Origin of the sequence: Micromonospora sp. WMMB482, assembly GCF_019038635.1 — a bacterium.
Classification (GTDB): domain Bacteria; phylum Actinomycetota; class Actinomycetes; order Mycobacteriales; family Micromonosporaceae; genus Micromonospora; species Micromonospora marina.
This window is the reverse complement of record NZ_JAHOPD010000020.1, coordinates 5,205,845-5,263,515: the sequence shown is the minus strand read 5'-3', so window position 1 is coordinate 5,263,515 and position 57,671 is coordinate 5,205,845. Positions and strand designations below refer to the sequence as shown.

General features: G+C 74.8%; 40 protein-coding genes (2 of these 40 running past the window's edge). 18 read left to right on the top strand and 22 right to left on the bottom strand.

What is annotated here, in order from left to right; all coding sequences use genetic code 11:
* On the bottom strand, positions 1-282 hold the 5' portion of the coding sequence (locus KSK32_RS25730) for a MazG-like family protein (protein ID WP_216933529.1). Its footprint begins 60 nt before the window's first position; only the first 282 of its 342 coding nucleotides appear in the window; its start codon is at positions 280-282; its stop codon lies beyond the left edge, outside the window.
* Positions 283-371: 89 nt separating this feature from the next.
* Between KSK32_RS25730 and gdhA the strand changes: the two genes are divergently transcribed.
* Both gdhA and KSK32_RS25720 read left to right on the top strand, forming a co-directional pair.
* Complete coding sequence (gene gdhA, locus KSK32_RS25725; RefSeq protein WP_216933528.1) at positions 372-1,703, top strand: NADP-specific glutamate dehydrogenase; 1,332 nt, start codon at positions 372-374, stop codon at positions 1,701-1,703.
* Between the two features lie 154 nt (positions 1,704-1,857).
* Positions 1,858-3,216 (top strand): S9 family peptidase, encoded by a 1,359-nt coding sequence (locus KSK32_RS25720; protein ID WP_216933527.1) that lies wholly within the window; start codon positions 1,858-1,860, stop codon positions 3,214-3,216.
* A 10-nt stretch (positions 3,217-3,226) separates the two neighbouring features.
* On the opposite strand, the gene KSK32_RS25715 is transcribed toward KSK32_RS25720, so the two are convergent.
* Positions 3,227-4,000, bottom strand: a complete 774-nt coding sequence (locus tag KSK32_RS25715) for a DedA family protein (RefSeq protein ID WP_216933526.1) — start codon at positions 3,998-4,000, stop codon at positions 3,227-3,229.
* Positions 4,001-4,066: 66 nt separating this feature from the next.
* On the opposite strand from KSK32_RS25715, the gene KSK32_RS25710 reads away from it, so the two are divergent.
* Positions 4,067-4,759 carry a carbon-nitrogen hydrolase family protein gene (locus tag KSK32_RS25710; RefSeq protein ID WP_216933525.1) on the top strand — a complete coding sequence of 231 codons (693 nt, stop codon included), beginning with the start codon at positions 4,067-4,069 and terminating at the stop codon, positions 4,757-4,759.
* 25 nt (positions 4,760-4,784) lie between these two features.
* Positions 4,785-5,516 carry a phosphotransferase gene (locus KSK32_RS25705; protein ID WP_216933524.1) on the top strand — a complete coding sequence of 244 codons (732 nt, stop codon included), beginning with the start codon at positions 4,785-4,787 and terminating at the stop codon, positions 5,514-5,516.
* On the opposite strand, the gene KSK32_RS25700 is transcribed toward KSK32_RS25705, so the two are convergent.
* The 4 genes from KSK32_RS25700 to KSK32_RS25685 form a co-directional block, all read right to left on the bottom strand.
* Complete coding sequence (locus KSK32_RS25700) at positions 5,480-6,916, bottom strand: serine/threonine-protein kinase (protein ID WP_216933523.1); 1,437 nt, start codon at positions 6,914-6,916, stop codon at positions 5,480-5,482. The two genes, KSK32_RS25705 and KSK32_RS25700, sit on opposite strands and share 37 nt — an antisense overlap.
* A 63-nt stretch (positions 6,917-6,979) precedes the next feature.
* Positions 6,980-7,828, bottom strand: a complete 849-nt coding sequence (locus tag KSK32_RS25695; protein ID WP_216933522.1) for an SAM-dependent methyltransferase — start codon at positions 7,826-7,828, stop codon at positions 6,980-6,982.
* A gap of 74 nt (positions 7,829-7,902) precedes the next feature.
* A complete protein-coding gene (locus KSK32_RS25690) occupies positions 7,903-8,790 on the bottom strand; it encodes a helix-turn-helix transcriptional regulator (protein ID WP_216933521.1) in 888 nt (295 codons plus the stop codon).
* A 105-nt stretch (positions 8,791-8,895) separates the two neighbouring features.
* Positions 8,896-9,150: a DUF397 domain-containing protein gene (locus KSK32_RS25685; protein ID WP_091427172.1), complete on the bottom strand. Its 255-nt coding sequence runs from the start codon at positions 9,148-9,150 to the stop codon at positions 8,896-8,898.
* Between the two features lie 225 nt (positions 9,151-9,375).
* On the opposite strand from KSK32_RS25685, the gene KSK32_RS25680 reads away from it, so the two are divergent.
* A complete protein-coding gene (locus KSK32_RS25680) occupies positions 9,376-10,011 on the top strand; it encodes a GGDEF domain-containing protein (protein WP_216933520.1) in 636 nt (211 codons plus the stop codon).
* A 184-nt stretch (positions 10,012-10,195) separates the two neighbouring features.
* Here the strand turns inward: KSK32_RS25680 and KSK32_RS25675 are convergent, their stop codons facing one another.
* The gene (locus KSK32_RS25675) at positions 10,196-10,690 is read right to left on the bottom strand and encodes a type II toxin-antitoxin system PemK/MazF family toxin (protein ID WP_216933519.1); all 495 of its coding nucleotides are present in this window, start codon (positions 10,688-10,690) and stop codon (positions 10,196-10,198) included.
* Positions 10,691-10,769: 79 nt separating this feature from the next.
* Between KSK32_RS25675 and KSK32_RS25670 the strand changes: the two genes are divergently transcribed.
* The 3 genes from KSK32_RS25670 to KSK32_RS25660 all read left to right on the top strand — a co-directional run bounded on the left by KSK32_RS25670 (position 10,770) and on the right by KSK32_RS25660 (position 13,245).
* Complete coding sequence (locus tag KSK32_RS25670) at positions 10,770-11,366, top strand: DUF4291 domain-containing protein (RefSeq protein ID WP_216933518.1); 597 nt, start codon at positions 10,770-10,772, stop codon at positions 11,364-11,366.
* 105 nt (positions 11,367-11,471) lie between these two features.
* Complete coding sequence (locus tag KSK32_RS25665; protein WP_216933517.1) at positions 11,472-11,984, top strand: NUDIX hydrolase; 513 nt, start codon at positions 11,472-11,474, stop codon at positions 11,982-11,984.
* A gap of 43 nt (positions 11,985-12,027) precedes the next feature.
* Positions 12,028-13,245: a hypothetical protein gene (locus KSK32_RS25660; RefSeq protein WP_216933516.1), complete on the top strand. Its 1,218-nt coding sequence runs from the start codon at positions 12,028-12,030 to the stop codon at positions 13,243-13,245.
* Here KSK32_RS25660 and KSK32_RS25655 read toward each other — a convergent pair.
* The 11 genes from KSK32_RS25655 to KSK32_RS25605 all read right to left on the bottom strand — a co-directional run bounded on the left by KSK32_RS25655 (position 13,191) and on the right by KSK32_RS25605 (position 43,283).
* Complete coding sequence (locus KSK32_RS25655) at positions 13,191-14,837, bottom strand: DUF885 domain-containing protein (protein ID WP_216933515.1); 1,647 nt, start codon at positions 14,835-14,837, stop codon at positions 13,191-13,193. The two genes, KSK32_RS25660 and KSK32_RS25655, sit on opposite strands and share 55 nt — an antisense overlap.
* Positions 14,838-14,929: 92 nt before the next feature.
* Positions 14,930-20,416, bottom strand: coding sequence for a non-ribosomal peptide synthetase/MFS transporter (locus KSK32_RS25650; protein WP_216933514.1), 5,487 nt, complete (start codon positions 20,414-20,416; stop codon positions 14,930-14,932).
* Entirely contained in the window at positions 20,416-23,541 is a 3,126-nt protein-coding gene (locus KSK32_RS25645; RefSeq protein ID WP_216933513.1) for a non-ribosomal peptide synthetase, read from the bottom strand. The genes KSK32_RS25650 and KSK32_RS25645 overlap by 1 nt, the downstream gene beginning before the upstream one ends.
* Positions 23,538-23,726 carry an MbtH family protein gene (locus tag KSK32_RS25640; protein ID WP_216933512.1) on the bottom strand — a complete coding sequence of 63 codons (189 nt, stop codon included), beginning with the start codon at positions 23,724-23,726 and terminating at the stop codon, positions 23,538-23,540. Before KSK32_RS25640 ends, KSK32_RS25645 begins: the two co-directional genes overlap by 4 nt.
* Position 23,727: 1 nt before the next feature.
* Positions 23,728-24,681: a TauD/TfdA family dioxygenase gene (locus KSK32_RS25635; protein WP_216933511.1), complete on the bottom strand. Its 954-nt coding sequence runs from the start codon at positions 24,679-24,681 to the stop codon at positions 23,728-23,730.
* 31 nt (positions 24,682-24,712) lie between these two features.
* Positions 24,713-30,163, bottom strand: a complete 5,451-nt coding sequence (locus KSK32_RS25630) for a type I polyketide synthase (protein ID WP_216933510.1) — start codon at positions 30,161-30,163, stop codon at positions 24,713-24,715.
* Between the two features lie 29 nt (positions 30,164-30,192).
* A complete protein-coding gene (locus KSK32_RS25625) occupies positions 30,193-33,696 on the bottom strand; it encodes a non-ribosomal peptide synthetase (protein WP_216933509.1) in 3,504 nt (1,167 codons plus the stop codon).
* Complete coding sequence (locus KSK32_RS25620; protein WP_216933508.1) at positions 33,693-35,996, bottom strand: lantibiotic dehydratase; 2,304 nt, start codon at positions 35,994-35,996, stop codon at positions 33,693-33,695. Before KSK32_RS25620 ends, KSK32_RS25625 begins: the two co-directional genes overlap by 4 nt.
* Positions 35,993-39,103, bottom strand: coding sequence for a thioesterase domain-containing protein (locus tag KSK32_RS25615; protein ID WP_216933507.1), 3,111 nt, complete (start codon positions 39,101-39,103; stop codon positions 35,993-35,995). Before KSK32_RS25615 ends, KSK32_RS25620 begins: the two co-directional genes overlap by 4 nt.
* Positions 39,100-42,561 carry an AMP-binding protein gene (locus tag KSK32_RS25610; RefSeq protein ID WP_216933506.1) on the bottom strand — a complete coding sequence of 1,154 codons (3,462 nt, stop codon included), beginning with the start codon at positions 42,559-42,561 and terminating at the stop codon, positions 39,100-39,102. The genes KSK32_RS25615 and KSK32_RS25610 overlap by 4 nt, the downstream gene beginning before the upstream one ends.
* A gap of 329 nt (positions 42,562-42,890) precedes the next feature.
* Complete coding sequence (locus KSK32_RS25605; protein ID WP_135239820.1) at positions 42,891-43,283, bottom strand: DUF2267 domain-containing protein; 393 nt, start codon at positions 43,281-43,283, stop codon at positions 42,891-42,893.
* A 136-nt stretch (positions 43,284-43,419) separates the two neighbouring features.
* On the opposite strand from KSK32_RS25605, the gene KSK32_RS25600 reads away from it, so the two are divergent.
* Positions 43,420-45,534 (top strand): molybdopterin-dependent oxidoreductase, encoded by a 2,115-nt coding sequence (locus KSK32_RS25600; RefSeq protein WP_216933505.1) that lies wholly within the window; start codon positions 43,420-43,422, stop codon positions 45,532-45,534.
* A 95-nt stretch (positions 45,535-45,629) separates the two neighbouring features.
* Positions 45,630-46,334 (top strand): CBS domain-containing protein, encoded by a 705-nt coding sequence (locus KSK32_RS25595; protein WP_216933504.1) that lies wholly within the window; start codon positions 45,630-45,632, stop codon positions 46,332-46,334.
* Between the two features lie 47 nt (positions 46,335-46,381).
* On the opposite strand, the gene KSK32_RS25590 is transcribed toward KSK32_RS25595, so the two are convergent.
* The 3 genes from KSK32_RS25590 to KSK32_RS25580 are packed head-to-tail and all read right to left on the bottom strand — an operon-like array spanning position 46,382 to position 49,571.
* Positions 46,382-47,719 (bottom strand): hypothetical protein, encoded by a 1,338-nt coding sequence (locus KSK32_RS25590; RefSeq protein WP_216933503.1) that lies wholly within the window; start codon positions 47,717-47,719, stop codon positions 46,382-46,384.
* On the bottom strand, positions 47,716-48,534 hold the full coding sequence (locus KSK32_RS25585; RefSeq protein WP_216933502.1) for a sugar phosphate isomerase/epimerase family protein: 819 nt from the start codon (positions 48,532-48,534) through the stop codon (positions 47,716-47,718). Before KSK32_RS25585 ends, KSK32_RS25590 begins: the two co-directional genes overlap by 4 nt.
* Entirely contained in the window at positions 48,534-49,571 is a 1,038-nt protein-coding gene (locus KSK32_RS25580; protein ID WP_216933501.1) for a zinc-binding alcohol dehydrogenase, read from the bottom strand. Before KSK32_RS25580 ends, KSK32_RS25585 begins: the two co-directional genes overlap by 1 nt.
* Before the next feature lie 121 nt (positions 49,572-49,692).
* Here KSK32_RS25580 and KSK32_RS25575 point away from each other — a divergent pair, with 121 nt between their 5' ends.
* The 5 genes from KSK32_RS25575 to KSK32_RS25555 are packed head-to-tail and all read left to right on the top strand — an operon-like array spanning position 49,693 to position 54,169.
* Complete coding sequence (locus KSK32_RS25575; protein WP_216933500.1) at positions 49,693-51,084, top strand: ABC transporter substrate-binding protein; 1,392 nt, start codon at positions 49,693-49,695, stop codon at positions 51,082-51,084.
* Entirely contained in the window at positions 51,081-52,040 is a 960-nt protein-coding gene (locus KSK32_RS25570) for a carbohydrate ABC transporter permease (protein ID WP_216933499.1), read from the top strand. The genes KSK32_RS25575 and KSK32_RS25570 overlap by 4 nt, the downstream gene beginning before the upstream one ends.
* A complete protein-coding gene (locus KSK32_RS25565; RefSeq protein WP_013285935.1) occupies positions 52,040-52,906 on the top strand; it encodes a carbohydrate ABC transporter permease in 867 nt (288 codons plus the stop codon). Before KSK32_RS25570 ends, KSK32_RS25565 begins: the two co-directional genes overlap by 1 nt.
* A 22-nt stretch (positions 52,907-52,928) precedes the next feature.
* Complete coding sequence (locus KSK32_RS25560) at positions 52,929-53,531, top strand: phosphatase PAP2 family protein (protein WP_216933498.1); 603 nt, start codon at positions 52,929-52,931, stop codon at positions 53,529-53,531.
* A 32-nt stretch (positions 53,532-53,563) separates the two neighbouring features.
* Positions 53,564-54,169 (top strand): bifunctional 2-polyprenyl-6-hydroxyphenol methylase/3-demethylubiquinol 3-O-methyltransferase UbiG, encoded by a 606-nt coding sequence (locus KSK32_RS25555; RefSeq protein ID WP_216933497.1) that lies wholly within the window; start codon positions 53,564-53,566, stop codon positions 54,167-54,169.
* A gap of 67 nt (positions 54,170-54,236) precedes the next feature.
* On the opposite strand, the gene eccB is transcribed toward KSK32_RS25555, so the two are convergent.
* Positions 54,237-55,646 (bottom strand): type VII secretion protein EccB, encoded by a 1,410-nt coding sequence (eccB, locus tag KSK32_RS25550; RefSeq protein WP_216933496.1) that lies wholly within the window; start codon positions 55,644-55,646, stop codon positions 54,237-54,239.
* A gap of 250 nt (positions 55,647-55,896) precedes the next feature.
* On the opposite strand from eccB, the gene trxA reads away from it, so the two are divergent.
* The 3 genes from trxA to KSK32_RS25535 all read left to right on the top strand — a co-directional run.
* Positions 55,897-56,247, top strand: coding sequence for a thioredoxin (trxA, locus tag KSK32_RS25545; protein WP_120570220.1), 351 nt, complete (start codon positions 55,897-55,899; stop codon positions 56,245-56,247).
* Between the two features lie 53 nt (positions 56,248-56,300).
* Positions 56,301-56,570, top strand: coding sequence for a metal-sensitive transcriptional regulator (locus KSK32_RS25540; protein ID WP_216933495.1), 270 nt, complete (start codon positions 56,301-56,303; stop codon positions 56,568-56,570).
* 137 nt (positions 56,571-56,707) lie between these two features.
* A protein-coding gene (locus KSK32_RS25535) for an MBL fold metallo-hydrolase (RefSeq protein WP_216933494.1) crosses the window boundary here: on the top strand, positions 56,708-57,671 show its 5' portion. The gene runs 437 nt beyond the window's last position; 964 of the gene's 1,401 nt are visible here — the first part of the coding sequence; its start codon is at positions 56,708-56,710; its stop codon lies off the right edge, out of view.

Below are 57,671 nucleotides of genomic sequence, written 5' to 3'. Positions count from 1 at the left end.
GGCACACGCGGCCAGCACGGCGTGCGCGTCCAGCCCGAGACTCTCGATGGCGACCAGCGCGGTGAACGCCACGTCGGCGAGTTCGGCGGCGACCTCCTCCCGGGTGTGCGTCACCCCCTTGCGCGGGTTCTGCCCGAGCAGGCCGATCCAGGCCGCGGCGACCTCGCCGGCCTCCTCGCCGATCTTGAGAATGCGACAGGTCAGTTCGGTGTCGCCGCGGCCGTTCGCAGCGTCGAGCCAGGCGCGCGCGTCCCGCGCCGTCGTCCAGATGGTGACGTCCACGCGGACCAGTGAACCGCACCCGCACACCGTTCGTATCCTGGGGCGACGCAGCCGGGGGCCCGCGTCCCAGGCGAGAGGAGGTGCCCGAGATGCCGGAGACCGTCGAGTCGGTGTTCGCCGGCGTGGTCGCCCGGAACCCGGGAGAGCCCGAGTTCCACCAGGCGGTCCGCGAGGTGCTGGAGAGCATCGGTCCGGCGCTGGCCCGGCATCCGGAGTACGCCGAGGTGGTCGAGCGCGTCTGCGAGCCGGAGCGGCAGGTCATCTTCCGCGTGCCGTGGGAGGACGACCAGGGCCGGGTGCGGGTCAACCGCGGCTTCCGGGTGGAGTTCAACAGCGCGCTCGGCCCGTTCAAGGGCGGCCTGCGCTTCCACCCGTCGGTCTACCTGGGCATCGTGAAGTTCCTCGGGTTCGAGCAGATCTTCAAGAACGCGCTGACCGGGCTGTCCATCGGCGGCGGCAAGGGCGGCGCGGACTTCGACCCGAAGGGCCGCTCCGACCGTGAGGTGATGCGGTTCTGTCAGAGCTTCATGACCGAGCTGTACCGGCACATCGGCCCGCAGACCGACGTGCCGGCCGGTGACATCGGGGTGGGCGGCCGGGAGATCGGCTACCTGTTCGGGCAGTACAAGCGCATCACCAACCGGTACGACGCGGGCGTGCTCACCGGCAAGGGCCTGGCGTACGGGGGCGCGCAGGTGCGCCGGGAGGCGACCGGGTACGGGGCGGTGTTCTTCGCCGACGAGATGCTCCGCCGGGCCGGGGACGGCCTGGCGGGCAAGCGGGTGGTGGTGTCCGGCTCCGGCAACGTGGCCGCCTACGCGATCGAGAAGGTGCACCAGCTCGGTGGCACGGTGGTGGCGTGCTCGGACTCCGGTGGCTACGTGGTCGACGAGAAGGGCATCGACCTGTCGTTGCTGCGCGAGCTGAAGGAGCAGCGCCGGGGACGGCTGGCCGAGTACGCGGAGCACGCGCGCAACGCGGTCGCGGTCCCGGACCGCACCGTGTGGGAGGTGCCCTGCGACCTGGCGCTGCCCTGCGCCACGCAGAACGAGATCGGCGGCGCGGAGGCGGCCGCGCTGGTCGCGGGCGGCTGCGTCGCGGTGGTGGAGGGGGCGAACATGCCCACCACGCCGGAGGCGGTGCGGATCCTCGACGGGGCCGGGGTGCGGTTCGCCCCCGGCAAGGCCGCCAACGCCGGCGGGGTGGCGGTGAGCGGGCTGGAGATGCAGCAGAACGCCAGCCGCGACACGTGGACGTTCGGCGAGTCGGAGCAGCGGTTGCGCGAGATCATGCGGGACGTGCACGACAGGTGCTGGGCGACCGCTGAGGAGTTCGGCCTGCCCGGCGACTACGTGGCCGGGGCGAACATCCAGGGGTTCCGGCGGGTGGCCGAGGCGATGCTGGCGCACGGACTGGTCTGAGCGGGGTCGCGGGACGGACGCTGACGGAGCGATCACTCAGCGATTGACAGCTCTCGACACCCGGGCCTAAGTTCAGGGCGCTACCGGCCGGTAGGCATCCGTCCCGCGTCGTCACCCCCGTCCCGGGGTGGCACCCGTCCCCCGGGGAGCAGCGATGCAGCCCTCACCCCTGCGCCGCCGGCTGCTCGCCGCCGCCACGGCCGTCGCGCTGGCCCTCGGCCTGGCCGGCGCGGCGCCCGCCGGCGCCACCGGCCGTGACGACGGCAACGGCCCGTTGCCCGGCTACACCATCGTCAACCCGCCGCTGGCGCCGCTCGTCGTCGGCGGTGCCGCCACCACCGTGCGGCAGGGTGTGCACGCCAACGCCGGGTACGTCATCGAGATCCCGGCGCGCTGGAACGGCGAGCTGGTGATGTGGGCGCACGGCTACCGCGGTCAGAGCACCGAGCTGTCGCCGGAGCCGCCCGCCTTCGACCTGCGGCAGCGCCTGGTGGCGCAGGGGTACGCGTGGGCGTCGTCGTCGTACGACCGCAACGGCTACGACGTGCGCTCCGGCGTACGCAGCACCAGGGCTCTGGCCGACCTGTTCAGCCGGACCGTCCGCCGCCCGCACCGGGTGCTGATCGCGGGCGTGTCGATGGGCGGTCACGTCATCGGCCGGTCACTGGAGCAGTACCCGGGCTACTACGCCGGGGCGCTGCCGATGTGCGGGGTGCTCGGCGACCAGGAGCTGTTCGACTTCTTCCTGGACTACAACCTGGTCGCGCAGGCCCTCGCGGGGGTGCGCGCGTACCCGACGCCGCCCGACTACCTGACCTCGGCGGTGCCCCGGATCCAGGTCACGCTCGGCCTGGCCGGGCTGACCCCGGGCGGCCCGGACACCACGAACCACCTCGGCAAGCAGCTGCGCGCCGTCACCGTCGAGCGCTCCGGCGGGCCGCGCCCGGGCGCCGACGCCGCGTTCGCGGTGTGGAAGGACTTCCTGTTCGGCATCGCGGTCAGCGAGGCGGACGGCTCCCCCGCCCGGCGGCCCGGCCAGCTCGCCACGAACCTGTTCACCAGGTACACGCCGAACCAGCCGGTGAACCTCAACGCCACCGTGCAGCGGGTCGCGCCGGAGAACCTGCGCCAGCGGCTCTCGCCCGGCCTGACCGAGGTGCCCCGGATCGCCGGGCGGCCCACCGCGCCGGTGCTCAGCCTGCACGGGCTCGGCGACCTGTTCGTGCCGTTCGGGATGGAGCAGGCGTACGCCCGGGACGTGGCCCGGCACGGCCGGTCCCGGCTGCTGGTGCAGCGGGCCGTACGCACCGCGCAGCACTGCGAGTTCAGCCCGGCCGAGGCCGGCGCCGCCTGGGACGACCTGACCCGCTGGGTCCGCACCGGCAAGCGCCCGGCCGGTGACGCGGTCACCGACCGGCGTGCCGTGGCGGCGCCGGACTTCGGCTGCCGGTTCAGCGACCACGCCGCCCGGGCCGCCGGCGCCGGCACCCGCCCGCTCTACCCGCCCTGCTGATCCGGCCCGGTCAGTCCTCCGCCCGGCCGTACCAGCCGCCGCGGTAGACGGTGCCCTGCGGGGCGGTCTCCGGCTCCAGCTGCGGCTCCGGCTGCGGCGGCACGTCGCCGGCCGTGCGGCGGGAGCGGCGGACGCGGCTGACCACGAACCAGCAGACACCGGCCACCACGGCCACGATGACGACCTTCTGGAACGTGCCCGCGTACGCCTCGACCACGTGCCACTGCTCGCCGAGCAGGTAACCGGCGAGCACGAACGTGGTGTTCCAGATCAGGCTGCCCAGCGCGGTGTAGAGCAGGAAGACCGGCACCGGCATCCGTTCCACTCCGGCCGGGATGGAGATGAGACTGCGGAAGATCGGAATCATCCGGCCGAAGAACACCGCCTTGACGCCGTGGCGCAGGAACCACGCCTCGGTGCGGTCCACGTCCTCCAGCTTGATCAGCGGCAGCCGCGCGGCCAGGGCGCGCATCCGGTCCCGCCCGAGGGCCGCGCCGATGTAGTACAGCGCCAGCGCGCCCACGATCGACCCGAGTGTGGTCCAGACGATGGCGCCGACCAGGCTCATCCTGCCCTGGCTCGCGGTGAAGCCGGCCAGCGGCAGGATCACCTCGCTCGGGATGGGCGGGAACAGGTTCTCCAGGGCAACCGCGAGCCCGGCGCCCGGCCCACCGAGGCGTTCCATCAGGCCGGTGACCCAGCCGGTCACTCCGTCGCCGGCCGGTTCCGCGGCCCGCGCGGTGCTCACCCGGGGGACGGCGAGCAGCTGTGCGTTTCCGATCATCCGTCCAACGTTACGGGGCGAAGCCGCGAACGGCCACGCGTCATGGAAGCCATTACCGTGTACGTCATGCGTACGCCGTTGCGGATCGCCGTCGCCCAGCCGCTGACCCGCTCCCACGACGTCGAGGGCAACGCCGCCCGGCACGCCGACGCGGTACGCGCCGCCGCGGCCCGCGTGGTGGTGTTCCCGGAGATGTCGCTGACCGGGTACGAGCTGACCGCCGCTCCGCTGGACCCGGCCGACCCGAGGCTCGCGCCGCTGCGGGCGGCCTGCGCCGAGACCGGCACGCTGGCGCTGGCCGGGGCACCGGTGCCCGGGCCGCACATCGGGGTGCTCGCCGTCGACGCCGAGGGCGTACGGGTGGCGTACCGAAAGATGTTCCTGGGTGGCGCGGAGCCGCGGCACATGCGACCGGGCCGGGAGCCGGCGGTGCTCGAACTGGACGGCTGGCGGCTGGGCCTGGCGGTGTGCAAGGACACCGCAATGCCGGAGCACGCGGCGGCGACGGTGGCGCTGGGCGCGGACGCCTACCTGGCCGGGGTGCTGGAGTCGGCCGACGACGCGGCGGTACCTGAGGAACGCGCCCGCCGGGTCGCCGCCGCGCACGGCGTGTGGGTGGTCACGGCGAGTTTCGCCGGTTCGACCGGAGGCGGGTACGCGCGCGCCGCTGGTGGTTCCGGGATCTGGTCACCGGCGGGTGAGCCGGTGGTCCGCGCCGGCACGGGCGCCGGCGAAGTGGTCACCGGGGCGCTGCACTGAGGACGGATCACCTACGCTCGGCAGGATGGCACCGTCGGAGGGCGCCGGCCCGGAACCGGCTGCGGAGAGCGTCCCGCTCGCCACCGGCCGCACCGCCGACGTGTGGCTGCTGCCCGGCGGGCGGGTGCTGCGCCGCTACCGCGACGGTGGAGACGTGCGGGCCGAGGCCGAGGTGATGCGGTACCTGCACCGGGCCGGATATCCGGTGCCCCGGGTGCACCACGCCGACGGCGCCGACCTGGTGCTCGACCGGGTCACCGGCCCGACGCTGGTGGAGGCGTTCCACGCAGGCACGGTCACCGCACCCGCTGTCGCCCGCATCCTGGCCGACCTGCACGCCCGGCTGCACACGCTCCCGGCCCTCCGGTCGGCCGATCCGGCGGTCCGTCTCCTGCACCTCGACCTGCATCCGCACAACGTGCTACTGGCGGCGCACGGCCCGGTGGTCATCGACTGGACCGACAGCGCCGAGGGCCCGCCGGCGCTGGACCGGACGACGACCGCGCTGATCCTCGCCGAGGTCGCCGTGGCTCCGGGTCACCCGCTGGCGGTGGCGGCCGGTGCGTTGCTGTCCGCGTACGTCGTCGCGTCCGGGCCGCTCGACCAGCTGGCGGAGGCGGTCCGGCACCGTGCCGCCGGCCACGCGCCCGATCCGGAACGGCTGCCCGAGGCGGCCGCCCTGGTGACGCAGACGATCCGCGCTGTCGCGCCGACTGCGGCTCAGCCCTCGTCGGCGCCGCCGCGCAGCCGCTCGTAGCCGTCGATCAACTTGCGCAGCGCGGCGGCGGTGACCGGGTCGATCTTGTCGTCCTCGGCTGCGTCCTCGATCTTCTCGCGGAGGTCCTCGACCCGCTTGCCCCGGTCCTTCGGCTTGCCCCGGTCCAGCTCGGCGGCCTTCTTCCGCAGGTCGCCGGCGGTCTTGCGGTCGATCAGCCCGATCGCCTCGGCCCGGTCGAGCAGCTCGTCGAACCGGTCGCCGAGCTGCCGCAACGTCACCGGTTCGGGTGCCGTCGACGGCGGCGCGGCGCTGCTGGGCTTCGGGGCGGGCGGCTCGGCCGCGCCGGTCGTGGGGCCCGCGGTGGGCGCGGCCGCAGGCGGCGTGCCGGAACCGCCGCCCCACACCAGCGAGCCGACCACGGCGAGCAGCAGTACCACCGCACCGGCCACCAGCAGCCCGAACAGCCGGTTCGACGAGACGGCCGGGCGCGGCGGCGCGACGGGACGTGCCGGCGGGCGGGACGCGGCGGCCGGTGACCGTTCGACCAGGGTGGGCGGGTGCGCCACCGGCGCCACGGTGGGCAGGATCGCGGTCGGCGGGTCCACCGGGCGGCCCGCGCCGAGCCGGTCGGCGAGCCGGGCCGCGGTGGGCCGCCGCTCCGGATCCACCGCCAGGCAGGCCAGGACCAGGCCGGCGATTCCCGGCGGCAGGCCCGGCACCCACGGCGGCGGCACCGGCGGCCGGTCACGCCGCACGTCCAGCACGTCGTCCCAGCTGCGCACCGGCAGCGGCGCCCGGCCGGTGAGGCTGCGGTACAGCAGCACGCCGAGCGCGTAGACATCGCCGGCCGGGTTCGCCGGGCCGGGATCGAGGCGTTCCGGTGCGAAGTAGGCGGGGGTGCCCATCAGCAGCGCGCCGGTCTGCCCGGTGACCGGATGCGGGCCGGCGGGCGCGGCGATGCCGAAGTCGAGCACCTTCGCACCGGTCTCGGTGAGCATCACGTTCGCCGGCTTGATGTCACGGTGCACCACACCGATCCGGTGCGCCGCGGCCAGCGCCCCGGCGACCTGCCCGGCCGTGCGGACCGCATCCGGCCAGGCCAGCGGACCGCCGGCCAGCCGGTCGGCGAGCGTCTGCCCCTCCACCAGCTCCATCACCAGATACGGGACCACGACGCCGCTGTCCAGCGTCGCCTCGCCGTAGTCGTACACCTGTGTCACGTGCGGGTGGGTGAGCCGCGCCGCCGCGCGGGCCTCGCGCTGGATGACCGCCCGCAGTTGCGGGTCGGCGGCGAGCTGCCCGGCGAGGGCCTTGACCGCGACGGGCCGGTGCAGCACCTCGTCGTCGGCACGCCACACCTCGGACATCCCGCCCAGGCCGATGCGTTCGCGCAGGACGTATCGGTCGTGCAGGCGCAGGGCGGGCGTGAACGGCGACATGATGCCTCCAGTCTGCCCGTCCGGTCCCCGCGCCCGTCAACCGCCCGGCGCGCGCGGCCTCGGTCAGGGCTTGCGGGCGACCCCGCCGTACATGCTGACCTCGACCACCGACGGGCGCGGCTCGGGCTCGCCGTCGGCGCGCCACTCGGCGACCGAGCAGACGCCCGGCTCGACCGGTTCCAGCCCGTCGAAGAAGCGGACGACCTCCTCCCGGCTGCGCAGGTTGATCACGCCGTGCGGGCCGCCGCCGCGGGCCGCCGCCTTCGCCTCGGCGGCCACGTCGGGCGGCAGGTAGTCGTAGGTGGCGTGCGAGGCGGCCAGGTAGCTGCCGGCGGGCAGCGCGTCCAGCAGGCGGCCGACGATCGCGTACGGGTCGTCGCCGTCGGGCACGAAGTGCAGCACCGCCAGCAGCATCAACGCCACCGGCTGGGACAGGTCGAGCGTGCGGCGCAGGTCAGGGTGGGCGAGGATGCGCTCCGGGTCGCGCAGGTCCGCGTCGAGGTACGCGGTGGCGCCCTCGGCCGAACTGGTGAGCAGCGCGCGGGCGTGGGCCAGCACGATCGGGTCGTTGTCGACGTAGACCACCCGGGCCCGCGGGTCGGTCGACTGCGCCACCTCGTGGGTGTTGTCGGCGGTGGGGATGCCGGTGCCGATGTCCAGGAACTGCCGGATGCCCGCCTCGCCGGCCAGGTGACGCACCGCGCGGCGCAGGAACCGCCGGTTCTCCAGTGCGCTGATCCGGATGGTCGGGAACCGCTCGGCCATCGCGTCGCCGGAGTCACGGTCGGCCTGGAAGTTGTCCTTGCCGCCGAGCCAGTAGTTGTACCGGCGGGCCGGGTGCGCCACGCTGGTGTCGATCCGGTCGGCGAGCGGCCCGGAATCGGGCGCCGTACCTGGTGCGTCGCTGGTCAAGGCCGCCTCCCGACTCGCGTGCCACCGTCCACTGTCTTCGGTCGCCGTCATGCTACTGCCCGGCGCCGCTGCGGTCAGGCCGGGTACAGCTCGTCGCGCAGGCGAGCCAGCAGTTCCGGGGTCCGCTCCGGCGGCGCGGCCTCCACGCACAACCGTTCCATCGCCTCGGCGTAGAAGTCGAGGTCGTCGCGCTTGTCCAGGTAGATCGCGCTGGTGAGCTGCTCGATGTAGACGATGTCGGGCAGGTCGGCGTCACCGAAGCGCAGGATGCTGAACGCGCCGCTGGCCGCGGCGTGCCCGCCGGCGGCGAACGGGACGATCTGCAACCGCACGTGCGGGCCGGAGGTCGCCTCGATCAGCGCGTCCATCTGCTCGCGCATCACCGCGGCGCCGCCGATCGGGCGGCGCAGCACCGCCTCGTCGAGCACCGCCCACAGCTGCGGCGGGTCGGCGCGCCGCAGCAGCTCCGTGCGCTGCATCCGCAGCTCCACCCGCCGGTCCAGCTCCGCCGCCGGCGCGCTGCGGTGGCCGAGCAGGATCACCTCCCGGGCGTACGCCGCGGTCTGCAACAGACCGGGCACGAACTGCACCTCGTACGTGCGGATCAGCGCGGCGGCCGCCTCCAGTCCCAGGTACGACTGGAACCAGGCGGGGAGCACGTCCCCGTAGCGGTGCCACCAGCCCGGGCTGTTCGCGTCCCGGGCCAGCTTGAGCAGCGCGTCGCGGTCCTGGGGCGCGGTGACGCCGTAGAGCGTGAGCAGGTCGGCGACGTCGCGTTCCTTGAAGCCGACCCGGCCCAGCTCCATCCGGCTGATCTTCGACTCCGACGAGCGGATCTCCCACCCGGCGGTCTCGCGGCTGACCCCGGCGCTCTCCCGCAGCCGCCGCAGCTGCCCGCCGAGCAGCATGCGCAACACCGTGGGACCGCTTGTCGGACCACCCTCGACGGGCACCGTCGCCACCTGACCGCCCTCGCATCCCGACCGCCACGGCCGGGCACCCTCCCGGACCGACGAGTAAGCATGCCATGAACCGACAGTGAGGTGAACTCCCCCGGACGGACGGAGTCAGTCCCGTGTACGGGACGGCGGGATCAGGTGGTCGAAGTCGCCGTCGCGGGCGCCGAGCACGAACGCGGCGATCTCGTCCACTGTGTAGATGAGCGCCGGGCCCTCGGGGTGCCGGGAGTTGCGGACCGCGATGCCGCCACCGGGCAACTCGGCCAGTTCGACGCAATTGCCGCTGGGGTTGCTGCGGCGGCTCTTCAGCCAGCGCATCGGTGGCAACTCGGTCGCGGGCACGCCGTTCGGGGGTTGCTGCATGGGCGTCCTTCGGGATGAGCCAGCCGAGGCCGCGGGGAGGGGCGGTGGGTGGCGACGTCTGTCGACTGAGGAGTGAGATGCACGTGCATCTGCTATTGCATCTGCAATGGACAGAGAGCATGATAGCGGAAATACGGTGTGCCGGTTCGTTCACGCACGGTGACCCGAGCCCGGCCCCGGGGACGCCGCTCCGCGCGGCTTCGGGACTGCGGTGAGGAGGACGCGTTGGCGGATCCGATGACCATCGCCTCCGGCATCTCCGCGGCGGGCGCCCTCGTCTCCGCCTGGCAGTTCCACCGCCGCGCGCTGCGCGCCGAAGCCGAGATCGAGCTGCTCCAGGCCGAGCTGGCCGCCGAGCGGCACGCCGCCAGCCACGACCCGCTCACCGGGCTGCCGAACCGCCGCGCGTTCTTCCGGCTGGCCGCCGCCCTGCTCACCGACCCCGCCGGTCAGCCGCTCGTCGCGGTCGTCCTCGACCTGGACGACTTCAAGCAGGTCAACGACCGCTACGGGCACGCCGCCGGGGACCAGGTGCTGATCAGCGTGGCGCAGCGGCTCGCCGCGTTCGCCGGCCCCAACCTGGTCGCCCGGCTCGGCGGCGACGAGTTCGCCGGCCTGCTGGCCAGCCCCACGCCGGACCGCCGGTGGATCGAGCACGCCACCCGCCGGCTCTGCGAGGCGCTCGCCGCGCCGATCCCCCTCGGTGCGCGCAGCATCCAGGTCACCGCCTCGGTCGGGCTCGCGCCGGTGCACTGCCCCACCCAGCTCACCGACGCGCTCTGCCGCGCCGACGCGGCCATGTACGAGGCGAAGACGCTCGGCGCCGCCCGCCCGGCCCGCCAACTCGTCGCGGAGTGCTGACCGCACTCGGCTCGGCCGGTGAACGTGCCGCGTCTCGGCACGCCCAGATCCTGGCACGCCGGAATGGCACGCCGGGATCCCGGCACGCCCGGCTGCGGCACGTCATTCATACCGGGCGACCGCGTCATTCGTGCCGGGCGACAAGGGGCCGCGGCACGGTCGGCACGCGGCGCCCTCCGGCCGGTCAGCGCCAGCCGTAGCCGGCGCGCAACGCCTGCCCGACCCGGTCGAACCGGGACCGGTCCAGCACCGCGCCCTCGCGGCGGATGCTGTCCTCGCGCATGGTGAGCACCCGGTCCAGGCGTACCCAGCTCGGCCGCTCGTCCCGGTCCCACTCCCCCGGGCCGAGCGCCAGCCAGTGCCGCTGGCCGTCCCGGTCACCCTGACTCGACAGCATCAGCCCGAACAGCGTGCGGCTGTGCCGGCCCACCACCAGCACCGGGCGGTCCTTGCCCTGGCGCGGGTCGTCCTCGTACGGCACCCAGGTCCAGACGATCTCGCCCGGGTCGGCCTGCCCGTCCGGCTCCGGGGCGTACGACAGCTCGCGGCGCTGCAACGCGCTGACCTGGCGGCGGCGCGCGACCTGCGCCGGGATCGGCCCGCCGGGACGGGTGGGGGCGGGCACGCCCCGGGTGATCCGGCCGAGCTTCGACGCCACGTTCCTCAACAGACCTGCCACGGCGGGCAGCCTATCGGTCGGTGCGCGCCGGCCTCGGAATCGGGTCGCCGGGCCGGGTGGGCGGTGCCATCATGCCCCGGTGACAGTGCCCCGCCACCAGATCCGCGCCGCGTTCACCGACACGTCGGTCACCGTCTACCAGGCGTACCCACCGGAGATCGCCGACGCGGCACTGCACGCGGGCCGGTTCGTGCCGCCGTTCAAGCGGGAGCGGATGACCTGGATCAAGCCCTCGTTCCGCTGGATGATGTATCGCTGCGGCTGGGCGCTCAAGCCGGGCCAGGAACGGGTGCTCGCGATCGACATCAGCCGGGTCGGCTTCGAGTGGGCCCTGCGGCACGCCTGCCTCAGCAGCTACGACCCCCGCCTGCACCCGGACCGTGAGGCGTGGCGCCACCGCCTGCGGGTCAGCCCGGTACGGGTGCAGTGGGATCCGGAACGGTCGCTGCGGCTGGCGCCGCTGCCGTACCGCTCGCTGCAGGTCGGGTTGACCGGCGAGGCGGTGCGCCGGTACGTCGACGAGTGGGTGGTCGGGCTCACCGACGTCACCGCGCTGGCCCGGTCGGTGCACGGCCGGCTGACCGACGGCGACGAGGCCGGGGCGTCGGCGCTGCTGCCGGTGGAACGGCCGTACCCGCTGCCGGCCGAGGTGGCCCGCGTCGTCGACGCGGGTTGAGCGGATCCGGCACCGCGGCGCGCGAGGCCGCGGCGCGGCGATGTTAACAAGGGGCCCCTCTACTACCGAAGGCGTTAAAAGGGGGCCCTTCCTTAAGCTTGGGGCGTGGAGGTGCCCGACGATCTGCCGCTGTTCGAGCGCAGTGCGGTGCGGCTGGTGGTGCTCGACGCCGCCGACCGTCTGCTGCTGTTCCACACCCGCGACCCGGACCACCCCGATCTCGGCGTGTGGTGGGAGCTGCCGGGCGGCGGCCTGGACCCGGGCGAGACGTACCGGGAGGCGGCGGTCCGCGAACTGCGCGAGGAGACCGGCATCGCCGTCGGAGCGGACGAAGTGGGCGCGCCGACGTGGCGGCGGCGGGCCAGCTTCCGGCACCGGCAACGACGGCACCTCCAGGACGAGGTGGTGGTGACGGTACGGCTGCCCGGCCCCGGGCCGGACGTGGACGAGGCGCTACGGCTGGACTACGAGGTGGAGGATTACTTCGGGTTCCGCTGGTGGCCGCTGGCCGAGGTGCTCGCCGAGCGGCCGCGCTGCTATCCCGGGCGGCTGCCGGAACTGCTCCCGGCGTTCCTGGCCGGGACGGAGATCGACGAGCCGTTCGAGCTGTGGTCCTGAAGCGCGGCGTGCCGACGGCCGCACCGGCGGGCAGAGTGGAGCCGTGACTCCTCTGCGCGCACCCCTGGCCCGTTACGCCGAGCGGCTGCACCGCGCCGCCGGTGACACCCACCACGTCGCCTCCCCGCTGGGCGCCTGGCTGCTGCTGGCACTGACCGGCCCGGCCGCCACCGGCGACGCCCGCGCGGCGCTGGCCGAGGCGCTCGACGCCGACCCGGACGACGCCGCCGCCGAGGCCCGGGCGCTGCTCGCCGCGCCGCACCCGATGGTCGCCGCCGCCACCGCGCTGTGGGAGCGCACCCCGGCGGCGGAACTTGCCGACTGGCGGGCCACCCTGCCGGAGGCCACCGAACGCGGCCCGCTGCCCGGCCAGGCGGCGCTCGACGTCTGGGCCCGGGAGCGTACCGGCGGGCTGATCGACCGCTTCCCGGTCGACGTCGCCCCGGACACCCTGCTGGTCCTGGCCAGCGCGCTCGCGACCCGCCTGTCCTGGGCCGACCCGTTCGACACCGCCCCGGGCGCTGAGCTGGGCACGGGCAGCGCCTGGTCGAGCCAGCTGAACCGGGTGCTGCGGACGCCGCCGTTCGGGCACCGCTGCTGGGTGGCGGCCACCGACCGGGCCGGTGACGTGGCGGTGCACGCGGCGCCGGCCCGGACCGGAGACGACGGCGCCGGCATGCTCGTGGTGTCGGTGGCCGCCGCGCCCGAGGTGCCGGCGGCCGAGGTGCTGGCCGCCGCGCAGGAGCTGGCGAGCGCCGCCGCGCTCGTCCCGGACAGCTCCATGCCGGGCCGCCGGTCGCTGTTCGACCTGCCGCTGGGCGAGACGCCGCTGTGGACGCTGCGGGAGGAGCCGATCAACACGTTCGCGCCGGACGGCCGGGAGGAACGCGCCACGGCGGTGCTGCCCTGCTGGTCGGCGTCCAGCAGGCACGACCTGACCGCGCCCGGGTTGGGCTTCGACGCGGCGGCGCGGGCGCTCGGCGGGCTGCTGGGCCTCACCGGGCCGGGATTCGACGCCGCGCAGTCCGCGGTGGCCCGGTTCGGCCGCTACGGCTTCGAGGCCGCCGCGGTGACCGCGTTCGGCATGGTGGCCGGCCTGCCGCCGGAGGGTGTCGCCCGCGTCGCCGAGCTGCGGTTCGGTCACCCGTACGCGGTGGTCGCGGCGGCCACCGACCCGGCCGGCGGGCCGTGGCACGCGCTGCCGGTCTACTCCGCCTGGGTGGCCGACCCGGAGGAGCTGCCCGCCGACGAGGCCGGATAGGTGGCGAGCGCGCTCGTGAGCTGGTCCAGGCCCAGCGAGCCGAGCTCCAGGGCCCGGTTGTGGAACGCCCGCCGGTCGCCGGGGAACGCGGCGCGGCCGTCCCGCCACACCCGCTCCCCCACCTTGTAGGTGAGCGCCTGCCCGGGCCGGCCCAGGTAACGGGCCAGCTCCAGCGGCGCGTACGGGCCCTGGTGGCAACGGTCGCGCAGCAGGTCCAGCGCCGCCTCCGGCGTCCACGGCGCGCCGCCGGTGGGCATCGGCAGTCGCAGGTGCAGGCCGATGTCGAGCACCACCCGGGCCGCCCGCAGCAGTTGCATGAACAGGTGCCCCAGCCGGGCGCCCGGCTGCTCGTAGAGTCCCAGCTCGTCCATGAACCGCTCGGCGTACAGGGCCCAGCCCTCCTGGGCGCCGGAGAGCCCGCCGAGCAGGTTCAGCCGCTGCCCGGGGCCGCCCCGGCACGCCTCCGAGCCGAGTTGCAGGTGGTGGCCGGGGACGCCCTCGTGGTACGCGGTGCTGTACGCCCACCAGGTGGAGAAGACCTCCCGGCCCTCGGGCAGCAGCCACGAGACCCGGCCCGGCCGGGTCAGATCCCGCGACGGCCCGATGTAGGCGGTGCCGCCCGACGTGGTGACCCGTGACTCGATGCGCCGCAGCGGCGCGGGAATGTCGAAGTGCGTGCCGTGCAGCCGCTCGGTGGTGGCCTCCAGCAGCTCCTGGAGCCAGGCGGCGAACGCGTCCCGGCCGTGCAGGACGCCCGGCGCGTCGGGGCGGTCGAGCCGGTCCCGCACCTCGGGCACGGTGCCGCCCAGGGCCCTCGCCTCGGCGACGAGTTCCGCCTCGATCGCGGTGAACTCGTCCCAGCCCCACGCGTACAGCTCGCGCAGGTCCGGTTCCGCGCCGAGGAAGGCGCGCACCCAGAGGGCGTACCGCGCCGGGCCGAACGCCTCGTCGTCGTGCGCACGGGGCGCGAGGTCCGTGGTGAGCGTCGCGGCGAATCTGCGGTAGGCCGCCTGGGCGTCCCGCGCCGCCGCCTGCAACGAGGCGCGCTGCGGGCCGTCGCCGTACCGCGTCACCAGAGCGACGTCGTCGTCGATCCATGCGTGGCAGCGCTGCGTCACCAGCTCCACCTGACGCCGGGCCGGCAGGTGACCGCGCCCGGCGGCGAGCAGGAGGCTGCGGGCGTACCCGTCGAGCGCGGCCGGGATCGCGGCCTGGCGCGCGCCGACGCGGGCCCAGCCGTCCTCGTGGGCCGCGCCCTCGGTGTCGCGGCCCGGCACCGCTGATTCGACGCACTGGCGGACGAGCTGGAGCGGGCCGGTGGCCGCGGCGTGCAGTTCCCGCAGGTTCTCCCCGGCGTCGTGGAAGGCGATCCGGGCGCGCAGCCGTTCGGCGAGGTGCGCGTGCAGCGGGGTCGCGGGCAGCGCCTCGATCCGGCGCAGGGCGTGCGCGGCGAGGCCGGCGCGGGCCTGGTGACCGTCCGGGCTGTAGTCGGTGAGCCCGTCGACGTCCTGCTCACCGGCCTCGACCACTGCCGCACACGGATCGAGGCGGGCCATCTCCCGCAGCAGCGTGTCGATGACGTCCTCGCTCATCGCACCGATGCTAGCCCCGGTGATCAAGGAGTTCGTGCCGGCCGGGAGGCCCGGAACGGACACGAACTCCTTGATCACCCGGGGAGGCGGGGTCAGACCGAGACGAGTTCCTTCTTCTCGGCCTTGGCGGCCAGGCGCTTCTCCCGTTCCTGGGCGCCGATCAGGTCGTCCGGCAGGGAGTCCTCCACCTCCAGGTCGAAGCGACGCAGCAGCCGGATCGCGAAACCGCCGAGCGTGATCAGGATCAGCGCCACGCCGAAACAGATGTACGCGAAGCCGATACCCCGGCCCGGTCCGGTGCCGATCACCGCGCCCACCGAACCGGCCAGCGCCCCACCGGGTGCGAGCATCGGCTCGAACAGCGCGGTGGCGCCCGGCGCGAGCAGCGCGAACCCGATCGGCAGCGTCGACCAGGAGATGGTCTGGTTGAGACTGAACACCCGGCCGTGGAAGCGCTGCGGCACCTTCACCTGGACGATCGTCGCGTAGATCGACTGCGCGGTGGTCATCGACATGGCCAGCCAGCAGAAGCCGACACAGATCATCGCCACCGACGCGTCCAGGCCGATCAGCACGCAGCCGATCGCGGTGCCCAGGTTGCCGATCAGCACGCCGATCATGCGACGCTTGCGCGGACCGCCCCACAGCGACATCAGCACGCCACCGAGCACCGCGCCGACCGCCTCGGCCAGCGCCACCTGCGCCACCTGAGTGGGGCTGCCGAACGACAGCACCAGCGGCGTGATGAGCACCAGCGCGGGCGCCAGGAAGATGTTGCCCAGCGCGAAGTAGCCGAGCATCAGCCGGAACCCGCGGTGCCGCCACGAGTAGCGCATGCCGTTGGCGATGGCCACCAGCAGGCGTTCCCGGGGCCGCCAGCCGAGCGCGTCCGGGAAGCGGACCACGGCGAGGGTGAGCACCGCGAACACGTAGCTGGCCACGTCGACCAGCAGGATGCCCTTCAGCTCGATGGTGGCGAGCAGACCGGCCGCGAACGCCGGCATGAGCAGCGTGGCCACACCGGTGGAGAGCTGGGTGATGCCCATGGCGTGCCCGAGGTAGCGCTTGGGCACCAGCTGCGGCACCGCCGACTGGAACGCGATCCGCTGGAACGAACCGGCCACCGAACTCAGCGCCACCAGCATGTAGATGTGCCAGAGCACCAGATTGTCGGTCCACAACAGGGCGGCCAGCACCAGCTGGACGGAACCGGCGAAGCAGCTGGCAGCCATCATGATCCGCCGCCGGCTGACCCGGTCGACCAGCGCGCCGGCCACCGGCAGCATGAGCACGCCGCAGATCAGCGCGAGCGCCCAGAGCAGACCGAGGTTCGCCACCGAGCCGGTGCGGTTGAACAGCCAGATCGGCAGCGCGAACGCGGTCAGCGCGGAGCCGGTGCTGGAGATGAGCTGACCGGTCGTGACGGCCATGAACCGGCCCATGCTCGGCTTCACAGTCGTGGTGGGCTTGCGGTCCTCCCCCACCCGCAGCGTGTCGGCCACCACCCAGCCGGCGTCCTCACCCCGGGCCTGCGGCGTCAGCGCGCCGACGTCCCCGGCGACCACCGCCGGGTGCACCTGCGTGACGATCTCGGCCAGTTCCTCGGCGCGATACTTGAGGAAGAAGTGCCCGGCCTGGTCGAGCACGACGAGGCCGAGCGTGTCGCTGAGGAACTGCCACTCGGCGTACCGCTCGCGGTAGTAGTCGGTCACCGGGTCCTCGGAGCCGACCACCGAGATGATCGGCGCCCGGAGCTTCGCCGCGTGCTGGTCCAGCAGCCGGGTGAAGTACTCCTCCGAGGCGCGGGAGTCGGCCCGCATGTTGCTGATGATCCGGTCGGCCTGCTCCGGGTCCAGCTCGTCGGTGTCCACACCCATCGACTTGAGCCAGCTCGCGGAGTGCCTGTTGCTGCTGAGCCGCTCCAGGCGGTCGCGCAGCGCCGCGATCACGCCCTTCGGGCGGGCGAACGGGAACATGGCGCCGATGTAGACGGCCTCCAGGTTCCGGCCGGCCGCCTCGACCTTGCGGGCCACGTCGGCGAGGATGGCGCTGCCCACGCCGCAGTGGCCGTACAGGGCGATCGGTCCCTCGACCCGTTCCAGGATCTCGTCGGCGACCCGGCCGGTCAGCTCGTCGAACGGCAGCGCGTCCTCGCTGAGACCCACGTCGTGACCGGGGATCGCCAGCGACCACAGACCGTACCCGGCGGGCAGCGCGTCGGCCAGCGGCTGGTAGACGATGGCGCTGCCGCCGCCGTACGGGACGCAGACGTACGTCAGCACCCGACTGCCCGCCGGGATCGGCTTGGTCAGCTCGTAGAGCAGCCGGCGCGGCCCCTCCTGCGCGGCGTCGCCGGAGATGAACGCGGCGAGGTCGCGGATGGTGCGCTGCTGGAACAGGTCCATCACGCCGACCGCCCGGCCGCCCAGCTCCGCCTTGCGGATCTTCGCGACCACCTGGGTGGCGAGCATCGAGTGCCCGCCCAGGTCGAAGAAGTCGTCGTCGATGCCGAGCGTGTCCACGCCCAGCACCTCGGACCAGATCGCGGCCAGCGCCCGCTCGGTGTCGTCGCGCGGCTCCACGAGCGCCACCGACGCCTCGCGGGTGACCACCGGCGCGGGCAGCGCCTTGCGGTCCAGCTTGCCGTTGGGGGTCAGCGGCAGCGCGTCGAGCGTGACGAACGCGGCCGGCACCATGTACTCCGGCAGCGTGTCCTTCAGCGCCGTCTTCAGTGCGGCGTGCTCGGCCTCCCCGACCAGGTACGCGGTGAGCCGCTTGTCGCCCGGACTGTCCTCGCGGACGATCACGGTCGCCTCGGTGACGCCCGGCTGCTCGCGCAGCGCGCTCTCGATCTCGCCCAGCTCGATGCGCAGGCCGCGCAGCTTGACCTGGTGGTCGATGCGGCCCAGGAACTCGATCACCCCGGCGCCGTCCGGGCCGGCCACCCAGCGGGCCAGGTCGCCGGTGCGGTAGAGGCGGGCGCCCGGGTCGCCCGAGAACGGGTCGGGAACGAACTTCTCCGCCGTCAGCGCGGGCCGGCGGTGGTAGCCGCGGGCCAGCCCGACGCCGCCGATGTGCAGCTCGCCGGCCACCCCGACCGGGCACTGCGCGCCGGACGGGTCGAGCACGTGCAGCCGCAGGTTGGCGATCGGCGCGCCGATCGGCACACTCGTCACCTCGGCGAGCCGGTCCGGCTCGCACGCCCAGGCGGTCACGTCGATGGCCGCCTCGGTCGGGCCGTACAGGTTGTGCAGGCCGCACCAGGGCAGCCGGGCGGTGAAGTCGGCCGCCGACGCCAGCGGCAGTTCCTCGCCGGAGCAGATCACCCGGCGCAACGCGGTCGCCGCCTCCACGCCGTCCTCGGCGAGGAAGACGGTGAGCATCGACGGGACGAAGTGGGCGGTGGTGATCCGCTCGGACACCAGCAGGTCACGCAGGTAACCCGCGTCCTTGTGGCCGCCCGGCTTCGCCAGCACCAGGCGGGCGCCGGTGCGCAGCGGCCAGAAGAACTCCCACACCGAGACGTCGAAGCTCGCCGGGGTCTTCTGGAGCACCGCGTCGTCGGCGCCGAGGCCGTACGTCTTCTGCATCCAGTCGAGCCGGTTGACGATGCCCCGGTGCGTGTTCGGCACGCCCTTCGGGCGGCCGGTGGACCCGGAGGTGTAGATGACGTACGCCAGGTGCTCCGGCCCGGCGGCGGGCACCGGGTCGGTGCCGGGCTGATCGGCCCAGACCGTGGCGTCGTCCAGTTCGAGCACCGTGGCGCCGGTGTCCGGCAGCACGTCGCGCAGGTGCGACTGGACCAGCACGACCGGCGCGTCCGCGTCGCCCACCATGAACGCGAGCCGGTCGGCCGGGTACTCCGGGTCCAGCGGCAGGTACGCGCCGCCGGCCTTGAGCACGCCGAGCAGGCCGGCGACCAGTTCCACCGAGCGTTCCGCGCAGACCCCGACCAGGGTCTCCGGGCCGACGCCCGCCGCGCGCAGCCGGTGCGCGACGCGGTTGGCCTGCGCGTTCAGCTCGGCGTACGTGCGGCTGCGCCCGTCGATGGTGACCGCCACCGCGTCCGGGGTGGCGGCGGCGCGCTCCTCGATCGGGCCGTGCAGCGTCTCGGCGCGCGGGAAGTCGGCTGTGGTGTCGTTCCAGGCGGCCAGCAGCTCCCGTTCGGCGGCGGGCAGCAGCGGCAGCCGGGACACCGGGGTGTCCGGCGCGGCGACGACCGCGTCCAGCAGCGCGGTCCACCGCTGCGCCATGCGCTCCACCGTGGCCCGGTCGAACAGGTCGGTGTTGAAGACCAGCTTGCCCCAGAGCCCGTCGACGGTCTCCACCGCGTGCAGCTCGAAGTCGAACCGGGTGGCCTGCAACTCCATCGGGGTCCAGGAGAACGTGACCTCGTCGGTACGGGACACCCCGCGGAAGCGGCCCATCTCGTAGTTCTGCAGCACGAACATCGTCTGGAACACCGGGGAGCGGCTGACGTCGCGCGGCAGGCCCAGCTCGTGGACCACCTTGGCGAACGGCACCTCGGCGTGCTCGAACCCGTCGAGGACGGTACGCCGGGTGCGCTCCAGCAGCTCGGCGAACGTCGGGTCGTCGCCCAGGTCGGCGCGCAACGGCAGCATGTTGATGAACATGCCGACGACGTTCTCCAGCTCCGGCGCGGACCGGCCGGCCACCGACGCGCCGATCGCGAAGTCGTCCTGGCCGGCGTGCCGGGCCAGCAGCACCTGGTACGCGGCCAGCAGCGTCATGAACAGCGTGCCGCCGCTGTCGCGGGTGAGCGTGTTGAGCGCCTCGGTGGCGGCCGGGTCGAGCTGGAACTCGACGAAGTCGCCACGGTAGGTCTGGGTGGCCGGGCGGGGCCGGTCCAGCGGCAGTTCCAGCGGGGTGACGCCGGCCAGCCGCTGCTTCCAGTAGTCGACGTGCGCCCGCGCCTGCGGGCCGTCCAGCTCCTGGGCCTCCCAGACGGCGAAGTCGCCGTACTGGATCGGCAGTGCGGGCGGCTCACCGCCCCGGTAGAGCGTGATCAGGTCGCGCAGCAGCACGTCCACCGACCAGCCGTCGCCGACGATGTGGTGCTGGGCGAGGAACAGCACGTGGTCGTCGGCGGCGAGCCGGATCAGCAGGGCCCGCAGCAGCGGCCCGTTCGCCAGGTCGAACGGCTCGGCCGCCGCCGCGTCGACGAGCGCCTGCGCGGCGGCCTCGTCGGGCGCCTCCACCACTGTCAGCGGCACGTCGGCCGTGTCCGCGACGACCACCGTGGGACGGCCGTCGGCGTCGGCCGGGAAGCGGGTGCGCTGCGACTCGTGCCGGTCGGCGAGCGCGGTCAGGGCGGCTCGCAGCGCGTCCACGTCGAGTGGTCCGCGTACCCGCAGCGGCACCGCGATGTGGTACGCCGCCTCGCCCGGGGCGAGCTGGTCCATGAACCAGACCCGCTCCTGGGCGTAGGACAGCGGCACCTGGGCGCCGGACGGGCGGGGAGTGATCCGGGCCGCAGGGGCGGTCTGGCGGGCGCGTAGCCGCTTGGCGATCAGCGCCTGCCGGGCCGCCTCGCGGGCCGGATCCTTCAGGTCGGTCATCAGTTGGTTCCCTCTTCCGCCGCGAGCAGCGCGGCGACCTCGGTGTCGGAGAGCCCGTCGAGTTCGGCGGCGATCCGCTGTTCGATCTGGGCCGCCAGGTCCGCCACCACGGGGCTGCTGAACAGCGCCCGCATGGGCAGGTCGACGTCCACCTCGGCGCGGATGCGGGCCATCGCCCGCATGCCGCGCAGCGAGTTGCCGCCGAGGGCGAAGAAGTCGTCGTGGGCGCCGACCTTCTCCACCTGGAGGATCTCGGCGTACACCTCGGCGACCAGACCCTCGGCCTCGGTGCGGGGCGCGACGTAGCTGTCCTGGGCCTGCTCGGCCGCCGCCGATGCGGGCAGCGCGGCGCGGTCCAGCTTGCCGTTGGGCGTCAGCGGCAGCGCGTCCAGCCGGACCAGGGCGGCCGGCACCAGGTGCGCGGGCAGCTCGCGGGCCAGTTCGGCACGGACCGAGTCCTCGTGGGCCGGGCCCACCAGGTAGCCGACGAGCATCGGCTCGCCGCCGTCGGTGCGGACCGCCGCGGCGGCGGCGCGCACGTCCGGATGGGCCAGCAGCGCGGCCTCGACCTCGCCCAGTTCGATGCGCATGCCGCGCACCTTGACCTGGTCGTCGCGGCGGCCCAGGTAGTCCAGCGTGCCGTCGGCACGCCAGCGGGCCAGGTCGCCGGTGGCGTACATCCGGGCGCCGGGCGGGCCGTACGGGCACGGCAGGAACCGCTCGGCGGTCAGGCCGGGCCGGTCGTGGTAGCCGCGGGCGAGCTGGGTGCCGGTGACGTACAGCTCCCCCACCACCCCCGGGGGCACCGGCCGCAGCGCGGCGTCGAGCAGCAGCGCCCGGGTGTTCCAGGTGGGCGAGCCGATCGGCACCGGACCGGCCGGAACCGGCTCGCCGGGGGCGATGCGGGCCGCGACGCAGCCGACAGTGGCCTCCGTCGGGCCGTACTCGTTGATCACCGCCACGTCGGGGTGTGCGGTCCGCCAGGTGGCGAGCTGTTCTCCGGTCAGCGCCTCGCCGCCGATCACCAGGTCGGCCGTCGGCGACAGCTCGCCGTCGAGCAGCGGCAAATGGCTCGGCGTGACCTTGAGGAAGGCCGGCCGGCCACCGGCGCGGGCGGCCGGGGAGTCGATCGCGGCGAGCCGCACCGTCCCGCCGGCGGTGAGCGTGCCGAGCAGGCCGGTGACGGTCAGGTCGAACGACACCGGCGAGTGCAGCAGCGCCACCCCGGAGAGCCCCGGGTAGGTGGCGCGGGCCCAGGCCAGGTACGCGGTCACCGCCCGGTGCTCGACCACCACGCCCTTCGGGCGGCCGGTGGAGCCGGAGGTGTAGAGCACGTACGCCGGGTGCTCCGGGCGCAGCGGCGCGACCCGGTCGGCGTCGGTGAGGTCGCCGCCGGACTGGTCCGAGCCGACCTCGCCGTCGAGCACCAGCGCGTCACCGGGCACCAGGGCGGCGGTGTCCGGCGCGGTCACCACCAGCGCGGGCGCGGCGTCGGCCAGCAGGTACGCGATCCGGCCGGCCGGGTACGCGGTGTCCACCGGGACGTACGCGGCCCCGGCCTTGAGCACCGCCAGCATCGCCACGACCAGGTCGCAGGAGCGGGGCAGCGCCAGCGCGACCCGGGTCTCCGGGCCGGCGCCCCGGGCCACCAGCAGCCGGGCCAGCCGGTTCGCGGCGGTGTTCAGCTCACCGTAGCCGAGCGTAACGCCGTCGTAGACCAGCGCCGCCGCGTCCGGGGTGGCGGCGGCCCGCCGCTGCACCTCGTCGACCACTGTGGTCACCGGCACGTCGCGGGCGGTGTCGTTCCAGGCGCCGAGCACCCGGTCCCGCTCGGTGTCGGTGAGCAGCGGCAGCGCGCCGACCTGACGCTCCGGCTCGGCGACGGCGGCGGCGAGCAGGCGTACGTAGCGGCGGACCACCGTCTGGGCCGTGGACCGGTCGAACAGGTCGGTGCGGTAGACCAGGCGGCAGTCGCCGGTGGTGATGTCGAAGGCCAGGTCGTCCTTCGTGGTGCCCAGCTCCACCGGGTCGAGGCCGGAGTCCGGGATCCAGTTCAGCGCGGTCTGGAAGATCGGCTGCACCGACGGGTCACGCTGCGGGTCGACCGCCTCGACGATCTTCTGGAACGGCGTCTGCCCGTGCTCCATGGCGTCGATCAGGCCGTTGCGGACCCGGCCGAGCAGCGCCGCGAACGTCGGGTCGCCGGAGACGTCACAGCGCAGCGCCACCGGGTTGACGAACATGCCGATCAGCGGCGTCAGCTCCGGGTTGTCCCGGCCCGCGGTGGAGACGCCGACCACCACGTCGGTGTCGCCGGAGATCCGCGACAGCAGCGCCGCGAAACCCGCCAGCAGCACCATGTACGGGGTGGCCTGCGCGCCGGTGGCCAGCGCGCCGACGCGGTCCAGCAGCCCGTCGGGCAGCGTGAAGCGCACCTCGTCACCGGCGAACCCGAGCTGGGCCGGGCGGGGCCGGTCCAGCGGCAGGCCGGTGACCGGCGGCGCGCCGGCCAGGTGACCGGTCCAGAACGCGAGCTGCCGGTCCAGTTCCTCGCCGGTGAGCTGCTGGCGCTGCCAGACCGCGAAGTCGGCGTACTGGATGGGCAGCTCGGGCACGGCGGGCTCGGCGCCGGTGCGCGCGGCCTCGCAGAACGCGACCAGCTCGGCGTGGAACAGCACCGCCGAGTGGCTGTCGAAGACGGCGTGGTGCACCACGAACGCCAGTGCCAGCCCTTCGGTCATCCGGATCAGCCGGGCCCGCCACAGCGGCGCCGCGTCCAGCGGGATCGGCAGGCGCGCCATCTCGCCGCGGATGCGCTCGAACTCGGCCCGCTGCTCACCGGCGGGCAGGTGGGTGATGTCGGCGACGGGCAGCGGCGCCGGCTCGTGGGCGCGTACGACCTGCACCAGCGCGCCGTCGTCGGTCCGCAGGTGGGTGCGCAGCGCCTCGTGCCGGGCGATCACCCGGTTGACCACGTCGCTCGCCGTGCCGGTGTCCACCCCGGCGGGGAACAGCCACGGGAAGGACACGTTGAACACCGGCGAGCCGGCGTCGAGCTGGTTGGCCATCCACACCCGCTCCTGGGCGTAGGAGGCCGGGAAGGTCCATTCCTGGCTCGCGCTCATGAGAGGGCCTCGCGCACGGAGCGGGGACGCATGTCGGTCCAGACCTCGTCCACGTGGGCCAGGCACTCCTCGCGGCTGCCGGCGAAGCCGGTGTCGTGCCAGCCGGCGGGCAGGTCCCGGTCGGCCGACCAGATCGAGTACTGCTCCTCGTCGTTGCGGACGACCAGGAATCGGGTTTCGGCCATGTCAGTTCGCTCCTGCGGTCTCGGGGGTGTGCGGCTCGGCCATCGCCACGGCGATCTTGCGGGGACCGGTGAACGGTTCCCGGCCGTGCGCGGCGGTCATGTTGTCCACCACCAGCACGTCGTCGCGCTGGTAGTCGAAGCGGACGGTGGCGGCCCGGTAGGCGGCGCGGAGATGGTCCATGACGTCGGCGGGGATCTCCCCGCCGTCGCCGTAGTAGGTGTTCGACGGCAGCCCGTCCGCGCCGAACATGGCCAGCAGCCCTTCCTGGTAGTCGGCCGGCAAGGTGCTGAGGTGGAAGAAGGTGGCGTGGTTGAACCAGCGCGGGGTGTCCGATCCGGGCCGGTGGTGCACCACGTCGCGGACCGCGCGGGTACGCAGGCCGTCCTTGCCGACCCACTCCACGGTGATCCCGTTGTCCGCCGCGTACGCCTCGACCTCGGCGCGGCTCTCGGTGTTGAACACCTCCTGCCAGCGGGTGCCGAAGTCGCCGTGGAAGTTGCGCACCAGCATCCACCGGCGGCGGACGAACTCCTCGCGGACCGCCGGGTCGATCAGCTCGTACACCCGGCGCACGTCGGCCAGCGGCGTGGCGCCCTGGCTGTCCGGCGGCGTGACGCAGTAGAAGAACAGCGTCAGCGGCCAGCGCGCCTGGTACGAGTTCTCGTTGTGCAGGAAGATCTCCTCGTCCGGCGGGTAGTCGGTCGAGGTGTAGACCCGGCCCTTGATGGAGTGCCGGGGCGAGGAGCGTTCGGTGTAGGTCAGCGGCTCTCCGGCGAGCGCGCGGACGGCCCGGTCGAAGCCGTCCACGCCGCCCACGTCGAAGCCGCGGAACAGCAGCCCTCCGCTGGCGACGAGGGTGTCCCGCAGCTCGGCGCGCCGGGCCGTGATCAGGTCGGTCAGCGCCCGGCCGTCACTCTCGCCGACCACCGGAAGCGTCGCGGTTGTCTCGCTCATGGTGCGTGTCTCCTGGTTCTGCGTCGGAATGTCAGCCGCGGGGCAGCCGCGGGATGGCCGGGATCGCCGCCGGGGCGGCCGGTGCGTCGGCGGGCGCCTCGGCGCGCAGCTCCTCGATCCGGGCGGCCAGTCCGGCCACCGTGGGGGTCTCGAAGAGGCTGCGCATCGGCAGCCGTACGCCTGTCGCCTTGCGCATGGCGGCGATGAGCTGCACGGCCACGAGCGAGTTGCCGCCGAGGGCGAAGAAGTCGTCGTCCACGCCGACGTCGGTGACGCCGAGACCGTCGCGCCACACCTGGGCGATCGTCTTCTCCAGCTCGGTGCCGGGCGCCGCCGAGCCGCCGCCGGTGGCCGTCGTCGTACCGGCCGGCGCGTCGGTCTCCTCGGCGAGGCTGTCGGTGGTGACCCGGGCCGCCCGGCGCCGGATGTCGGCGACGGTGCGGGTGGTGATCACCACCTGGGCGCCGAGGCCGGCCGCGAGGCTGCGGCGGAACGCCTCCGCGCCGTCGACCGGGCGGATGTCCTCGGTGACCGCCGCCGGGGTGTCACCGCCCGCCGCCGGGGACTCGGCCAGGTTGCCGGTGACCGCGTCCTGGTCGACCCGGCGCAGCACGAAGTCGCCGATCGCGACCAGTTCCCGGCCGTCCGGGTCGCGCAGCGACAGGTCGGCGGCGACCACCTCGTCGGTGGCGGCGGGCCGGTGCCGCAGGTGACTGTGGAACGTCGCGGGCAGCGGCCCGCGCACCACGATCCGGCCGTACGACAGCGGCAGGTAGGTGCCGGAGCCCTGCCCCCGGCCGAACGCGGTGGCCACGTCCAGCAGCGCCGGGTGCATGCCCCAGGAGGGCAGGTCACCGAGCGCGGCGGCGGGCGCCTGCACCCGGGCGAGTTCCTCGCCGTCGGCGAGGTGGTGCTCGGCCAGCGCCGCCCAGCGCGGCCCGAACGTGAGCATGCTGGTACGTCCCCGGCCGAACGACGCGTCGTCGTCGACCCGCCGCCCGGCCACCGTGGGCACGACGGCCGGCGGGGCCGCGTCGGTGGTCCAGCCGGCGGTGCCGCGTACGTGGGTGCGCGCCTGCCCGGCGGCGAGGCTGGCGACGGTGAAGTCGGTGCCGTCCTCGGCCGGGGTCAGCTCGACCCGGTACTGGGCCACGGTGCCGTCCGGCACCGAGAACGGCTCCAGGAACACCACGTCGCGCAGCTCCACCGCGGCATCAGGCCCCGGCGCGGGCAGCGCCGCGACCACCGCCGCGCGCACCGACTCCAGGTGGGCGGTGCCCGGCACCACCGGCACCCCGCCGATCCGGTGCTCGTCGAGCAGCCAGTGGGTGTCGGCCGAGACCAGGCCGTGCAACACCGTGCCGTCCGGGCCGGCGACCATCGTGGTGAGCACCGGGTGGGCGACCGCCGTGGTCACGGTGTCCCGCCCGGCGGCCCGGAACGCGGCCGGCGCGGCGGTCTCCACCGCCATGCCGACCTCGGCCCAGCCGCCCCAGTTCTGCGACACCACCGGCGCGCGGAACCCGGTGCCGGAGCGCGCGAAGGCGTCCAGGAAGTTGTTCGCGGCGCAGTAGTCGACCTGGCCGAAGCCGCCGATCACCGCGGTGATCGAGGAGCAGAGCACGACGAAGTCCAGCGGCAGGTCGCCGAAGACCCGGGCCAGCGCCAGGGTGCCGGCCAGCTTCGGGGCCAGCACGCGCCGCGCCTCGTCGCGGTCCTTCACCTCGGCCATGCCGCCGCCGGGCAGACCGGCGGCGTGCACGATGCCGTCCAGCCCGCCGAACCGGCGCTCCGCCTCGTCGCGAACCCGGCGCAGGTCGTCGGCGTCGGTGACGTCGGCGGCGAGCACCAGCACCTCGGCGCCCGCGGCCTCCATCCGGCGGATCGCCGCGATGGCCCGCCCGGCCCGGTCGGTGCCGCCGTGCACCGCCAGGTGGGCGTCCCAGGCGTCCCGCTCGGGCAGCCCGGAACGGGCCAGCAGCACCAGCTTGGCGCGGACCCGGCGGGCGAAGTCCTCGGCGAGGGTGACGCCGATGCCGCCGAGACCGCCGGTGATCAGGTACCGGCCCTCCTCCCGCAGCACTCCCGGCTCGTCCTCGGCGGCCACGCTCACCTGCTCGTAGCCGCCCAGCCAGCGGCGGTCGCCGCGCAGCGCCACCTCCGGGTGCTCCGCGTCGACCGGGCTGCGCAGCTCGGCCACCAGGGCGGCGACGCCGCGCGCGGCCGGGTCGGTGTCGAGCAGCCGCACGCTCAGGCCGGGCAGCTCGGCCGGGAGCACCCGGGCCAGGCCGGCCAGCGTGGCGTGCTCCGGGCGGGTCAGGTCGTCACCGCGTACGTCACCGATGCCGGCGGTGACCAGGTCCAGGCGTACGCCCGCCTCGTCGGCCGTGACACCGGCACCGGCGAGGGCCTGCACCAGGTGCAGCGCGCCGAAGAAGCCGCGCTCCTGCGCCGCCCAGGCGGCCGCCGGGTCGGTGCCGGCCGGCTCGCCGTCGAGCGCGAACGCGTGCACGATCCGCCGGGGCAGGTCGGCGCCGAGCGCCGCGACCAGTTCCTCGGCGTCGGCGCGTACGCCGGGACGCAGCCGGAAGCCGTTCGCGGTGGCGGTGAACGCCTCGCCGGCGCGTACCTCGACCGGGTCGTCGCCGGCGGCGCGCAACGCGGCCACGAGCGCCTCGCCGCGCGGGCCGTCGGCCAGCACCAGGCAGCGGCCCAGCGGCTCGGCCGTCCGGGCCGGGGCGGCCTGCCGCCACACCGGCACCGCGAACCACTCCGGCAGCGGGCGGGGACCGGTCTCGACGGGCGCCGCGGAGAGCTCCTGCTCCGGGTCCGGGTCGATCCAGTAGCGGCGCCGCTCGAACGGGTACGTGGGCAGCGGCACCCGCCGCGCGTGCGGGTCGGCCGGGACGCTCACCGGCACCCCGGCGCACCAGAACGCGCCGGCCGTGCCGAGCAGCGCGGCCACGTCACCGGTCTGCTCGCCGGGGCCGGGCAGGCTGCCCAGCGGGGTCAGCGCCCGCTGCGCCTCACCGGCCTTGGCGACCTGCATCCGGGCCAGGTTGGCCAGCTGCCGGCCGGGCCCGCACTCGACCAGCGCCCAGGTGCCCTCGGCGAGCAGGGTCGCGACGCATGCGCCGAAGCGGACCGGGCGGCGCAGGTGCGCGGCCCAGTACGCCGGGTCGGTGGCCTGCGCCCCGGTGATCCAGGTGCCGGTCACGTTCGACACGAACGGCACCGCCGGGGCGCGCAGCGGCACGGTGGCCATCAGCGCGGTGAACTCGTCCAGGATCGGGTCCATCATCGGCGAGTGGAACGCGTGCGAGGTGCGCAGCAGCTTCGACTTGTTCTTGCCGCCGAGGCTCGCCGCGAACTCCTCCACGAGCGCCGTCTCACCGGCGACCACGCAGGTGCCGGGACCGTTGACGGTGGCCACCGACAGTCCCTCGGGCAGCTTGCCGGTCACCTCCGACTCGTCGAGCGTGACCGCCAGCATCGAACCGGCCGGCAGGGAGTGCATGAGCCGGCCCCGGGCGGCCACCACGCGCAGCGCGTCGGCGAGGTCGAACACCCCGGCCACGGTCGCGGCGACGTACTCGCCGATGGAGTGGCCGATCATCGCGGCCGGGGTCACCCCGGCGGCCCGCCACGCGGCGGCGAGCGCGTACTCGACTGTGAACAGGGCGGGCTGGGTGTAGCGGGTCTGCGTGAGCTTGTCCGCCGCCTCCGGGTCGCGGCCCAGGATCAGGTCACGGATGTCCAGGCCCAGCTCGGGGCGGAGCAGCTCGGCGCACTGGTCGACGGCGGCGGCGTACGCGCTGTCCTGCGCGTACAGCTCGGCGCCCATGCCGGCGTACTGCGACCCCTGGCCGCTGAACAGGAACGCCACCCGCGGCGCGGGCCCCTCGGCGGCGCCCCGGTGACCCTTGCGCCGCTCGCGCAGCGCGGCGGCGGCGGACACCGGGTCGCCGGCGACCACAGCGGCGCGGTGGGCGTACGCCTGGCGGCCGACGCGCAGCGTGTGCGCCACGTCGGCCAGCGCCACGTCGCTGCCGCCCTCCAGGTGGTCGGCGAGCCGCCGCACGGCGGTGTCCAGCGCGGCCGGGGTCTTCGCCGACACCTGGAGCAGGTGCGCCGGGCGGGCGGACGGTTCGTGCCGCCCCGCGGCCGGGGCCTCCTCCAGCACCACGTGCGCGTTGGTGCCGCCGATGCCGAAGGAACTGACGCCGGCCCGGCGCGGACCGCCGTCGGTGTCCCACTTGGTCAGCGTGTTCGCCACGTAGAACGGGGTGTCGGCGAAGTCGATGGCCGGGTTCGGCGTCTCGTAGTTGATGGTCGGCGGGATCAGGCCGTGCTCCATCGCCAGCACCGTCTTGATCACGCTGACGATGCCGGAGGGCTGGCTGAGGTGGCCGATGTTCGACTTCACCGAGCCGATGCCGCACCAGCCGCGCTCGTCGGTGTCCTTCGTGTAGACGGCGGACAGCGCGGCGACCTCGATCGGGTCGCCGAGCGCGGTGCCGGTGCCGTGCGCCTCGACGTAGCTGATGCTGCGCGGGTCGACGCCGGCCAGCTCGACGGCCTGGGCGACGGCCTCCATCTGCCCGTCGATGCTGGGTGCGGTGAAGCCGACCTTCCCGGCGCCGTCGTTGTTGATCGCGTTGCCGAGCACGACCGCGCGGATGGTGTCGCCGTCGGCGATCGCGTCGGAGAGCCGCTTGAGCAGCGTCACGCCGACGCCGCTGCCCCACACCGTGCCGTTCGCTGCGGCGTCGAACGGGCGGCACCGCCCGTCCGGCGAGGTGAAACCGTCCATGCCGAGGTAGCCGACGTGCGGCAGCTCGATGTTCACGCCGCCGGCCAGGGCCATGTCGCACTCGCCGTTGCGCAGCGCCTCACAGGCCAGGTGGAACGCCACCAGCGAGGTGGAGCAGGCGGTGTGCACCGTCATGCTGGGTCCGCGCAGGTCCAGCCGGTACGACACGTTCGTGGCCACGTAGTTCGGCGAGTTGCCGGTGGCGAGTGAGACGGCGCCGTGCGGGTTCCCGCCGACCCGCTTGTTGCGGAACACGTTGCGGTGCAGGTACGTGTTACCGCCGGTGCCGGCGTACACGCCCACCGCGCCGTCGTACCGGCCCGGGTCGTAGCCGGCGTTCTGCAACGCGGTGTAGCAGGTCTCCAGGAACAGCCGGTGCTGCGGGTCGGTGATCTCGGCCTCGCGGGCGGTCATCCCGAACAGGCCGGCGTCGAACTCGTCGTAGCCGTCCACCAGCGGGGCACGGTTCACCCAGCCCGGGTCGTCGACCTCCTGCGGCTGGGCGCCGCGGGCGAGCTGCTCCTCGCGGGTCAGCTCGGTCGTCGACTCCACGCCGTCGACCAGGTTGCGCCAGAACTCGTCGACGTCGGCCGCGCCGGGCAGGCGGGCGGCGAGCCCGACGATGGCGATGGGCTCGACGCCGTCGTCGGCGGGAATGTCGTTCTGCATGGGGGTTCCTTCATTCACAAGGGATCGCGTCACGAGTGAGGTCGGCGAGGTGGCGGGGTACGGCGGGCGCGGCCCCGCCGGGCGGCGGCGCGCATCGCGGCGCGGGCCAGTTCCGGCCGGTCGGCGGCCCCGTCGAGGCTGGCGGCGAGCGCCCGCACGGTCGGGTGACGGAACAGGTCGAGCATGGTGATCGAGCGGCCGGTGGCCTCGGTGAGGCGGGCGTGCACGGCGGCCAGGGCCATCGAGTGGCCGCCGATGTCGAAGAAGTTGTCGCTGACGCCCACCGCGTCGCGGCCGAGCACGTCGCGCCAGATCCCGGCGATCAGCTCCTCGGTGGCGGTGAGCGCGTCCGAGCCGGCGGGCAGCGGCGCGCGGGCCGGTTCGGCGGTGGCCACGGTCATCGCGCCGAGCGCCGCGACCCGTACCGCCGGGCGAGGCAGCTCGGGCACGACCTCGGCGGCCGGGGCGTCCGGGTCGGCGGCGAGCGCGCCGACCAGGGAGGCCAGGTCGGCCAGGAGCGCTTCGATCCGCTCGCCGGTGAACAGGTCCGGGTTGTGCACCACCTCGACGCCGGCCCGCCCGTCGCGCTCCACCACGTAGACGGTCAGGTCGAACGGCGACCCGGGCTTGGGTACCGGCACCGGCTCGACGGCCAGGCCGGTGAGCGTCAGCCGGGGCGCGACGAAGTTGAGCACGTTGAACAGCACCTGCACCAGCGGGGCGCGGGAGGTGTCCCGGCCCACGCCGAGCGCCTCGACGAGGCGTTCCAGTGGCGCGCCGGGGTGGGCGGTGACCTCGTGCAGTTCGGCGGCGGCCCGGTCGACCTGCTCGGCGAAGCTCGCGCCGCCGGAGCGGACCCGCACCGGCACGGCGTCGATGAAGAACCCGATCACCTCGTCGAACGCGGCCAGCCGCCGATCCGCGACGATCGCGCCGAGCACGTGCTCGTCGCCGCCGGTGACCCGGCGCAGCAGTTCGCCGAACGCGGCCAGCAGCACCGCCGCGACTGTGGTGCCGCGCCGGGCGGCCAGGTCGCGGACGGCCCGGTCGGCGGTCTCGTCCAGCCGCACGGCGGCCTCCGCGCCGGCGTACGTCTGCACGGCCGGGCGGGGACGGTCGCGCGGCAGGTCCAGCACCGTGGGCGCGCCGGCCAGGTGCGCGGTCCACCAGGCCAGGTCCGTCTCGCCCCGGCGGCGGTCCCGGTCGGCGCGCCACACCGCGTAGTCGGCGTACGTGGCGGGCAGCGGCGGGCGGCCCGGCACGGACCGGCCGAGCGCGCGGGCGTACGCGAGCGCCAGCTCGTCGTAGAGCAGCGCCTCGGACCAGCCGTCGAAGACCGCGTGGTGCACGGTCACCGCGAGCACGTGCTCCTGCGCGGCGAGCCGGTACACGGTCACCTGCCAGGGCGGGCCGGTGGCCAGGTCGAACGCGTGCCCGGCGCCGGCCGCGAGCATCCCGGCCAGCTCGGCGTCCGGGTCGGCGGCGCCGGTCAGGTCGACCACCGGCACCGCCACGTCGGTGGGTTCCTCGCGGACCGCGTACGGCACGCCGCCGTTCTGCGGGATCCGCCAGCGCAGCACGTCGTGGCGTTCCACGACGGCCCGCAGCGCGGCGCCGAGCGCGGTGACGTCCAGCGGCCCGCGCAGCCGGTGCGCGACGGCGATGTTGTACGGCGCGCTGGACGGCGCGAGCTGGTCCATGAACCACAGCCGCCGCTGCGGCGGGGACAGCGTCGGCGGGTTGCCGGTGGTCAGCCCGTCGGCGTCGGCGGGGTCGGCGGCGCGGACCCGGTCCACGAGCGCGGCGAACGTGCGGTCGGCGAACAGCACCCGCGTGTCCACCTGCCGGCCCAGCTCGGAGCGCAGCGCGGCGACCAGCCGCATCGCGGCGATGGAGTTGCCGCCGGCGGCGAGGAAGTCGCTGTCCGGGGCGGGCGCGGCGCCGAGCAGCCGGGTCCAGACGCGCCGGACCGCAGCCGTCACCGGGTCGTCGTCGGCGGGCGCGTCGGCCACGCCGGCCGGGGCGGTCGCGGCCAGCTCGCGCAGCGCCGGCCGGTCCAGCTTGCCGGTGGTCGCGCTGACCGGCAGCGCGTCCAGCCGCACCGTCCGGGCCGGCAGCATCGCGGTGGTCAGCCGCGTCGTCGCGTACGCCCGCAGCTCGTCGTCGTCCGGCGCGCCGGCCGGAGTGAGGAACGCGACCAGCTCGGCGCCGCCCGGGCCGGGTACCGCCTCCACCGCGACGCGCTCGACGCCCGGGCAGGCGGCCAGCACGGCCTCGATCTCGCCCAGCTCGATGCGCTGACCGCGCACCTTCACCTGCCGGTCGGCGCGGCCGAGGTAGACGATCCGGCCGTCCGGGCCCTGCCGGACCAGGTCACCGGTGCGGTAGAGCCGCTCGCCGGGGACGTCGCCGAACGGGTCGGGCACGAACCGCTCGGCGGTCAGGCCGGGCCGGTTCAGGTAGCCGTCGGCCAGGCCGGGCCCGCCGATCAGCAGCTCGCCGGTCTGGCCCGCCGGCACCGGGCGCAGGCCGGCGTCGACCACGTACGCCCGGTGGTTGGGCAGCGGCCGGCCGATCGGCATCGGGTCGGTGTCGGCCGCTGTGAGGTCGCAGGTGACCGCCAGCACAGTGGTCTCGGTCGGGCCGTAGCCGTTGAGGAACCGCCGGCCCGGCGCCCACCGGGCGACCAGTTCGGCCGGGACCGCCTCGCCGCCGCAGAGCAGCACCCGCCACGACGGGAACCCGGCCGGGTCCAGCAGGGACAGCACGGTCGGGGTGATGAAGCCCCAGGTGACCTCGTGCTCGGCGACGAACCGGGCCAGCCGTACCGGGTCGGCCCGGTCGTCGGCGCCGAGCAGCTGCACCGCGCCGCCGAGCGTGAGCGGCACGAACAGGTCCATCGTGGCCGCGTCGAAGCCGAGCGAGGCGATGCCGAGGCTGCGGACCGACGCGTCGGCGCCGGTCAGCGCGCTCACACCGGTGACGAACTCGACCGCGTTGCGGTGGGTCGTCAGCACGCCCTTGGGGCGGCCGGTGGAACCGGAGGTGAACAGCACGTACGCCGGGTCGCCGGGGCGGGCCGGGCAGGGCGCGAGCGGGGCCGGGCCGGGCAGGCCGAGCGCCGTCACGCCGGGCTCCCCGCCGAACTCGGCCGCCGCCGCGTCACCGACCACCACCCGTACGCCCGCGTCGCGGGCGATCCCGCGCAACCGGGCCCGGGGGCCGCCCGGCTCCAGCGGCACGTACGCGGCGCCGGCGAGCAGCACGCCGACCACTGTGACCACCAGGTCGGGGGTGCGCGCGCCGCACACGCCGACCCGGTCCCCCGGGCCGACGCGGTGCTCGCGCAGCGCGGCGGCCACCCCGGCGGCCCGGTCGACGAGCTGCCGGTAGGTGAGCCGGGTGTCCCACTGGCGCACCGCCACCGCGTCCGGGGTACGGGCCGCCTGCGCGGTGATGAGGTCGGCCAGGGTGGCGTCCGGCCACGGCAGGTCCGGGCCGTGGACGGCGCTGACGGTCAGGGTGTCGGTCACCGGAGTGCTCCAAGGTGCTCGGCCGGGTCGGTGATCTGGAGGCGCAGTTCGCTGACGTAACCGCGGCCCCGGGCGTCGGGCACCCACGCCTCGGTGGGTGCGGGCAGCAGTTCGGAGACCACCACCGGCACGTCCGGGCCGGTGCGCAGCGCGGCGTCGACCATCGCGCACAGCGACTGCGCGTACAGCGGGCCGGTCAGGTCCACGTAGCACGGTTTGACCTCGGTGCCGACCTTGACGAAGACCCGTTCGGGCAGGCCGGTGGCCTCCCGCCAGCGGCGTACCGCCAGGTAGCGGGCGGTCTCGTCGGAGTGGCCGCCCAGCCCGCACGCCCCGGCCGTGGTACGCCAGGTGCGCCGGGCCACGACCAGGCGGTCGATGGTGATGCGCGGCGTGTACGCGGCGGCGCCGAGCAGCTTGAACGCGTCCAGCAGCAGCGAGCCGAGCAGCGTGGCGAACACCTCCATCAGCGGCCAGCGGGCGCCGTCGGGGAAGACCGCGGTGAGCGTGTCGCCGGTGCGCTCGACCAGCACGGTGGTGGCCGGTACCAGGCGGTCCACGTCGGCGCCGTGCGCGGTGTCGATGCCGAGCTGGCGGTCCGCCGGGCCGGTCAGCGCGTACGTGGTGCGCGTGGTGCGGCGGGGGAAGCTGTCCGGCCAGAGCACCCGCAGCCGCACCGGGCCCAGGTCGGCGTCGAGGTCGGCGCGCAGCGCGGCCGGGTCCGGGTGGAACGGGCTGAGCACCGCGCTGTCGAAGGCGACCGAGGCCGGGTGCAGCTCGCCGAGCACCAGCAGGAAGTCGCCGCGCTCGACGGCCTCCGGCGAGGCGGCACTGAGCTGCACGTCCGGGTTGTGCAGCCGGGCCGACGGCCAGCCGGGCCGCGTCGCCGGGAACAGTTCCCGGGCCCGCTCGGTCAGGTCCGCGGCGCGCAGCCGCAGTTCCGCCTGCCCCTCGGGCAGGTCGGCCAGGCCGAACAGCTCGGCCCAGCGGGCGGTGAGCGTGGCGCCGGCCCGGCCGATCGGGCCGTCCGGGGCGATGAGCGTGCCCTGGGCCAGCAGCCACAGGTCGGCCAGCCGCACCGGTCCGTCGGCGGCCAGTTCCTCGTGCAGCTCGGTGAAGAGGTCGCCGCAGCGGTCGGCCACCTCGCCTGTGAACCAGCGGGCGGTACGCAGCACCACCGCCATCGGCTCGGCGAGCGCGTCGATCACCGCGGACCCGATCCGGAACTCCAGGTCGCGGGCGGTCTCCTCGTAGCAGACGGTGCGGGCGGCGTACATCTGTCCGCTGTGCCGGGTGGCCGGGCGGCCGGTGACGGCGGTGAACTCGGCGTTGAGCGCGGCGAGCGCGACGCCGAGCCGGCCCGGGTCGCCGGCCGCGGCGGCCACCTCGTCGCGGGCGGCGCACAGCCGGCCGAACTCGGCCGCCGTCGCGGCGCGGACCGGCTCGTCGCCGATCACGGCGATCCGCGCTTCGAGCACGCGCTCGGCGTCCGGTGCGATCGGCAGGTTCGCACCCCAGTTGAGCCGGCCGTGCTCGACCCAGCGGTCCAGCAACAGGTAGACGTCGTCGGCGCTGTGCACGTCGCCGGCGTCGCACAGCCGCTCCGCCAGCTCCACCGCGGGCGTGCGCCCGTCGCAGGCGCCGAGCACCAGCGCCTCGACCGGGGTCAGCGCGATCGGCGGGTGCAGCGGGACGCGCAGCTCCCGCCCGGCGACGGTCAGGTGCGGTTGCAGGGCCGGCGCCCACCAGCGGCGCACCGCGAGGTCGTCGGCGAGCCGGTCGGCGTACGCGATGAGCGCCCACGCCTCGAAGTACACCCGCCGCCGGTGCACCAGCGCGTCGCCGGGCACGGTGTGCACCCCGGGTCGGGTGGTGTCGAACGTGCCCCAGCAGACCGGGCCGAAGAAGCCGATGGTCTCGGCCTTGCCGCAGTAGCGCTGCCAGTAGCGCAGCAGGCTCAGCTCGCGCTTGCGGCGGCGGACGTTGCGGACCTGCGGGTCGGTGCGCAGCAGCCCGTCCAGCGCGATGAGCATGTCCGGGTTCTGCCAGGTCACCGCCTCGCGCAGCAGTGGGTCGGTGGCCAGCTCGCCGGCCACCGCCGAGGATTCGGCGAACGCCTCGGCCAGCGCCTTGCCGAACACCTCGGGGCCGGTGTCGCCGACGAGCAGCGCGTCCGCGGCGGCGGCGCAGTCCGGCGCGGCGAACCGGTCCAGCCCGGCGGCCGGGAAACCGGCGGTACGCAGGACCACGTCCCGCCACACCGACCAGCCGGTCTCACCCAGGGGCAGCAGGTGGCTCACCGGTGGTCCTCCCGCCGGGCGTCGGTGATGTGCAGGCGCAGCTCGCTGAAGTAGCGGCGGCCCTGCCCGTCGGGCACCCACGCCTGCTCCGGTGCGGGCAGCATCTCGCTGACCGTGAACGACACGTCGTCACCGCCGTCGACCCGGGCGGCGCGCACCATCGCGCAGAGCGTGGTGGCGAACGCCGGCGCGGACAGGTCCACGAAGCAGGGCTTGGTCTCGGTGCCGAGCTTGACGTACACCTGCTCGGGCAGGCCGAGGCGGCGGCGCCAGTCCCGGACGGCGAGGAACCGGTCCGGTTCGCCGTTCGGCACGGCCAGGCCGCTCTCGCCGACTGTGGTCCGCCACGTCTGCCGGGCCAGCACCAGCCGGTCCACCGTGATCCGGGGCGTGTAGGGCGCGGCGGCGACCAGCTTGAACCCGTCCACGGCGTGCGCGCTGAGCGGCTCGGCGAAGATCTCGACCAGCGGCCAGCGCTGACCGTCCGAGGCGGTGGCGACCAGCTCGCCGTCCACCTCGTCGACGACCAGGCCGACGGTGGGCAGCACGCGGGCCGGGTCGGCGCCCGGCGCGTCGAGGAACGCCAGGTGCCGGTCGGCCGGGCCGGTCAGCGACTCGGCGGTACGGCTGGTGCGCCGCGGCCAGTCGGCCGGGAACAGCAGCCGGACCCGCCGCTGCCCCATGTCCACCGCGAGCGCGTCGCGCAGCCGCGCCACGTCCGGGTGCGACGGGGTGAACACCGCGCAGTCGAACGACGACCAGGCGGCGTGCAGCTCGCCGAGCACCACCGTGTAGTCGCCGCGCCGCAGCGCGTCCACGTCGGTGGCGCAGATCTGCAGGTCGGGGCTGTGCATGGCGGCGTTGGACCACTCCGGGCCGTCGCCGGGGAACACCTGGTCGACCCGGCCGGCGAGGTCGGTCGCGCTCAGCCGCACGTCGGTCGTCCCGGCGGGCAGCGTGTCCAGGCCGAACAGCCCGGCCCAGCGGGCCGCGAAGTCCGCCGCCACCGCGTCGACCGGCCGGTCCCCGTCGCCCCAGAACATCCCCTGGGCGAGGAACCACAGGTCGGCCAGCGGCACCGGGGCGCCGGACTCGGAGCGCAGCTCGTCGTACAGGTCGCGCAGCACGTCGAGGTAGGCGCGGGCGAGCGCGTTGGCCAGCCACCGGGCGGCGCGCAGCAGCACGTCCAGCGGGGCGGCCAGCTCGGCCAGCAGCGGCGCGCCGAACACCACGTCCAGATCCCGGGCGCTGTCCTCGTAGCAGACCGTGCGGCCGGCGTACATCTGCCCGGCCCGGCGTACCGCGGGCACGCCGGTCAGCTCGGTGAACGTGGCGTCCAGCGCGTCCAGGGCGGCCCGCAGCCGGTCCGCGTCGCCCGCTGCGGCGGCGACGTCGTCGCGGGCGGTGCACAGCCGGTCGAACCCGGCGCGGGCGGCGGCGCGGGCCGGCTCGTCGCCGATCGCGTCGATGCGGTCGGCCAGCACCCGCTCGGCGTCCGGGCTCACCGGCAGGGCCGCGTCCCAGGTGATCAGTTCCCGCTCGACCAGCCGGTCGAGCAGCGCGTACCCGTCCTCGGGGCGGCGCAGCCCGATCGCCGGGTCGGCGACCAGGTCGGCGGCGGCGCGCCGGCCGTCCGCCGCGCGCAGCAACGCGGCCTCGACCGGGGTCAGCGTCAGCGGCGGGCGGCCGGGCCGCAGCACGTCGCGGTCCCGGACCGCCAGGTGGGCCCGCAGCATCGGCGGCCACCACCGGCGCACCGCCAGGTCCGCGCCGATCCGTTCGGCGTACGCGGACAGCGCCCACGACTCGAACCACACCCAGCGCCGCCGGGTCAGGCGCTCGCCGGGGTTGACCCGGGCAACCTCCGGCTGCGCGGGATCGACTGTGACCCAGCAGGCGGGGCCGAAGAAGCCGACCGTCTCGTTCTTGCCGCAGTAGCGCTGCCAGTACTTCAGCAACGCCCGTTCCCGGTCCCGGCGGCGTACGTTGCGGGCCGCGTCGGCGCCGCCGCGCACCAGCCCGTCGAACGCGACGAGCGCGCCCCGGTTCTGCCAGGTGACCGCCTCGCGCAGCAGCGGGTCGGCGGCCAGCTCGCTGAACCGCTGCGCGCCGGCGCGCAGCGCCTCCTCGAACTCCTTGGTGAACCGGTCCGCACCGGCGCCGGTGGCCAGCAGCTCGTCGGCCGCCGCGGCGGCCCGGGGCGCGGTGAACAGCTCCAGCCCGTCGGCCGGGAAGCCGGTGGTCCGCAGCATCGCGTCGCGCCACACCGACCAGCCGGTGTCGCCGAGGGGGACCCGGTGCGCGGCGCCGGCGGTCCCGCGACCGGCGGCGCGCACCGGGTCCGGACCCGCGTCCGGCGTGGCGGCGCGGGTGTCGGTGGGCGCGGCGGTCAGGTCGGCCCGGATCAGCGCGACCAGCTCGGTCAGCCGGTCGTGCAGGAAGAAGTGCCCGCCGTCCAGCTCGTGCAGGGTGAACCCGGCAGCGGTGTGCTCGGCCCAGGCGGCGCTCTGCTCCCGGCTGACCGCCCGGTCGGTGCGGCCGGCGAACACGACGATCGGCACCGGCAGCGGCTCGCCCGGCACGTGGCGGTAGTCGTCGACCCGGCCGAAGTCGGCGCGCAGCAGCGGCAGCAGCAGTTCCACCAGCTCGGGGTGGTCGAGCAGTTCGGCGGGGAGGCCGCCGCCCTCGCCGAGACGGCGCAGCAGCTCGTCGTCGCCGGCTCGGGACAGCCCGTCGAACGGGCCGGGCGTGGCGACGTGCGGCGCACGGGCGCCGCCGACGTAGAGCCGGAGCGGCAACGGGCGGCCGGTGCGGCGCAGCTCGCGGACCACGTCGAAGCCGAGCCGTCCACCCATCGAGTGGCCGTAGATCGCGTACGGGCGGTCGGCGCGGGAGGCGATGGCGTCGGCCACCTCGGCGACGCCGAAACGCGGATCCTCGGTGATCCGGTTCTCCCGGCCGGGCAGTTGCACCGGCACCACGTCGACACCCGGACCGAACTCGGCCGCCCAGCGCCGGAACGCGCTGGCGCCCGCTCCGGCGTAGGGCAGGCAGAACAACCGCACCGGCGCCTCGGGTCGGCTTCCGGCGGAGACGAACCAGTTCACCGCGGACCTTTCTGCACGGGGTCGATCCAGTGCCGGCGGCGCTGGAACGGGTAGGTGGGCAGCCCGGTGCGCCGGACCGTGCCCTCGGGGTGCAGCTCGTGCCAGTCGACGTCGCGCCCGGCGACCCACTCGGCGGCCGTCTCGCGCAGCGGGCCGCCGTCACCTGCGATGCGGGCGCCGGTGTCCAACAGCACGTCCAGCGCGGACAGCGCGCCCGGCAGGTCGGCCGCGACCACCGCCGCCCGGTGGGCGAACGCCCGCCGGCCCAGCGCCAGCGTGGCGGCCACCTCGGACAGTGCCGGGGCGGCCCCGGCGAGGTGGCTCCGCAGGCGGGCCAGCGCGGCCCGCAGCGCCGCCGGGGTACGCGCGGAGACGGGCAGCAGCCACGGCCCCTCGCCGGGCGGGTCGGCCGGCTCGGCGGGCGGCGGCTGCTCCACCACGACGTGCGCGTTGGTGCCGCCCAGACCGAACGCGCTCACTCCGGCGACCCGGCGCGCGTCGTCCGGCCAGTCCCGCGCCTTGGTGGGCACGTAGAACGGTCCGGCGGCCAGGTCGATCTCCGGGTGCGGGCGGGTGAAGTGCAGGTTCGGCGGGATCACGCCGTGCCGGACGGCCAGCACCGTCTTGATCAGCCCGGCGATGCCGGCCGCGGCGTCCAGGTGACCGATGTTGGTCTTCACCGAGCCGAGCGCGGTGGACTCGGCGGGCGCGGCGCCCGCGTACACCTCGTGCAGCGCGGCGACCTCGATGGCGTCGCCCAGTGGCGTGCCGCTGCCGTGGCCCTCGACGAGGCGGACCTCGCCGGGCGCGACCTCGGCGGTGGCGAGCGCGTTCGCGACGGCGGCGGCCTGTCCGGCCGGGCCGGGCACGGCGAAGCCGGCCCGGTCCGGGCCGTCGTTGGTGACCGCCCAGCCGGGCAGGATCGCGTAGATGCGGTCGCCGTCGGCCTGCGCGTCGGCGAGCCGGCGCAACGCCACCACGCCCGCGCCGGAGCCGAACCCGGAGCCGGCGGCGGCCTCGTCGAAGGCGCGGCACCGGCCGTCGGGCGAGGCGAGCCCGCCCGCCCGGTGCCGGGGCCACATCACCGTGGACCCGCCGGCCAGCGCCAGGTCGCACTGGTAGTCGGCGAGGCTCTGCGCGGCCACGCACACCGCGACGAGCGAGCTGGAGCAGGCGCTCTGCACGGCCATCGCCGGGCCGGTCAGGCCGAGCCGGTAGGCCACCTGACCGGGCAGGTGGTCGGTGAACTGGCGGCCGACGAGCCGGGCCTCCCAGTCGTCCGGGTCGACGTCGCCGACCACCGCCGGGTTGTCCATGAGGTGGAACAGGAAGTAGCGGTTGGCCGAGGTAGCGGCGTAGACGCCGACCAGCCCGGGGAAGCGCGCCGGATCGTGCCCGGCGTCCTCCAGTGCCTCCCAGGCGGTCTCCAGGAACAGCCGGTGCTGCGGGTCGGTACGGGCGGCCTCGTCGGCGCCGAAACCGAAGAACTCGGCGTCGAAGTCGGCCACCCCGTCGAGCCGGCCGGTGGCGCGGACGTGCCGGGGGTCGGCGCGCAGGGCGGGGCCGACGCCGAGCGCGGCCAGTTCCTCGTCGGTGTGGTCGTGCACCGAGTCGACGCCGGTGCACAGGTTCCACCAGAACGTGGCCACGTCGGGCGCGCCGGGGAACCGCCCGGCGACGCCGACCACGGCGATCTCGTCGCCGGTGTACTCGCGGGCGGCGCGCACCGGCGCGGCGGGCGCGGGCAGCACCGGGGCGCGGACCGGCTCGGGCGGGGCGTCCAGCAGCGCCGCCTGGGCGGCGACGGTCGGGTGGTCGAACAGGCGCAGCATCGGCAGGCGTACGCCGAAGCGTTCGGCGAGTCGCTGCTGCACCTGGCCCAGCAGCAGCGACTGCCCGCCCACGTCGAAGAAGCTGGCGGTGCGGGCGACCGCGCCGCGGCCCAGCACCGCGCACCAGATGTCGTGCACGGCGCGTTCGGTGCCGGTGGCCGGGGCCTCCTCGGCGGACACCTCGGTCACCGGGTCGGGCAGCGCCCGCTCGTCGACCTTGCCGGTGACGGTGAGCGGGAACTCGTCGACCACCACCACCGCACGGGGCACGGCGTAGCCGGGCAGCGCGGCGGTCAGCGCCGCGCGCAGCGCCGCCGGGTCCGGGCGGGCGCCGGCCGGCCGGGCGTACGCGAGCAGTTCGCCGTCGCGGACGACGGCGCGGACGCCCGCGACGCCGGGCTGGGCGGACAGCACTGCTTCGATCTCGGTCAGCTCGACCCGGTGCCCGCGCACCTTGACCTGCCGGTCCAGCCGGCCGAGGCAGACCAGTTCCCCGCCGGGCAGCAGCCGGCCCAGGTCACCGGTGCGGTACGACGGCACCCCGTCGGCGTCGACGCCGAACCGGTCGCTGTCCTGGTTGAGGTAGCCGGGGGCGAGGTGCCGGCTGCGGACCACGATCTCGCCGGTGTCCGGGGCGAGGTCCAGCCGGTAGCCGGGGAACGCGACGCCCACCGGCAGCGGACCCCGGGCGTCCGGGTCCACCTCGGACAGCGGCTGCACGTGCCGGGCGGCGAACGTCATCTCGGTGGCGCCGTAGCCGTTGACGAGCACGCAGTCGGGGGCGAACCGGTCCCGGCCGCGGGCCGCGTCGGCCCAGGTGGCCTGCTCGCCGCCGAGCAGCACCGCCCGCACCGTGGGCAGCCGGCGCGCGCCGAGCGTGTCGAGCAGGAAGCGGTAGACGGTGGGCGTGCAGTGCAGCACCGTGGCGCGGTGCCGGTCGAGCTGCTCGACGGCGTGCGCCAGCCCCTGACGGCGCAGGTCGACCGGGACCACCGCGGCGCCGGTGAGCAGCGCCGGGTAGAGGTCGGGGATGGCGGCGTCGAAGCTGAACGACGCGAGCAGGCTGAGCCGGTCGTCCGGGCCGACGCCGAGCGCCGCGATCTGGTTGTCGACGACGTGGGCCAGGTTGCGGTGGGTCTGCCCGACCGCCTTGGGCACGCCGGTGGAGCCGGAGGTGAACAGCACGTACGCCGGCGCGTCCGGGTCGGCCGGGACCGGGCGCAGCGGAGCCGGCGGCACCTCGTCCAGCAGCACCACCGGCCGGTCACCGGCCAGCGTGGACGCCAGGTCGCGGTGCTCGGCGGCGCAGGCCACTGCGGTGACGCCGGCGGCGTCGACCATGTGGCGCAGCCGCGCGACCGGGAAGCCCGGGTCCAGCGGCACGTACGCGCACCCGGCCGCGAGCGCGCCGAGCAGCGCCGCCACGGTGGGCGCCCCGTGTGCGGTGAGCAGTGCGATCCGGTCTCCGGCGCGCAGGCCCGCGGCGGCGAACACGGCAGCGTGCCCGCCGGCCGCCCCGGCCAGCTCGGTGTAGGTGACCTCGTGGGTCTCACCGAGAAGGGCCGGACGTCCGCCGTGTACCGCCGTGATCGCGCCGAAACGATTGATGATCATCGTCTCTGCCATGTCAGGAAGCGGGTTGCGCTCCACAGACGACAGGCACGCGGCGATCGACGAATGTGATCATTGATCCCCCCCAGGACTTCACATTGGAAGCAGAATATGGCTCGATCCGTGCGTCGGAAGAGCAGCGATGAGGCTTGAGCCGAAGAGGGGACGGCACCTTGGAACCTCGGACGGAGGAAATCGTCCGATCATCCCTCTAGCGCGTAGACGATTTACAGCGTACGTGGCCGCGGGCAAACTATTTTACGGTGAAAATACTTCCAGGCCGTGGAATCTTCGCCGCAGACGGCCTCGGTGCCGCAGCTCAACCCGGATCGCGGGGAGCCTGCTCAGACATCGTACGGCGGTCGCGGGATGGGGTCCACCATCGCGTCGAAGCCCTTCGGGAGCTGCGCGACGAGGTCGTGGAACTCCCCCACCGTCACCGTGTCGCGCAGCGTGGCGAGCACCGCCACGGCGCCCACCTCGGCGACAGCCGGATCCACCGCCGCGCGCTCGGCCACCCGGTACAGGAAGTCGACAGCGCCACCGGTGGTGGCGGTGCCGCCGGGCTCCAGATAGCCGCCCACGTCGTCCGGCAACTGCGCGGCCAGGTCCGTCGCCTCGTCCGCGGTGATCCGGTCGGCGAGGGTCTGCAACACCGCGCGGGACACGGTCGCGGCCTCGTCCGCGGGCAACTCGGCCCGCCGCGCCACCGCCTCGACGAACAGGGGGAACCGCATCCCACCCCTCCCCTCGCCGCCGGCGGGCACCACGCCCACAGCGGTCGGCCCCGGCGGGTACCCGCCCCCACCCCGGCCAAACGCCCCGGCCACAACGAGCGGCGGCCACACCACGAACCGGGGGTAGCATCCGCCCATGGCCCCCGTCACCACCCACCCCGGTGCCTGCCCGCTGGACTGCCCGGACACCTGCGTCTGGCAGCTCACGGTGGAGGACGGCCGGGCGGTCGCGCTGCGCGGCGACCGCGACCACCCGTTCACCAGGGGCGCGCTCTGCGGCAAGGTGAACCGCTACCTGGACGCGGTCAACGGGCCGGACCGGCTCACCACGCCCTGGATCCGCACCGGCCCGAAGGGTACCGGCCGGGTCGCGTACCGGCCGGCGAGCTGGGACGAAGCCCTCGACCGGGTGGCCGCCGGGCTGCGCGCGAGCATCGAACGGGACGGCTCGGAGTCGGTGCTGCCCTACTACTTCGCCGGCACGATGGGCCTGGTCCAGGGCTGGACCATGGGCCCCCGGCTCTTCGCCCACCTGGGCGCGTCCCGGCTGGACACCACCATCTGCACGGCGGCGGCACGGGCGGCGCTGCGCTCACTCTACGGCGCCTCGGTCGGCTTCGAACCGGAGTCGATCGTCGAGGCGAACCTGATCGTCCTCTGGGGCGCCAACCCGCTCGTCACCAACCTGCACCTGTGGCCGTTCGTGCAGCAGGCCCGCGAGCGCGGCGCGTACGTGGTGACGATCGACCCGCTGCGTACCGACACGGCGGCCCGCAGCGACGAGCACGTCGCGCCGCTGCCAGGCACCGACGCGGCGCTCGCGCTCGGGCTGATGCGGCACGTCCGCGACGCCGGGGCGGCCGACGAGGCGTGGCTGGCCGCGCACACCACCGGCTGGCCGGAGCTGGCCGCCCGGCTCGACGACTGGCCGGTGGAGCGCGCCGCCGCCGAGTGCGGCCTGCCCGCCGAGACGATCCGCCGGCTCGGCGAGCGGATCGCCACCACTCGCCCCACGGCGGTACGGGTCGGGCTGGGCCTGCAACGGCACCACGGCGCCGGGCAGGCGATCCGGGCGATCTGCGCGCTGCCGCTGGTCACCGGCGACTTCCGGTATCCCGGCGGCGGGGCGCTGGTGACCACCAGCGGCCACCACCCGGTCGACAACGGCCCGGTGATCCGCCCGGCCGGTATGCCCGCACCGCCGGCCCGGTCGCTGAACATGAGCCGGCTGGCCGCCGTGCTCACCGGGGAGGCCGACCCGCCGGTCACCTCGCTCGTGGTGTTCGACGCGAACCCGGCGGCGACCGCGCCGGACCAGGCCCGGCTGCTGACCGGGCTCGGCCGCGCCGACCTGTTCACAGTGGTGCTGGAGCAGCGCTGGACCGACACCTGCGACTACGCCGACGTGGTGCTCCCGGCGACCATGCAACCCGAGCACCTGGACCTCCAGACGTCCTACGGGCACCACTACACGACGCTGAACCTGCCGGTGACCAGCGCGCCGGGCGAGGCGCTGCCGAACACCGAGATCTTCCGGCGGATCGCCGCCGCGCTCGGGATCGACCACCCGGCGTTCCGGGACAGCGACGAGGACCTGGCCCGGCAGTTGCTGGCCGGCGCCCCGATCACGTACGAGGAGCTGCGCGAGCGCACGTACGCCCGGCTCACCGGCGTGCCGGTGGGTTCCGCGCCGTACGCCGAGGGCGGTTTTCCCACCCCGGACGGGCGGGCCCGGCTGCACGACCCGGCGCTGGCCGCGCTCGGGGTGGACCCGCTACCCGGGTACACGCCACCGGCCGAGGCGGCCGACGCGGAGCTGGCCCGCCGGTTCCCGCTGACGCTGCTCACCCCGGCCAACCGCTACCTGATGAACTCCACGTTCGCGTCGCTGCCCTGGCACACCCGCCGCGCCGGGCCGCCCCGGGTGCACCTGCACCCGGCCGACGCGACGGCGCGCGGGCTCGCCGACGGCGACGCGGTGCGTGTGCACAACGACCGGGGCGCGTTCCTCGCCGCGGTCGCCGTGGACGAGGCGGCCCGGCCGGGTTGCGCGTTCACGTACAAGGCGTACTGGGCGCGGCGCAGCCCCGGCCGGTCCACCGTCAACGCGGTCACCGGCGTCCGCGACACCGACCTGGGCGAGGCGCCCACGTTTCACGACTGCCGGGTGGAGGTCGAGCCGGTCCCGGCCGGACTGCTCACCGCCGAGCCGCCCGCCGACGAGGTCGCCGAACCCGTCCCGGCCGGGTGATCCGGGACCTCCGGCCCCCGGTCCTGGTCTTTGCGCCCCTGCTCCTCCCCCGTCGCCGCCGCCTAGCGTCGGAGGCGGACACAGGGAGGTTCGCCATGCGTACGTGGCAGGTGCAGGACGTGATGACCGGAAACGTGGCGTCGGTACGGGAGGGCACGGCGTACCGGGAGATCGTCGACGTGCTGACCGGGCGGCACGTCACGGCGGCGCCGGTGGTGGACGAGACCGGCCGGGTGCTGGGCGTGGTGTCCGAGGCGGACCTGATGTACAAGGTGGAGTTCCTGGGGCAGCCCCGGGAGCGGCGGATCCTGCCCGACCGGCATCGCCGCGAGGCGCGGGCGAAGGCCGGCGCGACGCTCGCCGCCGACCTGATGACCGCTCCCCCGGTCACCGTCACGCCGGATGCGACGCTCGTGGAGGCGGCCCGGCTGATGGACGCGCGCGGCGTGAAGCGGCTGCCGGTGGTCGACGACCTCGGCCGGCTGGTCGGCATCGTGACCCGCGGCGACCTGCTCAAAGTGCACCTGCGCCCGGACGGCGGCATCCGGCGGGACGTCGTCGAGGAGGTGCTGTGGCGCAGCCTCGGCGTCCGCGACGGCGTGGTGGACGTGACAGTCGACCGGGGCGTGGTGACGCTCACCGGCCAGGTGGAGCGCCGGTCCACCGCGCAGCTCGCAGTGCGGCTGGCCCGGCAGGTCAGCGGCGTGGTCGAGGTGGTCGACGCGCTCGGCTACGCGATCGACGACGCGCCGATGGCGGCGCTGCGCATCGGCGGCGGCACTCCGGCGGGCATCGCCTGAGCCCGGATCGGCGGGCGTGGCCCCGGCTCGGGCCGGGGCCACCGCTGTCATTCCGCCCCGAGCGCGTCGAGCACCAGCGCGGCGGTCCAGCTGAACGCCGGTGAGCCGAGACCGGCGCCGGTGTCCGGGTGGAAGTACTCGTGGCAGCCCGCCCGGTCGGCCAGGTCGAGCAGCGACTCGCGCAACCCGGCGGCCAGGTCGGCGCGGCGGTGGGTACGCAGACCCTGCCAGAGCAGCCAGCCGGTGTTGGCCCAGCTCGGGCCGCGCCAGTAGCGCAGTGGCTCGAAGTCCGGGGCGGTGCGGTCGTACGTGGGCAGCGGCCGGTCCATCCGGGCGGCCAGCCCGAAGCGCGGCGAGCACGCCTCGGCCAGCAGCGCGGTCACCTGCGCCGCGGGCAGCTCGGGCAGCGCCAGCGGCATCAGCCCGAGCACGGTCCGGGCCGGTACGAGCCGGTCCGCGCGCACGTCGCGGGGGCGGAACGTGCCGGTGACCGGATCCCAGAGGCGGGTGACGAGCGCCTCGGTGATCCGGGCGCCCCGGTCGCGGTGCGGTCCCGGGTCGGCGCCGATGACCGTGGCGATGCGCGCGAGCGCGTACTCGGAGACGCCGAGGGCGGCGTTGACCAGCGGGCACTCCACCAGGAACGGGTGCCGCCCGAGCAGTCCCTCGTCCCGGTAGCGGCCGGCCCGGTAGCTCTCCACCAGCGCGACGTAGCGCGCGTAGTCCAGGTCGGTGGGGCGCTGCGCCGCGTCGGCGTGCGCGGTGTCGTGCCGGCGGTACGCGCGCATCACCGCCTCGTCGGCCGGCACCGCGGCCAGCGGCGCGTCCCAGGCGGGGCTGTTGTCCAGCCCGGACTCCCACGGGTGCACGATCGACGCCAGCCCGCCGCCGCCGGCGTCACGCCGGCCGGTCAGATAGCGTTGCTGCGCGACGAGCCCCGGGTAGAGCCGCCGCAGCGCGGCCACCGACGCCTCGCCGGGCGCGCGGCGGTGCACCAGCCAGGCGGCCGGGGCGTGCACCGGCGGCTGGACGATCCCGGAGGTGGCCCGCGCCGGCGCGCCGTCGGCGCGTGCCGAGTCCCAGAACTGCGACCCGGGGAAGTACGGCCCGGCGCGGGAGGCCGGGTTGAACACGATGTGCGGCACCCGCCCGTCGACCCACTGCGCGCCGAACAGCGTGCGCAGTTCCCGCCAGGCCCGGTCCGGACGGACGTGGGCGAGGCCGATCGCGATGAACGCGGAGTCCCAGCTCCACTGGTGCGGGTAGAGCGTGCGGGAGGGAACCGTGTGGTCGTGTTCCCAGTTGGCGTCCAGGGTGGCCAGCGCGAGGCGGCGCAGCCGGGCGTGCCGGTCGGCGTCGGCGCGTACCCCTGCGGTCAGCGTCATGCGGCGGCCCGCCGGGGACGGGCCTGGGCCAGCGCGGTGGCGGCCTGGCGCAGCGCGGCGACCGGCTCGCCGCGCAGCCGGCACTCCAGCGCCAGCCAGCCGGAGTAGCCGATCGCGTCGAGCGTGGCCAGCAGCGCGCCCCAGTCGAGGTGCCCGGCGCCGGGCTGGTGCCGGTTGGAGTCGCTGACCTGGACGTGTCCGAGGTACGGCGCGGCGGCGCGCAGTGCGGCGTGCGGGTCGTCCTCCTCGATGTTCATGTGGTACGTGTCGGCGGCCACCCGCAGCGCCGGTGACCCGACCGCGCGGCACAGCTCGACCGCCTGGCCGAGCCGGTTGACCATGTGGTCCTCGTACCGGTTGAGCGGTTCCAGGAACACGGTGACTCCCTCGGCGCGGGCGTGCCCGGCCAGCTCGCCCAGGGCGTCGACGAGCACCCGCCGGTCGTCGCCGGCCGAGCGTGGCGGGTCGAACGGGGGCAGCCGGTAGGAGAACATGCCCCACGCGGCCGGGGTCATCGCGCCGACGCCGCCCAGCTCGGCGATCACCGAGAGCTGGGAGCGCAGGTTGCGCACCGCGTCGCGGGAGCGGTCCGGGTCGAAGTCGCCGATGAAGTGGTCCATCTCGACGCAGACGGTCGGCATGACCACTCCGGCGGCGCGGGCGCGGCGCAGCTCCGGCAGCCGCCGGGCCAGGGCGAGGTCACCCCGCCCGCGCAGCTCGATGCCCTGGTAACCGAGGGAGACGGCGAGGGCGTACTTCTGGGTCAGGTCGGCGCCGGGAAGCAGCTGTTCCTGGCAGGCGAGCGGAATGTCCATCAGAACCTCAGCACCACTTGGAGGACGTCACCGTCACCGCGGTCGAGCAACGCCAGGGCGTCGGCCACCGCGCCCGCGTCGACGACGTGGCTCACCAGCGGCAGCGGATCGACGCTGCCCTCGGCCACCAGGTCCATGAAGGTGTGGGCGATCCGCGTCCCGGACCACCGGCCGGCCGTGCCGGGTGCCGGGTCCGGCCCGGAGACCTGGGCGGCCACGAGCTGGATCCGGTTGTGGTGGAACTCCTCGCCGAGTTCCAGCCCGTGGGCGTACCCCTGGTAGAAGCCGGCCGCGACGACGCGCCCGGCGTGTGCGGTGGCCCGGATCGCCTCGTGCAGCGCCGGGTACGACCCGGACAGCTCCAGGCAGACGTCGGCGCCCCGGCCGTCGGTGGCGGCCCGCAGCGCGGCGGCGGGCGAGCCGGTGCCGGCGTCGACCACCCGGCGGGCGCCGAGCCGCGTGGCATGCGCGAGTCGGCCCGGCATCCGGTCGACGGCGACCACGCGGGCGCCGGACAACGCGGCCAGGCGGGTGCCGAGCAGCCCGATCACGCCCTGCCCGAAGACGCCCACCCAGTCGCCCAGGTGCAGGTCACCGGCGAGCACGGCGGTCAGCGCGATGGCGCCGGGCCGGGCGAACACGGCGGCGAGCGGGTCGAGGCCCGGTGGCAGCGGATGCGCCGCGGTCGCGGGGAGCACGGCTTCGGCGCGGTGCCCCCAGATGCCCCAGACGAGCTGGCCGGGCCGCCGCCCGGCCACGTCGGGGGCGACCTCGACGATCTCGCCGACCTCCTCGTATCCGAAACCCACCACCGGGTACGCGGGCACGGCCTGGCGGGGCACGAACATGCGGCTGCCGGCGTCCCAGTCCTTGCGCAGTCGCGGGTTGCTGCCCCGGTAGAGCGTCAGCTCGGTGCCGGCGGAGATGCCCGAGTAGCGGGTGCGGACGCGGACCTGGCCCGGACCGAGCCGGTCCGTGGGGCAGGGCTCCAGGCGCACGTGCCGGGGCCCGGCCAGAGAGACAACCCAGTTGCTCATGGCGTCGCTCCGAAGAAAGTGCCGACCCCGATTCTAACCCAAAAAATGGGCATATCTGATTAGATTGATGAATCGATGGGTATTAGCGGCAGGTCGTGCTCTTTCGAGAGGAGTGCCACCGATGTCATCACCCTCCACGCGGCGGCTCGCCATCAGCCTGATCCTGGCACTGACCGGGACCGGCGTGGCCGCATGCAGCGACGACGGGCAGAAATCCGACAGTTCGCAGATCACCGTCTGGAGCCTGGAAGACGTGGCGGACCGCGTCGCCGCCACCAAGGCGATCATCGCGGACTACACCGCCAAGACCGGCGTCAAGGTCAACCTCGTCACCGTCAACGAGGACCAGTTCCCGTCCCTGATCGCCTCCAGCGCCGCCGCCGGCGACCTGCCCGACGTGGTCGGCTCGGTCTCGCTGGCCGGGGTGCGCACGCTGTCCGCCAACGAACTCCTCGACGCCGACGCCAACGGCGCTGTCGTCGACCGGCTCGGCCGGGACACGTTCACGCCCCGCGCGCTGGAACTGACGAGCGACGGCGGCACGCAGCTCGGCGTACCGAGCGACGGATGGGGCCAGCTGCTGGTCTACCGCAAGGATCTGTTCGACGCCGCCGGCCTGCCGGCGCCCGACACGTACGAGAAGATCGCCGCCGCGGCGGCGAAGCTGGACACCGGCGGCGTCGCCGGCATCACCGCGGCCACCTCCCCCGGTGACGTGTTCACCCAGCAGACGTTCGAGCACCTGGCGCTGGCGAACAACTGCCGGCTCACCGACGACTCCGGCACTGTCACGCTCGACTCCCCCGAGTGCGTCGAGGCGTTCCGCTTCTACGGCGACCTGATGCGCGACAACTCGGTCAAGGGCGCCCAGGACGTCGACACCACCCGGGCCACCTACTTCGCCGGCAAGGCGGCCATGCTGATCTGGTCGCCGTTCATCCTCGACGAGCTGGCCGGGCTGCGCGCCGACGCCCGCCCGACCTGCCCGCAGTGCCAGTCCGACCCGGCCTGGCTCGCGCGCAACAGCGGGTTCGTCACCGCGATCAAGGGTCCGAACGGCACCGAACCGGCCCAGTACGGCGAGGTCAGCTCCTGGGCGGTGCTCGACGGCGCGGCCGACCCGGCGAAGTCGTTCGTGGAGTACATGCTCTCCGACGGCTACCCGCGCTGGTTCGGCATGTCCCCCGAGGGGCGCTTCCCGGTGCGCACCGGCACCCCGGAGGACAGGCAGAAGTTCCGGACCGCCTGGAACACCAGCCCGGCCGGCGTGGACACCAAGAAGCCACTGTCGGAGGTCTACGGCGAGGACGTGCTCGCCACCCTGCGGAAGAGTCCGGACACGTTCCAGCGCTGGGGCCTGACCGAGAACCAGGGCAAGCTCGTCGGCGCGATCCTCGGTGAGCTGCCCGTACCCAAGGCGCTCGCCGACGTCGTCGGCGGCAAGTCCGACGCCCGCGCCGCCGCCGAACGTGCCCGCAGGGACGTCGAGGCGATAGCCAAGGGCGTCAATTGACCACCACCGCGCCGGAGGCCGGTCGCTCCCCCGCACCGGAGCGACCCCGCCGACCCGGCCGGCGCCCGCTGACGCTGCGCCGCCGCGAGTCCCGCGCCGGGCTCGCGCTGGTCACCCCGACCCTGCTCGTCGTGGTCGCGGTGATCGGCATACCCATCGTCTGGACGGTGGTGCTGGCCTTCCAGCGGGTACGCCTGGCGACACTGCGCAAGACCGGCCTGTTCGGGGAGCTGACCCTGGACAACATCGACCGGGTGCTGCACACCCCGGGGTTCGCCGACACGCTCTGGACCACAGTGGTCTACAGCGTCGGCGGCACCGCCGGCTCGATAGTGGTCGGCCTGGCGGCGGCGCTCGCCGTACGCGGGCCGTTCCGGGGCCGCACCCTGGTCCGCGCGTCGATGCTGCTGCCGTACGTGGCGCCGGTGGTCGCCATGACGTTCGTCTGGCAGGTGATGCTCGACCCGCAGCTCGGCATCGTCAACGACTGGGGACGGCGCTTCCTCGGGTGGGACCAGCCGGTGCCGTTCCTGTCCCAGGAGTCCACCGCGCTGTGGACGGTGATCGCGTTCGAGGCGTGGCGCTACTTCCCGTTCGCGTTCCTGTTCCTGCTGGCCCGGCTTCAGGCGGTGCCGGGCGAGCTGGAGGAGGCCGCCCGGGTCGACGGGGCGACACCCACCCAGCGGTTCCGGCACATCCTGCTGCCGCAGCTCATGCCGGTGATCGCGCTGATCGGCGTACTGCGGTTCATCATGACGTTCAACAAGTTCGACGACGTCTACCTGCTCACCGGCGGCGCGGCCGGCACCGAGGTGGTGAGTGTCCGGGTCTACCAGTTCCTCACCGCCCGCACCGACATCGGCGCGGCCGCCGCCCAGGCGGTCGTGCTCGCCGTGGTGCTGCTCGTGTTCGTGGCGATCTACCTGCGCTTCTTCGGCGCGCGACGGGAGGCGTGATGGACCGGGACCGGATCGAGACGGTCAGCCTGCGCTGGCTGCGGCGGCTGGTGATCGCCGGGTTCCTGGTGGTCACGCTGCTGCCGTTCTGGTACATGCTGGTGCTGTCGGTACGCCCGATCGAACGCCTGCTGCTGGAACCCGGCTCGCTCTGGGTGCCGTTCGGCGAGCTGACCGTCGCCACGTACGCCGAGGTGCTCAAGTCCGTCTCCGACGGCGGCCAGGGCTTCCTCACGTTCATCCGCAACAGCGGACTGGTGGCGCTGGCCGCCACCGCGCTCACCCTGGTGATCGCCATTCCCGGCGCGTACGCGGTGTCCCGCCTGCGATTCTTCGGCCGCCGGCAGGTCAGCGCGCTGTTCCTGGCGGTCTACCTGTTCCCGTCCATCGTCATCGCGATCCCGCTGTTCGTGGTCTTCACCCGGGCCGGGCTGCGCGGGTCGCTGACCGGGCTGGTGCTCGTCTACATCTCGCAGACGCTGCCGGTGTCGGTCTACATGCTGAAGAACTACTTCGAGACCATCCCGGTCAGCCTGGAGGAGTCCGCGGCGATCGACGGCGCCGGCCGGCTCGGCATCATCCGCCGGGTCAGCCTGCCCCTCGCGGCCCCGTCGGTGATGGCGGTCGCGCTGTACGACTTCATGATCGCCTGGAACGAGTACCTGTTCGCGCTGCTGTTCCTGGTCGACCGGCCGGACCGGTGGACCGTGTCGCTGGGCCTGTCGCTGCTCGCCGACGGCGTCGAGGTGCCCAAGACCGTGCTGATGGCCGGCTCGGTCATCCTCACGCTGCCGATCGTGGTGCTGTTCTTCGCCGGGGAACGCCTGCTCACCGAGGGACTCACGAGCGGGGCCGAGAAGGGCTGAGCGTCCGTGCCAGGATGATCGGGTGCGAGCATCACGGGAGCGCCGGGCCGGCGCGCGGGCGGCCCGGCTGCTCACCGAGGCGTTCGCCCCGACCGTCCTGGTCACGGCGCTGCCGTTGATCGCCGCCGCCCGGGTCAGCCGCTCGGCGGGCCAGTTCCTCCTCTGGGGCGGCATCGCGCTGACGTTCTGCGCCGTCATCCCGATCGGTGTGCTCGCGTACGGCGTCCGCCGGGGGCGCCTCACCGACCGGCACGTCGGCGACCGCACCCAGCGTGCCCGGCCGCTGTCGATCGGGCTGGCCTCGGTGGCGGCCGGGTTGCTGCTGCTGGCGGCGGTCCGCGCGCCGGCCGAATTGTTCGCCGTGATCGTGGTGATCTTCGTGATCGGCGCGGCCTGCACGCTGGTGAACCACTGGTGGAAGCTGAGCATCCACGCCGCGGTCGCCGCCGCCACCGTCGCCGTGCTGGTGCCGCTGGCCGGCCCGGGGGCGTACCCCGGCTGGGCGCTCGTCGCGGCCGTCGGCTGGTCCCGGGTACGCCTGGGCGACCACACCTGGCCGCAGGTGCTGGCCGGCGTCGCGCTGGGCGGGCCGCTCGCCGCGGGCACGTTCCTGACGCTCACCTGACCCGGTCTCGCAAGATCAGTTACGGTGGGCTCATGGCCAAGCCGACCCGCTGGGTGACCGACACGAAGCCCGGCCACTCGCAGTGGTACGTGGACCGGTTCCGTCAGCTCGCCGCCGAGGGCGCGGACCTGGCCGGTGAGGCGCGGCTGCTCGACGCGCTCGTACCGCCTGGCGCACGCGTCCTGGACGCCGGCTGCGGCACCGGCCGGGTCGCCGCCGCGCTCTCCGCCCGCGGGCACGACGTCGTGGGCGTGGACGCCGACCCGACGCTGGTCGAGGCGGCCCGGGCCGACCACCGGGGCCCCCGCTTCCTGGTCGCCGACCTGGCCGAGCTGGACCTGGCCGAGCAGGGCGAGGCGGAGCCGTTCGACGCCGCGGTGCTGGCCGGCAACGTGATGGTGTTCGTCGCCCCCGGCACCGAACGGGACGTGCTGGGCCACGTCGCCGCGCACGTACGCCCGGACGGGCTGGTGGTGGTCGGCTTCGCCACCGACCGCGGCTACCCGGTGGCCGACCTGGACGCCGACGCGATCGCCGCCGGGCTGCGCCCCGAACACCGCTTCGCCACCTGGGACCTGCGGCCCTGGCGGGACGACGCCGACTTCGCGGTGACGGTGCTGCGCCGCCCCGCCGGCTGACCCGCCGCTCTCCTCTGCCTGCTCGGCTCCGGCCCGCGCCTGCGCGTCCGAGCCGGACACCCGGCGCTCAGGCAGGTGCGGCGACCGTGCGGGCGGCCTCCGGATCGAGCGGGCTGCCGGCCGGCAGCAGATCCACCAGGCCCGCCGGCAGCCGCGCCGGACGTACGCCCGCGTACCCGAGCATGCCCGGCACGTCGGCGCCGGTCAGCGCGTACCGCCGGCCCAGGTCGGTGACGACGCAGATCGCGCCGCCGGTCGCGCCCGGCGCGGGCACCGCCTCCACGAGCGCGCCACGTCCCGGCTCGACCACCACCGCGTCGGCGAGCCCGGCCCGGCCGCCCGGCGTGCGCGCGGCGGCGGCCAGGGCCGGCGCGGTGACGCCGAGGCGGAGCTCGCGGAGGCCGCCGTCGTCGCCGGCCCGCGCGCAGAGCGCACCCTCGGCGGCGGCCAGGCGGGGCGGTACGGCGGGCGGCGCGGTCGCCCCACCGGGCACCAGACCGGGCAGCTTCGGCAGCGCGGCGAACCGGCCGAGCGTGATCGGTTCCGGATCCCGCTGGCCGGTCCGGGCCAGCAGCAACGCGGCCTGCAACTCGGTGATCGCCGCCAGCCCGCCCCGCTGGGCGACCGCGTACTGCCGTCCGCCACCGGAGTTGCGCACCAGGTAGACGTCGCCCACCGCCGCGCCGGTGACCCGCTCGGACGGCGCGCCGAGGTCGTCCACCCGCGGCGGGGCCAGATCGGCGCCGGCCGGGAGCGTGTTCAGCAGCGCCGCCGCCACCGGCACCGCCCGCTCCCGGGTGGCGGCGAGCGCGGCGAGCACCCGGTCGGTGTCGCGCAGCAGGTAGCGCCGGTCGTGCCAGAGCAGGTGCAGGCCGCCGTCCGGGTGCCGGGCGAGCAGTCCCTGGTCGCCGAGCGCCCGGCCGCCGGTGGCCTCCCGCCCGATCAGCAGCACCGAGCGGGCCTCGCCGCGCCCGGCCGCCGGGCGCCCGTCCTCCTGGCGCCCGGTGTCGTCGCCCGCCGCCGAGCAGAGCGTCCAGGCGTCGCGGGCGAGCCGGTTCGACGCGGGCAGCGAGTCCGGCGCGTCGGCGATGCCGAGCGGCAGACCGCGCGGCACCCCGTCGATGGCGCGGCGACTGACCAGCACCGTCTTCGGCCGCTCCGCCCCGATGATCAGCAGCGCGGAGGCGTAGTTCAACACCGGGTGCAGCTTCTCGTCGCGGTAGACGAACCGCGCACCCGACTCCTTCTCCACGATCACCGCGCCCGTCTCGCGCCACGAGTCGCCGCCGCCGGTGAACAGGCCGTAGAGCGCGACGCCGCCGAGCGCGATCGCCGCGATCAGGACGCTCGCCAGACCCGCGCCGGCCAGTCGGCGGAACGGCGACTGCGGCGGGTCCGTCTCCCGCATGACGAGCGCGGCGACCGCCCGCTGGACGGTGAACTGGTACGAGTGCAGCTGGTCCTGCCGCGACGCCATTCGGGTCCCTTCCGCCGGGATTCGCCGGCGCACAGGATAAGCGCTCCGTCGATGCCCGGCGACCCTGCGTGTCCCTCGCCGGCCTTCGTTTGTCGACCCGCTCCGCCAGTACGCCGAGGTGGCCGCATCCCGCCCACCCGGACCCCACCACTCCCCCGAGCTGGAGTCGATCAAGCCGGCCACCACCCCTGGAATGGATACCCCCGGGGGTGTGTTACACGTGTCGTAACCGAAACCGACGGAGGCACTGATGGCCAGCGTGGCGTTGACCACCACCGACTTCGCAGAGACCGTCAACCGGGACGGCATCGTCCTGGTCGACTTCTGGGCCGGCTGGTGCGGCCCCTGCCGGGCGTTCGCGCCCGTCTACGAGAAGTCCAGCGAGCAGCACCCGGACATCGTCTTCGGCAAGGTCGACACCGAGGCCGAGCCGGCCCTGGCAGCCGCCGCCCAGATCCGGTCGATCCCGACACTCATGGCGTTCCGGGACGGCGTGCTGGTGTTCGCCCAGCCGGGCGCCCTGCCCACGGCCGGGCTGGAGGAGCTGATCCGGGCCGTGCGTGACCTCGACATGGACGAGGTCCGGGCCAAGACCGCCTGACGGGTGGCGGCACTGGTACCCCCTGGGGTATATTCGAACGCAGGAGGTGGGACGTGAATCTTCGACCGGAGATGACAGGTGACGCACTGACCCGGCTCAAGCGGGCCCGGGGCCAGCTCAACGCCGTCATCGAGATGATGGAGAACGGCGAGGACTGCCGCGCCGCGCTGACCCAGCTCGCCGCGGTTTCCAAGGCCATCGACCGGGCCGGCTTCAAGATCATCGCCTCCGGCATGCGCTACTGCGACGCCGCCCGCCAGGCCGGCGAGGAGCCGGAGATGACCGAGGACGAGCTGGAGAAGCTCTTCCTGTCCCTGGCCTGACGATCCACCCGACCGACTGGATCCCGCCCGCGCCGTGTGACAGCGACGCGGGCGGGTAGACAACTGCCTGGAAACCCCAGGCCGCAGACTGTCCCACGCATACCCCCCGGGGTATATAGGCAATGAGAGGAAACGGCATGACTCTCGACGTGTCCGTCATCGCGACCTCCTCGCTGGGCGACCGCAGCTACCTCGCCTCCGACGGCCGGGTGGCGATCGTGGTCGACCCACAGCGCGACATCGACCGCATCCTGTACCTGGCCGGCGCCGAGGGCGTACGGATCACCCACGTGGTCGAGACGCACATCCACAACGACTACGTCTCCGGCGGCCTGGAACTGGCCCGGATCACCGGCGCGCAGTACCTGGTGGCCGCCGCCGACACGGTCGAGTTCGACCGGACCCCGGTCTCCGACGGCGACACCGTGCCGGTGTCGGACACGATGCGGCTGCGGGTGATCGGCACCCCGGGCCACACGTTCCACCACCTGTCGTACGCGCTCGACGAGGCCTCCGACGGCGGTTGGAACCCGGCCGGCGTGTTCACCGGCGGCTCGCTGCTGTTCGGCACCACCGGCCGCACCGACCTGCTCGGCCAGCAGTACGCGCACGATCTGGCGCATCACCAGCACGCCTCGGCGCGCAAGCTGGCCGACCTGCTGCCCGACGGCGCGCAGGTGTGGCCGACGCACGGCTTCGGCAGTTTCTGCTCGGCCAGCCAGGCCGACGCGCCCGAGTCGACGATCGGCCGGGAGAAGGAGGCCAACCCGGTGCTGCGGCTGGCCGCCGACCAGTTCGTCGACGAGACACTGGCCGGGCTGGACGCCTACCCGGCGTACTACGCCCACATGGGCGTCGCCAACGCCGCCGGTCCCGCCCCGGTCGATCTCACGCCGGTGGCCCGGGCCGACGCCGACGAGCTGCGCCGCCGCATCGCCGCCGGTGAGTGGGTGGTCGACCTGCGCCACCGCAAGGCGTACGCGGCCTCGCACCTGGCCGGCACCGTCAGCCTCGGCCTGGACGGGCCGATGTCGACGTGGCTCGGCTGGCTGATCGACTGGGGTGTGCCGATCACGTTCCTGGCGCAGACCCCGGAGCAGG

Coding starts and splice junctions, on each gene's coding strand:
- gdhA (WP_216933528.1), top strand. CDS start 372: ATGCCGGAGACCGTCGAGTCGGTGTTCGCCGGCGTGGTCGCCCGGAAC.
- KSK32_RS25720 (WP_216933527.1), top strand. CDS start 1,858: ATGCAGCCCTCACCCCTGCGCCGCCGGCTGCTCGCCGCCGCCACGGCC.
- KSK32_RS25715 (WP_216933526.1), bottom strand. CDS start 4,000: ATGATCGGAAACGCACAGCTGCTCGCCGTCCCCCGGGTGAGCACCGCG.
- KSK32_RS25710 (WP_216933525.1), top strand. CDS start 4,067: ATGCGTACGCCGTTGCGGATCGCCGTCGCCCAGCCGCTGACCCGCTCC.
- KSK32_RS25705 (WP_216933524.1), top strand. CDS start 4,785: ATGGCACCGTCGGAGGGCGCCGGCCCGGAACCGGCTGCGGAGAGCGTC.
- KSK32_RS25700 (WP_216933523.1), bottom strand. CDS start 6,916: ATGTCGCCGTTCACGCCCGCCCTGCGCCTGCACGACCGATACGTCCTG.
- KSK32_RS25685 (WP_091427172.1), bottom strand. CDS start 9,150: ATGCAGCAACCCCCGAACGGCGTGCCCGCGACCGAGTTGCCACCGATG.
- KSK32_RS25655 (WP_216933515.1), bottom strand. CDS start 14,837: ATGAGCGAGGACGTCATCGACACGCTGCTGCGGGAGATGGCCCGCCTC.
- KSK32_RS25650 (WP_216933514.1), bottom strand. CDS start 20,416: ATGACCGACCTGAAGGATCCGGCCCGCGAGGCGGCCCGGCAGGCGCTG.
- KSK32_RS25645 (WP_216933513.1), bottom strand. CDS start 23,541: ATGAGCGCGAGCCAGGAATGGACCTTCCCGGCCTCCTACGCCCAGGAG.
- KSK32_RS25640 (WP_216933512.1), bottom strand. CDS start 23,726: ATGGCCGAAACCCGATTCCTGGTCGTCCGCAACGACGAGGAGCAGTAC.
- KSK32_RS25635 (WP_216933511.1), bottom strand. CDS start 24,681: ATGAGCGAGACAACCGCGACGCTTCCGGTGGTCGGCGAGAGTGACGGC.
- KSK32_RS25630 (WP_216933510.1), bottom strand. CDS start 30,163: ATGCAGAACGACATTCCCGCCGACGACGGCGTCGAGCCCATCGCCATC.
- KSK32_RS25610 (WP_216933506.1), bottom strand. CDS start 42,561: ATGGCAGAGACGATGATCATCAATCGTTTCGGCGCGATCACGGCGGTA.
- KSK32_RS25605 (WP_135239820.1), bottom strand. CDS start 43,283: ATGCGGTTCCCCCTGTTCGTCGAGGCGGTGGCGCGGCGGGCCGAGTTG.
- KSK32_RS25600 (WP_216933505.1), top strand. CDS start 43,420: ATGGCCCCCGTCACCACCCACCCCGGTGCCTGCCCGCTGGACTGCCCG.
- KSK32_RS25595 (WP_216933504.1), top strand. CDS start 45,630: ATGCGTACGTGGCAGGTGCAGGACGTGATGACCGGAAACGTGGCGTCG.
- KSK32_RS25590 (WP_216933503.1), bottom strand. CDS start 47,719: ATGACGCTGACCGCAGGGGTACGCGCCGACGCCGACCGGCACGCCCGG.
- KSK32_RS25585 (WP_216933502.1), bottom strand. CDS start 48,534: ATGGACATTCCGCTCGCCTGCCAGGAACAGCTGCTTCCCGGCGCCGAC.
- KSK32_RS25580 (WP_216933501.1), bottom strand. CDS start 49,571: ATGAGCAACTGGGTTGTCTCTCTGGCCGGGCCCCGGCACGTGCGCCTG.
- KSK32_RS25575 (WP_216933500.1), top strand. CDS start 49,693: ATGTCATCACCCTCCACGCGGCGGCTCGCCATCAGCCTGATCCTGGCA.
- KSK32_RS25565 (WP_013285935.1), top strand. CDS start 52,040: ATGGACCGGGACCGGATCGAGACGGTCAGCCTGCGCTGGCTGCGGCGG.
- KSK32_RS25555 (WP_216933497.1), top strand. CDS start 53,564: ATGGCCAAGCCGACCCGCTGGGTGACCGACACGAAGCCCGGCCACTCG.
- eccB (WP_216933496.1), bottom strand. CDS start 55,646: ATGGCGTCGCGGCAGGACCAGCTGCACTCGTACCAGTTCACCGTCCAG.
- trxA (WP_120570220.1), top strand. CDS start 55,897: ATGGCCAGCGTGGCGTTGACCACCACCGACTTCGCAGAGACCGTCAAC.